The 57,671-nt window shown below is 59.3% G+C and carries 45 protein-coding genes and 1 pseudogene (2 of these 46 cut by a window edge); 24 read left to right on the forward strand and 22 right to left on the reverse strand.

From position 1 onward, the window contains the following. Positions 1-1,474 carry the 5' portion of a UvrD-helicase domain-containing protein gene (locus KGB25_RS04155; protein ID WP_223434328.1) on the reverse strand. The gene continues 998 nt to the left of window position 1, outside the view, so 1,474 of the gene's 2,472 nt are visible here — the first part of the coding sequence; the start codon lies at positions 1,472-1,474; its stop codon lies off the left edge, out of view. A gap of 238 nt (positions 1,475-1,712) precedes the next feature. Between KGB25_RS04155 and KGB25_RS04160 the strand changes: the two genes are divergently transcribed. Next, a complete protein-coding gene (locus KGB25_RS04160) occupies positions 1,713-2,408 on the forward strand; it encodes a pirin family protein (protein ID WP_207284350.1) in 696 nt (231 codons plus the stop codon). Positions 2,409-2,570: 162 nt separating this feature from the next. On the opposite strand, the gene pgm is transcribed toward KGB25_RS04160, so the two are convergent. The 4 genes from pgm to KGB25_RS04180 all read right to left on the reverse strand — a co-directional run bounded on the left by pgm (position 2,571) and on the right by KGB25_RS04180 (position 8,801). Then, positions 2,571-4,217: a phosphoglucomutase (alpha-D-glucose-1,6-bisphosphate-dependent) gene (pgm, locus tag KGB25_RS04165; protein WP_223434329.1), complete on the reverse strand. Its 1,647-nt coding sequence runs from the start codon at positions 4,215-4,217 to the stop codon at positions 2,571-2,573. Between the two features lie 110 nt (positions 4,218-4,327). After that, on the reverse strand, positions 4,328-5,728 hold the full coding sequence (locus KGB25_RS04170; protein ID WP_223434330.1) for a PLP-dependent aminotransferase family protein: 1,401 nt from the start codon (positions 5,726-5,728) through the stop codon (positions 4,328-4,330). Next, a complete protein-coding gene (locus KGB25_RS04175) occupies positions 5,725-7,215 on the reverse strand; it encodes a hypothetical protein (protein ID WP_223434331.1) in 1,491 nt (496 codons plus the stop codon). Before KGB25_RS04175 ends, KGB25_RS04170 begins: the two co-directional genes overlap by 4 nt. Before the next feature lie 563 nt (positions 7,216-7,778). Continuing rightward, entirely contained in the window at positions 7,779-8,801 is a 1,023-nt protein-coding gene (locus KGB25_RS04180; protein WP_008044290.1) for a zinc-dependent alcohol dehydrogenase family protein, read from the reverse strand. Between the two features lie 269 nt (positions 8,802-9,070). Between KGB25_RS04180 and KGB25_RS04185 the strand changes: the two genes are divergently transcribed. The 4 genes from KGB25_RS04185 (at position 9,071) to KGB25_RS04200 (ending at position 16,167) form a co-directional block, all read left to right on the forward strand. Continuing rightward, the gene (locus tag KGB25_RS04185) at positions 9,071-9,988 is read left to right on the forward strand and encodes a LysR family transcriptional regulator (protein ID WP_008026287.1); all 918 of its coding nucleotides are present in this window, start codon (positions 9,071-9,073) and stop codon (positions 9,986-9,988) included. A gap of 312 nt (positions 9,989-10,300) precedes the next feature. Then, positions 10,301-11,554, forward strand: coding sequence for a multidrug efflux RND transporter periplasmic adaptor subunit MexE (gene mexE, locus KGB25_RS04190; protein WP_223434332.1), 1,254 nt, complete (start codon positions 10,301-10,303; stop codon positions 11,552-11,554). Positions 11,555-11,569: 15 nt separating this feature from the next. Then, positions 11,570-14,749: an efflux RND transporter permease subunit gene (locus KGB25_RS04195; protein WP_008044286.1), complete on the forward strand. Its 3,180-nt coding sequence runs from the start codon at positions 11,570-11,572 to the stop codon at positions 14,747-14,749. Beyond that, positions 14,746-16,167, forward strand: coding sequence for an efflux transporter outer membrane subunit (locus KGB25_RS04200; protein ID WP_207284355.1), 1,422 nt, complete (start codon positions 14,746-14,748; stop codon positions 16,165-16,167). The genes KGB25_RS04195 and KGB25_RS04200 overlap by 4 nt, the downstream gene beginning before the upstream one ends. 231 nt (positions 16,168-16,398) lie before the next feature. Here the strand turns inward: KGB25_RS04200 and KGB25_RS04205 are convergent, their stop codons facing one another. Genes KGB25_RS04205 through KGB25_RS04215 form a run of 3 tightly spaced genes read right to left on the reverse strand, consistent with a single transcriptional unit; the run spans position 16,399 to position 19,706 of the window. Further along, complete coding sequence (locus tag KGB25_RS04205; RefSeq protein WP_223434333.1) at positions 16,399-17,364, reverse strand: HlyD family secretion protein; 966 nt, start codon at positions 17,362-17,364, stop codon at positions 16,399-16,401. Positions 17,365-17,368: 4 nt separating this feature from the next. Further along, positions 17,369-17,569, reverse strand: coding sequence for a DUF1656 domain-containing protein (locus KGB25_RS04210; RefSeq protein WP_008026537.1), 201 nt, complete (start codon positions 17,567-17,569; stop codon positions 17,369-17,371). Further along, positions 17,559-19,706: an FUSC family protein gene (locus KGB25_RS04215; RefSeq protein ID WP_223434334.1), complete on the reverse strand. Its 2,148-nt coding sequence runs from the start codon at positions 19,704-19,706 to the stop codon at positions 17,559-17,561. The genes KGB25_RS04210 and KGB25_RS04215 overlap by 11 nt, the downstream gene beginning before the upstream one ends. Before the next feature lie 179 nt (positions 19,707-19,885). Here KGB25_RS04215 and KGB25_RS04220 point away from each other — a divergent pair, with 179 nt between their 5' ends. Beyond that, complete coding sequence (locus KGB25_RS04220) at positions 19,886-20,941, forward strand: tetratricopeptide repeat protein (protein ID WP_223434335.1); 1,056 nt, start codon at positions 19,886-19,888, stop codon at positions 20,939-20,941. Between the two features lie 181 nt (positions 20,942-21,122). Here KGB25_RS04220 and KGB25_RS04225 read toward each other — a convergent pair whose 3' ends face one another. The 5 genes from KGB25_RS04225 to KGB25_RS04245 all read right to left on the reverse strand — a co-directional run bounded on the left by KGB25_RS04225 (position 21,123) and on the right by KGB25_RS04245 (position 27,667). Next, the gene (locus KGB25_RS04225) at positions 21,123-21,500 is read right to left on the reverse strand and encodes a response regulator (protein WP_008026542.1); all 378 of its coding nucleotides are present in this window, start codon (positions 21,498-21,500) and stop codon (positions 21,123-21,125) included. Positions 21,501-21,577: 77 nt separating this feature from the next. Further along, on the reverse strand, positions 21,578-22,759 hold the full coding sequence (locus tag KGB25_RS04230) for a hybrid sensor histidine kinase/response regulator (protein WP_192227134.1): 1,182 nt from the start codon (positions 22,757-22,759) through the stop codon (positions 21,578-21,580). Continuing rightward, on the reverse strand, positions 22,753-23,346 hold the full coding sequence (locus KGB25_RS04235) for a chemotaxis protein CheB (protein WP_008026546.1): 594 nt from the start codon (positions 23,344-23,346) through the stop codon (positions 22,753-22,755). The genes KGB25_RS04230 and KGB25_RS04235 overlap by 7 nt, the downstream gene beginning before the upstream one ends. After that, entirely contained in the window at positions 23,343-24,176 is an 834-nt protein-coding gene (locus tag KGB25_RS04240; protein WP_008044275.1) for a CheR family methyltransferase, read from the reverse strand. Before KGB25_RS04240 ends, KGB25_RS04235 begins: the two co-directional genes overlap by 4 nt. Beyond that, positions 24,176-27,667, reverse strand: coding sequence for a response regulator (locus tag KGB25_RS04245; RefSeq protein ID WP_223434336.1), 3,492 nt, complete (start codon positions 27,665-27,667; stop codon positions 24,176-24,178). The genes KGB25_RS04240 and KGB25_RS04245 overlap by 1 nt, the downstream gene beginning before the upstream one ends. 262 nt (positions 27,668-27,929) lie before the next feature. Here KGB25_RS04245 and KGB25_RS04250 point away from each other — a divergent pair, with 262 nt between their 5' ends. From KGB25_RS04250 to KGB25_RS04305, 12 genes are all read left to right on the forward strand, one after another. After that, positions 27,930-28,295, forward strand: coding sequence for a response regulator (locus tag KGB25_RS04250; RefSeq protein WP_008044272.1), 366 nt, complete (start codon positions 27,930-27,932; stop codon positions 28,293-28,295). Positions 28,296-28,386: 91 nt separating this feature from the next. Next, the gene (locus KGB25_RS04255; RefSeq protein WP_008044271.1) at positions 28,387-29,688 is read left to right on the forward strand and encodes a glycosyltransferase; all 1,302 of its coding nucleotides are present in this window, start codon (positions 28,387-28,389) and stop codon (positions 29,686-29,688) included. 50 nt (positions 29,689-29,738) lie between these two features. Continuing rightward, positions 29,739-30,632 (forward strand): phospholipase, encoded by an 894-nt coding sequence (locus KGB25_RS04260; RefSeq protein ID WP_223434337.1) that lies wholly within the window; start codon positions 29,739-29,741, stop codon positions 30,630-30,632. A gap of 119 nt (positions 30,633-30,751) precedes the next feature. Continuing rightward, positions 30,752-31,627: a phospholipase gene (locus KGB25_RS04265; RefSeq protein WP_223434338.1), complete on the forward strand. Its 876-nt coding sequence runs from the start codon at positions 30,752-30,754 to the stop codon at positions 31,625-31,627. Positions 31,628-31,722: 95 nt separating this feature from the next. Then, on the forward strand, positions 31,723-32,628 hold the full coding sequence (locus KGB25_RS04270; protein ID WP_008026553.1) for an AraC family transcriptional regulator: 906 nt from the start codon (positions 31,723-31,725) through the stop codon (positions 32,626-32,628). Between the two features lie 326 nt (positions 32,629-32,954). After that, a complete protein-coding gene (locus KGB25_RS04275) occupies positions 32,955-34,265 on the forward strand; it encodes an ABC transporter substrate-binding protein (protein ID WP_008044262.1) in 1,311 nt (436 codons plus the stop codon). Between the two features lie 162 nt (positions 34,266-34,427). Further along, positions 34,428-35,354, forward strand: coding sequence for a carbohydrate ABC transporter permease (locus KGB25_RS04280; protein ID WP_032828623.1), 927 nt, complete (start codon positions 34,428-34,430; stop codon positions 35,352-35,354). A gap of 10 nt (positions 35,355-35,364) precedes the next feature. After that, the gene (locus KGB25_RS04285) at positions 35,365-36,195 is read left to right on the forward strand and encodes a carbohydrate ABC transporter permease (protein ID WP_008026557.1); all 831 of its coding nucleotides are present in this window, start codon (positions 35,365-35,367) and stop codon (positions 36,193-36,195) included. A gap of 174 nt (positions 36,196-36,369) precedes the next feature. Continuing rightward, a complete protein-coding gene (locus KGB25_RS04290; RefSeq protein ID WP_223434339.1) occupies positions 36,370-37,473 on the forward strand; it encodes an ABC transporter ATP-binding protein in 1,104 nt (367 codons plus the stop codon). Positions 37,474-37,489: 16 nt separating this feature from the next. Continuing rightward, positions 37,490-38,962 (forward strand): mannitol dehydrogenase family protein, encoded by a 1,473-nt coding sequence (locus KGB25_RS04295; RefSeq protein WP_223434340.1) that lies wholly within the window; start codon positions 37,490-37,492, stop codon positions 38,960-38,962. Between the two features lie 159 nt (positions 38,963-39,121). Further along, positions 39,122-40,618 carry a xylulokinase gene (gene xylB, locus KGB25_RS04300; protein WP_223434341.1) on the forward strand — a complete coding sequence of 499 codons (1,497 nt, stop codon included), beginning with the start codon at positions 39,122-39,124 and terminating at the stop codon, positions 40,616-40,618. Between the two features lie 13 nt (positions 40,619-40,631). Further along, positions 40,632-41,576 (forward strand): carbohydrate kinase family protein, encoded by a 945-nt coding sequence (locus KGB25_RS04305; protein ID WP_223434342.1) that lies wholly within the window; start codon positions 40,632-40,634, stop codon positions 41,574-41,576. Between the two features lie 122 nt (positions 41,577-41,698). On the opposite strand, the gene KGB25_RS04310 is transcribed toward KGB25_RS04305, so the two are convergent. After that, the gene (locus tag KGB25_RS04310) at positions 41,699-43,000 is read right to left on the reverse strand and encodes an OprD family porin (protein ID WP_223434343.1); all 1,302 of its coding nucleotides are present in this window, start codon (positions 42,998-43,000) and stop codon (positions 41,699-41,701) included. 372 nt (positions 43,001-43,372) lie between these two features. Here KGB25_RS04310 and KGB25_RS04315 point away from each other — a divergent pair, with 372 nt between their 5' ends. Continuing rightward, positions 43,373-45,349 (forward strand): type VI secretion system tip protein VgrG, encoded by a 1,977-nt coding sequence (locus tag KGB25_RS04315; protein WP_223434344.1) that lies wholly within the window; start codon positions 43,373-43,375, stop codon positions 45,347-45,349. A 94-nt stretch (positions 45,350-45,443) separates the two neighbouring features. Here KGB25_RS04315 and KGB25_RS04320 read toward each other — a convergent pair whose 3' ends face one another. After that, a complete protein-coding gene (locus tag KGB25_RS04320; protein ID WP_223434345.1) occupies positions 45,444-45,740 on the reverse strand; it encodes a hypothetical protein in 297 nt (98 codons plus the stop codon). 505 nt (positions 45,741-46,245) lie between these two features. Between KGB25_RS04320 and KGB25_RS04325 the strand changes: the two genes are divergently transcribed. Then, entirely contained in the window at positions 46,246-46,512 is a 267-nt protein-coding gene (locus tag KGB25_RS04325) for a DUF2790 domain-containing protein (RefSeq protein WP_008044241.1), read from the forward strand. A gap of 131 nt (positions 46,513-46,643) precedes the next feature. Here the strand turns inward: KGB25_RS04325 and KGB25_RS04330 are convergent, their stop codons facing one another. Further along, complete coding sequence (locus KGB25_RS04330; RefSeq protein ID WP_223434346.1) at positions 46,644-46,913, reverse strand: DUF1652 domain-containing protein; 270 nt, start codon at positions 46,911-46,913, stop codon at positions 46,644-46,646. A gap of 304 nt (positions 46,914-47,217) precedes the next feature. Between KGB25_RS04330 and eco the strand changes: the two genes are divergently transcribed. Further along, positions 47,218-47,700 carry a serine protease inhibitor ecotin gene (gene eco, locus KGB25_RS04335; protein WP_223434347.1) on the forward strand — a complete coding sequence of 161 codons (483 nt, stop codon included), beginning with the start codon at positions 47,218-47,220 and terminating at the stop codon, positions 47,698-47,700. 117 nt (positions 47,701-47,817) lie between these two features. On the opposite strand, the pseudogene ilvA reads toward eco, so the two are convergent. Continuing rightward, positions 47,818-48,834 (reverse strand): annotated as a pseudogene (gene ilvA, locus KGB25_RS04340) (threonine ammonia-lyase, biosynthetic); the annotation flags it as partial. Between the two features lie 247 nt (positions 48,835-49,081). Between ilvA and KGB25_RS04345 the strand changes: the two are divergent. Beyond that, positions 49,082-49,417 carry a DUF2834 domain-containing protein gene (locus KGB25_RS04345; RefSeq protein WP_207284372.1) on the forward strand — a complete coding sequence of 112 codons (336 nt, stop codon included), beginning with the start codon at positions 49,082-49,084 and terminating at the stop codon, positions 49,415-49,417. A 114-nt stretch (positions 49,418-49,531) separates the two neighbouring features. Here the strand turns inward: KGB25_RS04345 and KGB25_RS04350 are convergent, their stop codons facing one another. Together KGB25_RS04350 and KGB25_RS04355 are read right to left on the reverse strand one after the other, a co-directional pair. Further along, complete coding sequence (locus tag KGB25_RS04350) at positions 49,532-50,455, reverse strand: magnesium transporter CorA family protein (protein WP_223434349.1); 924 nt, start codon at positions 50,453-50,455, stop codon at positions 49,532-49,534. Between the two features lie 7 nt (positions 50,456-50,462). After that, on the reverse strand, positions 50,463-52,037 hold the full coding sequence (locus KGB25_RS04355; RefSeq protein ID WP_223434350.1) for a RimK family protein: 1,575 nt from the start codon (positions 52,035-52,037) through the stop codon (positions 50,463-50,465). Between the two features lie 92 nt (positions 52,038-52,129). Here KGB25_RS04355 and rimI point away from each other — a divergent pair, with 92 nt between their 5' ends. Then, complete coding sequence (gene rimI, locus KGB25_RS04360) at positions 52,130-53,230, forward strand: ribosomal protein S18-alanine N-acetyltransferase (protein WP_223434351.1); 1,101 nt, start codon at positions 52,130-52,132, stop codon at positions 53,228-53,230. Positions 53,231-53,364: 134 nt separating this feature from the next. Here rimI and KGB25_RS04365 read toward each other — a convergent pair whose 3' ends face one another. The 3 genes from KGB25_RS04365 to lpxO all read right to left on the reverse strand — a co-directional run bounded on the left by KGB25_RS04365 (position 53,365) and on the right by lpxO (position 55,984). Further along, positions 53,365-54,516 (reverse strand): PQQ-dependent sugar dehydrogenase, encoded by a 1,152-nt coding sequence (locus KGB25_RS04365; RefSeq protein ID WP_223434352.1) that lies wholly within the window; start codon positions 54,514-54,516, stop codon positions 53,365-53,367. 51 nt (positions 54,517-54,567) lie between these two features. Next, positions 54,568-54,924, reverse strand: coding sequence for a hypothetical protein (locus KGB25_RS04370; protein ID WP_223434353.1), 357 nt, complete (start codon positions 54,922-54,924; stop codon positions 54,568-54,570). A 160-nt stretch (positions 54,925-55,084) separates the two neighbouring features. Then, a complete protein-coding gene (gene lpxO / locus KGB25_RS04375) occupies positions 55,085-55,984 on the reverse strand; it encodes a lipid A hydroxylase LpxO (RefSeq protein ID WP_223434354.1) in 900 nt (299 codons plus the stop codon). A 494-nt stretch (positions 55,985-56,478) separates the two neighbouring features. Between lpxO and KGB25_RS04380 the strand changes: the two genes are divergently transcribed. Further along, positions 56,479-57,671, forward strand: the 5' portion of a protein-coding gene (locus tag KGB25_RS04380) for an ABC-F family ATPase (protein ID WP_008026595.1). It continues 397 nt past the right edge of the window; the window shows 1,193 of its 1,590 coding nt (coding positions 1-1,193); the start codon lies at positions 56,479-56,481; its stop codon lies beyond the right edge, outside the window.

A 57,671-nucleotide genomic window follows, 5' to 3' on the forward strand; every position in this document is an offset into this window, starting at 1 on the left:
CTCGCCAGAACAGGCTCAAGGCCTCGAAGAAAAACCGGTCCGGGTCGTCCTTGGCGAAGCTCATCTGGCCCACGGCATTCGGAACATCCAGGCCAAGGTTTTCGATAAACCCGGCCGCCGCGACAAAACAGTCCAGCAACGGCGCGGAACCGAGCTCGCCCTTGACCTTGTAATCAAACCCCGGCCCGGCGCTGGCATCGCCCGCAAGGGAGGCCAAAACACGCTTTGAAGTTTCATAACTATCTAGCCATATCAAAGGCTTACGGCAGAAAACTTGAAACAGGGTTCGCTTTACCGCCCATTCCGCACGGACGCTGAGCTTGGCATTCGGGCGGCTGACCTGCGGGTTTTCCCGAGGATCGAAACCCAGCACGACCCACGCGTCCAGGCTCGGGATATAGCCATGACAATGAAAGGTCGAGCCGTTGATATCAAACGACTGGCGATTGGGCTCGATGCCTTTGATGGGCCAGGCACCCGCGCGAAACCACAAATCTTCAATCAAGTCGCACAGTTCTTCATCACGCTTGGCGGCCAGTTCGGTCACGGCCATGCGCTTTTGCACGTCCGGGTGATCGCGCTCCAGCTCCTTGAGCTGCAAGGCATGGCGCGACAAAGGTTTGATCAGTTCGCGAAAGCGCTCATCACGCGTGTGCAGGTTGTGATAGCAGGCGTTGAGCTGCTGACGCTGGGCGTCGTTGATGCGCAAGTCGAAAGGATTGCTATCGGCCTCATCATCAGCGCCTTGCACACGGTTGCTGAGGTTTTCGAACGCTTGCAGCCGCTCGAAGCCCGGCAGGCTGCGCACCATGGGCAGGATTCGCGAATGGAAGGTGCGCACCAGGTCCCGCGCCTCCTTGAAACCGAGCGGCCGCCCCCAGAGCGCAAACATCTCGATCAGTTTGTTGATGAAGTCCTTGCGTGACTCCCGTGTAAAGGTCACGACGGTCATTGAGCTCAGCTCGAAGCCCAGATAGTGGGTCAGCAGCAAAATACGCAGCACCAGGGTGGTCGACTTGCCCGCCCCCGCGCCGGCGATGACCGACGTCGATGGCGTATCGCTGAAGATCATTTTCCACTGCGCGGCGCTGGGTTGAGCGTGCGGCGCGAGCAAACGAGCGACATCGGCCTTCATGCGCTTCTTCAGCTCGGCGCTCAATGGCAGGCGCCAGTCGTCGAACAGGTTGTCATCGACGTTGGGGGGCCGGTGTTCGGTGGAGCGCGAGTCACGAATCAGCAACACCTGCCGACCTTCCTCCAACCCTTCGAGCTTGCCTTCCTTATAGCCGTAATCCACCCCGGCGCTGTGACCGCTGCGAAAACCGTCGGCCTGGCCATGCAGCCATGACGCCCGATGTTGTGCACGCAGACGCGTCAGCCCGTGGCCAAAGAATCGGGCGGCCAGGCGCTTGAGCAGCGGCATCTCGGCCAGGGGACGAAGTTCAGGAGGAGGATCGGGGGTGTGTTGCGGCACGCGGGCTGACTCCAGGGTGTGAGGCTGTTGAGGGCTATGGTGTCTGCATTTGCCGTTCAGTTCTAGTGAAATGCTTACAGGTCATTGGCTTATGCGATGAAGTGAAGGCTGGATGAGAATGTTTCGAGGTGATTTGATATCAATTTATTCGATTGTATTGAGGCATTTTTTACGCTTTTTATCGATCAGTGCCTGATAGATGATGCTCGCCATTCACCACCCCTTTCAGGAGACGATCATGCTCGAACTCAGACCCTTCAACTCCCTGGGCGGCGCCCACCATGGCTGGCTGGATGCTCATCACCACTTTTCGTTCGCCGAATACTACGACCCTAAACGCATGAACTGGGGCAACCTTCGGGTGTGGAACGACGACGTGATCGCCTCGGGTACCGGTTTCCCGAAACACCCGCACCGGGACATGGAAATCATCACGTATGTCCGTGAAGGTGCGATTACCCACGAGGACAACCTCGGCAACAAGGGCCGCACCGAAGCAGGCGACGTGCAGGTCATGAGCGCCGGCACCGGGATCGCTCACAGTGAGTACAACCTGGAAGCGACTGAAACCAGGATCTTCCAGATCTGGATCATCCCGAACGAAACAGGCCTGGCACCGTCCTGGGGTGCGAAACCGTTCCCTAAAGGCCAGCGCGAAGGCTTTGTGACCCTGGCCAGCGGCAAGGCCGGTGACGACCAAAGCCTGCGGATCCGTGCGGATGCACGCCTGGTTGCGGCAAACCTGAAGGCTGGCGAGTCTGCGGAGTATCGTCTGGACAATGGCCGCCGTGCTTACCTGGTTCCGGCGACGGGCGCGATTGAAGTCAATGGCTTGCGAGCACAAGCTCGAGATGGTGTTGCGGTGGCTGATGAGCAGGTGTTGCGCGTGACGGCCATTGAAGACAGTGAGATTGTTTTGGTGGACCTGGCTTGATTGGGTAAATGCCGGGCAAAAAAAGGGGCGACTGTCATAGTCGCCCTTTTTTTTGCTTCGGGATTTGCGGCGTGTCTGATGCCGCCATCGCCGGCAAGCCGGCTCCTACAGGGCCAGCGCAATCCTTTGTAGGAGCTGGCTTGCCAGCGATGGGGCCCTCAACTATTTCGCAGAGATAGCGCCATCCACCAATGTTTGAGCTTCGGCAACCAACTGCTTGAGGTGTTCGTCACTGACGAAACTCTCGGCGTAGATCTTGTAGATGTCTTCGGTACCCGACGGACGCGCCGCGAACCAGCCGTTTTCGGTCATGACTTTCAAACCGCCGATCGCCTGGTCATTACCCGGCGCATGACTGAGGATGTTCTGGATCGCTTCGCCCGCAAGCTGGGTCGAGGTGACCTGCTCCGGTGACAACTTGCTCAGCAAGGCTTTCTGTTGCGGATTGGCCTTGGCATCGACCCGCACCGAGAACGGCTCGCCCAGTTCATCGGTCAACGCGCGATACGCCTGGCTCGGGTCGCGGCCGGTGCGGGCGGTCATTTCCGCGGCCAGCAGCGCCGGGATCAAACCGTCCTTGTCAGTGCTCCACACGCCACCGTCCTTGCGCAGGAACGAGGCGCCGGCGCTTTCTTCGCCGCCAAAACCCAGCGAGCCGTCGAACAGACCGTCCGCAAACCATTTGAAACCGACCGGCACTTCGTACAAACGACGGCCCAAACGCTTGGCCACGCGATCGATCAAGCCACTGCTGACCACGGTTTTACCCACGGCTGCATCGGCGCGCCATTGCGGGCGGTTCTGGAACAGGTAGTCGATGGACACTGCCAGGTAGCTGTTCGGCGCGAGCAAACCACCGGACGGCGTCACGATGCCATGGCGATCGTGATCCGGGTCGCAGGCGAACGCGACGTCAAAACGCTCTTTCAGGCCGATCAGGCCTTGCATGGCGTGGCTGGACGAAGGGTCCATGCGGATCTGGCCGTCCCAGTCGACCGTCATGAAGCGGAAGGTCGGATCGACCTGCGTGTTCACCACGTCCAGATCCAGCTTGTAATGCTCGGCAATCGCCGACCAGTAACGCACCCCTGCTCCGCCCAGCGGATCGACGCCCAGACGCAGCTTGGCATCGCGGATGGCGTCAAAGTCGATCACGTTGATCAGGTCGGCGACATAGGTGTTGAGGTAATCGTGACGGTGCGTGGTGCTGGCCTTCAGCGCCTGCTCGTAGCTGATGCGCTTGACGCCGGCGAGCTTGTTGCCCAGCAGCTCGTTGGCCTTGGCTTCGATCCACTTGGTGATGTGGGTGTCGGCCGGGCCACCGTTGGTGGGGTTGTATTTATAGCCCCCGCTTTGCGGCGGGTTATGGGACGGCGTGATGACGATGCCGTCTGCCAGGCCCGAGGTGCGGCCACGGTTGTAACAGAGAATCGCGTGGGAAATCGCTGGTGTCGGGGTGTACTCGTCACCCTCGGCAATCATCACCGTCACGCCGTTGGCGGCCAGCACTTCGAGGGCGCTGGCGCCCGCCGGGGTGGACAGCGCGTGGGTGTCGATGCCGACGAACAGCGGACCATCGATGCCCTGGGCTTCGCGGTACAGGCAGATCGCCTGGCTGATCGCCAGAACGTGCCATTCGTTGAAACTCAAGTCGAACGAGCTACCTCGGTGCCCGGACGTGCCGAAAGCGACACGCTGGGTGGAGATCGCGGCATCGGGCTGGCCGGTGTAATAAGCCGTTACCAGTCGCGGGATGTCGACCAACAACTCTGCCGGTGCCGGTTTGCCCGCAAAAGGACTGAGTGTCATGCAAAACCTCTGAATAGAGTGGTTCAGGAATAGGGACGCAGTTTACTGGCAGTTTGACCGCAACGCGATGGGATCGATCCACGGACGCAAAGGATGTTTTGCGAACATGCTCAGTCTACCGATTCCAGACGCAAGGCATCGCCGAGCAGACTCAGTGCAGCGGCAAGATCATGATCACCGCCAAAGCTATGACTGAGGCGAAAGTGTTGCGTGTGCAGGCCCTGCAAACTGAACAGCTCGCCCGGCGCAATCACCACCTGATGCTTGAGCAGGCGCTGAAACACCCGCCGCACATCGACCTGTCGCAGGGAGCGCACCCAAATCGTTGCCCCACCCTGAGGCTCGACAAAATGCAAGGCATCGCCCAGGCGCTCCTGCAACAACTGCGTCATCTGCACCTTGCGGTCCTTGAGCAACCTGCGCAGCACATGCAGGTGCTGGTCGATCCGTCCGTTACCGTACAAACGGGCAATGGCTTTCTGGCGAATCGGCGACAGGCGAAAGGCACGCAGTAAAAAGTGCCGCTGCAATTCGGCGCTGAAATGCCGTGACAACAGAAAGCCGTAGGGCGCTTCCGGGCCGATGATTTTTTCGAACGTGGAAAACACGATCAGCCGGTCAGGGTCGAGCAGGTCACGAAACCGCAAGCCGCCCGGTTCGAATTCGAGTTCGCCGTAGCAATCGTTTTCCAGCGCCCAGCTGCCATGCCGTTCGAGGAGCTGCGCAATGGCTCGTCGGTTGTCGTCATCTGCGAGGCTGCCTTGCGGCATGTTCAAAGCAGAGGACAGCACGACCAACCGCACCGGGTGGGTCTCCAGCAGCTTCTTGAGCTGTTCGACGTCTAGCCCGCCATCGGTTTGCAGCGGCAATTCGATCACCTGGACATCGGCGGCCTGGAGCAAGCGCAGAATCGCCCAGTCACACGGAGACTCAAGGACCACCGCGGCGTCTTTGAGGCTCAACACGGCGATCAGTATTTCCAGGACACCGCGCAAGTCGGCGCCAATGTAAACGTCATCGGCATGCCAGCAGCGTACCGGCGTTGTGGTGTAACGCGCGGCCAGGGCGGTACGCAGTTCCAGTTCGCCGCAGGGCTGCGAAGGCGGTTGCGGCTGGCGCGGATACTGGCGCAGCAGTTCCCGTTCCAGCAGCAATAACGGACTGTCGAGGGGCTGCAACAATGCCGGTTCATCGGCGCTCAACACCAGCATGCCTGGGCACCTGGCACTGAAATAAACGCTTTCGAGCAGGTCATTGCCATTGCCGGGCGCATTGATGGCGGACACCGGCAACGCGTAATAGCCGGACTTGGCGACCGAATACACGCGCCCTTCTTTCTCCAGCAACGAATACGCGTACTGAATCGTCGAAATCGACACGCTCAAACGATCCGCCAACTGACGCAACGACGGCAGGCGCACACGCGTGTCGCTGACCGGCTCATTGATCAGGTGCGTCAGGTATCGGTACACCGCCTGATAAGCAAAGTCGGTCTCGCGTGGTCCTTTCAATGTCCCGCTGACCCTTCACCCGCCACCGCGGCATCATCGCCAAAGTCGGCGGCTTCCGATGGCAGGTCCACGCCATCAGCATTCGGGTCAGCCACCCTGCCCTCGGCCCCTGGCACCGGCCCCATCCGGTAAAGTGTGCCGAGCAGGCCGACGGGCAGCCCGCTGACGTCGACCATCCATTGCAGAATCTGCTCCGACACCGGATTGCCCTGCATTGCCCGGTGCAGATCAGGCATCGCCACCAGCATTCCGGGATGACACTGACGCAGAAAGCGCTCAAGGGCAGCACCGTTTTCGACAAAGGGTGCGAAGAGCAGGCACACCAGCTGAGCCTCGGTCAAACCGAGGTTTTTTTGCGCCTCGGCCGCGGCCAGCCCACGCTGCTCGGACAGCCTTGCCGGGTTACCGAAAACCGCCACTGCTTGCTCGCACAAACGCTCCGGGAGTCGCTTGCGGCGCATCATCACCAATGCCCGTTGCAAGTATTCGGCGACACCCGCCTCATAGCTGCGACCGTGCACAAAGCACGCTTGCAGCCCCCGCACGTGTGCGGATATCGAAAGGCTGACGAATTCGTTGTCGCTGATCTGAGCCGCCAGTTCGTCAGGTTGAAAACCGAGAAACTCGGTGAGCAGCGGCCAGCGCTCTTCGAGGTTGCTGACCAGCATGTCTTGAATGTCGATGAACGTGGTACGGCGACAGGCCTCGAAGCGCTCGGCCGGCCGCCATGCCGCCTGCCCCTGTTCGGCATAAAACGCGCGATAGCAGTCACTGCCGATCTCATCGAGCAAGGCGAACAGTTCATCAAAGCCTGTTTCAACCGGACTTGAGGTCTTGAGCCCGGCCTTGGCCGCCGCCCGCTTCAAGCCTTCGAGAAACTGCTTTTGCTGACGTGACGTGTCACTGCTGACCAAGGCATCGACGCCACCGTCCCAGCGCGCGATCTGCCCATAGAACTCGCCGGTCGCCAGATAGCCGTCGTCCCACAGATCGATTGGCCCGTTCCAGGTTCGACGGTGGCCCACCATCAGCACATTGAGCCGATTGGCTTCTCGACCGGCATCGGAGATCGGTGCCGGGTGGCTGAACGGCAACACTTCGCGGTTATCCACCATCATCACTTCGACCCGTGGATCGTCGTAGAGAAACAACGAACTGTAGCTGCGATGGATGTTTTCCTGGGCCATCGAGCTGGCACCGTTCATTCGCAGGGAGGCCACGCGCAACTGGAACGTGGCGGGCGCCCGACCGGCAATGCTCAGTTGTGCGGCGCGCAGCAGCGCCAGGGTGTAGCAACTGTCCCGCGAGCCGGACTGGATCGCCAGCACCTTGTAATCACCAATGCGCTCCATGCCCCCCGCGGCGACCACCAGACGCTGGATCATCAGTTGCAATGCCGTGCGTTCGGCCCGAGAGAAAAAACTCAGCAAGCGTTGCAGCATTTGCTGATAGACATAGTTCATCGCCTGATCATGGATATGGGTCATCTTTATTTACCTGATGCTCGTAAGTTCAGTACTGCATAAACAGCGATATGCACTGCACAGCGGATTGTCTGACACGGATGAAGTGCTGGACATTATTGTCAAAGGCTAGCACTTATACTTTTGGTAATTATTTGAAATGGTTGATCGCCGACGCTGTATCCGTCGAAGCCGGATGGCGCAAAAGCCCCGTGCCACCGGCATCTGGCGACTTAACAGAACATCCTAGGAAATGTCCGACAACGTCCCACATATAGGTAGTACAAGAAATAAAGATAGAAGCCGCACATGTCTTTTTGAAAGCTGCGCAAAGAATTACTGTTGGTCGGATATCTATTAACAATGTGCGTTGAAAAGTATCAGCCTGACACCCAGACATGACTCATTCCTTGAGATGAAAGTAATCATTCAATTATCAAGGCTTAGATGCTGATTAGAAGATACAGATCGAGAGCAAAAACCAGTTCAGTTGCTGAACTGACCCATCGACAGATCGATGAGACGTCTCAATGTTTTGCGAGGGGCAATAAAAAAGTCCGTGCAGGCACGGACTTTTTCAGGGGCTGTTACGCAGGTTCGACCTGAAGGGCGACCCGCTCGCGGCATGGGCATTCGTCCATGTAGCGGTGTGCTTCGACAAACTCGGAAAACGGGAAGACCCGAGTCTTGAGCGGCAGCAGCACACGATCGGCGGTCATCTGGTTGATGTCGCGCAAGGCTCGTTGCAGTGCAACCTGGTCCTGAATGATGCCCAACTCCGGCTTGCCGGTGAAATTGCCGATGCAGTGTACAAAGAACTGAATGTTCTTCTGGAACGCTGCGCAGGCCGGGAATGGCGTCTGGTTACCCCCTTGCAGGCCATACAGCACCAGGCTGCCGCGAGGCGCGAGCACATCGCCGAGCAGCGACATCTGCGGGCCGCCCAGGCCATCGAACACCACATCGACACCGCGGTTATCGGTGATCTTGTTGATCCGCATAAGCAGATCTTCTTCCTCGGTGACGATGACTTTCTCGGCACCCAGCGACAGCAGGTATTCACGCTCTTCGGCCGTTTTCGTGGCGGCAATCACCCGTACACCCAAGGCTTTACCCAATTGGACGAATGAAGGCCCGGCGCAGTGGCTCGCGTCAGTCACCAGGGCAAATTGCCCAGGCTTGACCCGTGCCAGATCGGCATAACCAAAGTAAGCAATCAACAGCGGCGTGTAATGCACCGCCGCTTCAATCGGGCTCAGCACGTCCGGATAACGGGTCAGTGCCGAGCGCGGCAGAACTATTTGCTCGCCATAGACGGGATAGTCGTTCGGACTTTCAGCCGGGAAACTGGCGACCTTGTCGCCAACCGCCAGGTCATCAACACCATCGCCAACCGCCGTCACGACGCCGGACATTTCATGGCCAAGGCCTGAAGGCAAACGAGCATGGGACGACGCCAGGTTCTGGCGCCAGAGTATGTCGTACCAGCTGATGCCAATCGCCTCGACGCGCACCTGCACTTCGCCCGGTGCAGGGAGAGCGGCCGCATGCTCTTCGCATTTGAGCACCTCGGCTGGACCAAACTTGTGAAAACGGATCGTGCGGGACATCGCAAACCTCGTCAAAGAAACCTCTAATGCCCTGAACTCTATCTGGGCTTTCTACCCAAGACTATCAGTGGCTATTAATAGTCGACATGCCTGTCATTGATTCCGCAGCGCCGGCGACATCTTCAAATGTCGTAAGAAACCGAAGCAGCCTTTGTAGGAAAACTGAATTACTCGGTGCAGAGTAGCAGCCTTTCCCCGTAATATTCATGCCGGCCATTGTTCTCATATGGCTGCTCCCGTCAAGCTTGATGACTCTGCCAGGACTCCAGATGAATCGTAATGACCTGCGTCGTGTCGACCTGAACCTGTTGATCGTTTTCGAAACACTGATGCACGAACGCAGTGTGACCCGCGCTGCGGAGAAATTGTTCCTCGGCCAGCCGGCGATCAGTGCGGCGCTCTCGCGCCTGCGCGGGCTGTTCGATGATCCATTGTTCGTGCGAACCGGGCGCAGCATGGAACCGTCCGCGCGGGCGGTGGAGATCTTCGCACTGCTCTCCCCGGCCCTGGACTCGATTTCCACGGCTGTCAGCCGCGCAGCGGAGTTCGACCCGGCGACCAGTACGGCGGTGTTCCGCATCGGCCTGTCGGACGATGTCGAGTTCGCTTTGTTGCCGATGCTGCTCAAACGCCTGCGCGCCGAATCGCCCGGGATTGTGCTGGTGGTGCGGCGGGCCAACTACATCCTGATGCCAAGCCTGCTGGCCTCGGGCGAGATTTCAATCGGCGTCAGCTACACCGCCGACCTGCCGGCCAACGCCAAGCGTAAAGTGCTGCGCCGCAGCATGCCCAAACTGTTGCGTGCCGATACAGTGCCGGGCCCGTTGAGCCTGGATGATTTCTGCGCCCGCCCCCATGCGCTGGTGTCGTTCGCCGGTGACTTGAGCGGCTTTATCGACGAGGAACTGGAAAAGCTCGGGCGCAAACGTCACGTGGTACTCGCGGTGCCGCAATTCAACGGACTCAGCACGCTCCTCAGCGGGACGGATATCGTCGCGACGGTGCCTGATTACACGGCTGACGCGTTGACGGCAGCGGGCGGCGTGCGGGCGGAAGATCCGCCGTTGCCGGTGCGTAGCTTTGAATTGCACATGGCCTGGCGTGGGTCGCAGGACAATGACCCGGGCGAGCGTTGGTTAAGGTCGCGGATTCAGATGTTCTTTGGGGATCCGGATAGTTTGGCCTGATCCTGATCTTCTGTTGGCGCTGATGGCCTCTTCGCGGGCAAGCCTCGCTCCTACAGGCAGTTGCGTATTCCTGTAGGAGCGTGGCTTGCCCGCGAAGGGAGCGACTCGGTCTCACGCCGATTCCTTGCATTCCCCGCAACACAGAATTGCCGTCAAACACATTGATCGCGTTCCAACCCGAGGTGCATGCTAGAGGGCTCGCACGGCGCTTATATCATTCCGAATGATAGTTACCTTCGCTTCATTCGATTCGTGCGATACCACCCCCGCCGAGCATCATCCGCCCATCTCAATACATTGGCGGATGCATCCATGGAACAGTCACTCAAACATTTGCGCTTCCCGTTGGCCCTGCTGGCCGTAGTGGTGATGAGCGCTTGCGGCAAGGCTCCGGAGTCTGCCGCGACCATGCCTGCGGCGAAAGTCAGCGTCGCCAAGGTGCTGGAACAACCGGTCAATGAGTGGGACGAATTCACCGGGCGCCTCGAAGCGCCGGAAACGGTAGAGATTCGTCCACGGGTCTCCGGTCAGATCGATGACGTTGCCTTCACCGAAGGCGCGCTGGTCAAGAAAGGCGACTTGCTGTTCCAGATCGACCCGCGTCCCTTCCAGGCCGAGGTCCGCCGTCTCGAAGCGCTGGTCGCTCAGTCGCGCGCCAATGCGACCCGCAGCGAAAACGAAGCCCAGCGCGGTGAGCGTCTGCGTACCAGCAACGCGATTTCCGCCGAGCTGGCCGATTCGCGCACGAGTGCCTCACAAGAAGCCCGCGCTGCGGTCGGTGCCCTTCAGGCACAACTGGACCTGGCGAAACTGAACCTGAGCTTCACCCGCGTCACCGCACCGATCAGCGGCCGTGTCAGCCGTGCCGAAATCACCGCCGGCAACCTGGTGACCGCCGATACCACTGCGCTGACCAGTGTCGTATCTACCGACAAGGTCTACGCCTACTTCGACGCTGACGAGCGTGTGTTCCTCAAATACACCCAACTCGCTCGCCAGGGCAAACGTGGTGCAACCACTCCGGTTTACCTCGGCCTGTCCAACGAAGACGGCAACCCGCACCAGGGCGTGATGAACTTCGTCGACAACCAGGTCAACCCGAAAACCGGCACCATCCGTGGCCGCGCCGTGTTCGACAACAGCGACGGCGCTTACACCCCGGGCCTTTATGCGCGTCTGAAACTGGTCGGCAGCGGCACCTACTCCGCCGTGTTGATCAACGATGAAGCGGTCGGTACCGACCTCGGTAAAAAGTTCGTGCTGGTGATGGATGCGGATAACAAAACCGCCTACCGCGCGGTCGAGCTGGGTCCGAAAATCGAAGGGCTGCGCATCGTGCGCAACGGCCTGAACAAGGACGACACGATTATCGTCAAGGGCCTGCAACGGGTACGTCCCGGTTCGCCAGTCACCCCTGAAGTGATCCCGATGGCCAGCGAACAAACCCTCGCGGCACTCGCACAACAACGACAAGCGCTGGAAGCCAGCAACCTGCCCCAAGTCGCACCTGCCAAGGTCGCGCCGGGTTCGGTTGTGAAACTGGCTGCTGCAACCCCACGCGGTTAAGGGATAACGACTCCGATGAATTTTTCCCAATTCTTCATTTCACGGCCGATCTTTGCAGCGGTGCTGTCGCTGCTGATCCTGATCGCCGGTGCCATCTCGCTGTTCCAGTTGCCGATCAGCGAATACCCGGAAGTCGTGCCACCGACCGTTGTGGTCCGTGCCAACTTCCCGGGTGCCAACCCAAAAGTCATCGGTGAAACCGTGGCCGCTCCTCTGGAGCAAGCCATCACCGGCGTCGAGAACATGCTGTACATGTCCTCGCAGTCCACCGCTGACGGCAAGATCACCCTGACCATCACCTTCGCGCTGGGCACCGACCTGGACAACGCACAGGTGCAGGTGCAGAACCGCGTGACCCGGACCGAGCCAAAACTTCCAGAAGAAGTGACGCGCATCGGTATCACCGTGGACAAGGCGTCGCCCGACCTGACGATGGTCGTGCACTTGACCTCGCCGGACAAACGCTACGACATGCTCTACCTGTCCAACTACGCGTTGCTCAATATCAAGGATGAGCTGGCGCGTCTGGGCGGTGTCGGTGATGTGCAGCTGTTTGGTATGGGCGACTACTCGTTGCGGGTATGGCTCGATCCGAACAAGACCGCTTCGCGCAATCTGACCGCGACCGATGTCGTAACCGCGATCCGCGAACAAAACCGTCAAGTCGCTGCCGGTGCATTGGGTGCCCCGCCTGCGCCGAATGCCACCGCGTTCCAGCTGTCGGTCAACACTCAGGGTCGTCTGGTTTCCGAAGAAGAGTTCGAGAACATCATCATTCGCTCCGGCGACAACGGTGAAATCACCCGACTGAAAGACATCGCGCGCGTCGAGCTGGGTTCCAGCCAATACGCCCTGCGTTCCTTGCTGAACAACCAGCCGGCGGTGGCGATCCCGATCTTCCAGCGTCCTGGTTCCAACGCGATCGAAATCTCCAACGAAGTGCGCGACAAGATGGCGGAGCTGAAGAAGAGCTTCCCGGAAGGCATGGACTTCAGCATCGTTTATGACCCGACGATCTTCGTGCGCGGCTCCATCGAAGCGGTGGTTCACACCCTCTTCGAAGCACTGATCCTTGTGGTTTTGGTCGTGATCCTGTTCCTGCAAACCTGGCGTGCCTCGATCATTCCGTTGGTGGCGGTGCCGGTTTCGCTGATCGGTACGTTTGCGGTGATGCACTTGTTCGGCTTCTCGCTGAACGCCTTGTCGCTGTTCGGCCTGGTATTGGCCATCGGTATCGTGGTGGACGACGCCATCGTGGTGGTGGAGAACGTGGAAAGGCACATCGAGCTGGGAGAAACGCCCGTAGAAGCCACCAAGAAAGCCATGCGAGAGGTGACCGGGCCGATCATCGCGACGGCGCTGGTGCTGTGTGCGGTATTTATCCCGGCGGCGTTCATTTCCGGACTCACCGGCCAGTTCTACAAACAGTTTGCCCTGACCATTGCCATCTCGACCGTGATCTCGGCGTTCAACTCGCTGACACTGTCCCCTGCCCTGGCCGCCGTGCTGCTCAAGAGCCACAGTGCGCCGAAAGATCGCTTTACCAAAGTGCTTGATAAACTATTGGGCGGCTGGCTGTTCCGTCCGTTCAACCGGTTCTTCGAACGCGCCAGCCATGGTTATGTCGGCACCGTAGCCCGGGTTATCCGCAGCAGCGGTATTGCCCTGCTGTTGTACGCAGGCCTGATGGTGCTGACCTTCTTCGGTTTCGCCCACACCCCGACCGGTTTCGTACCCGGCCAGGACAAGCAATACCTGGTGGCTTTCGCGCAATTGCCGGACGCTTCCAGCCTGGACCGTACCGAAGACGTGATCAAACGCATGTCCGACCTGGCCCTGAAACAGCCTGGCGTGGAAAGTGCGGTAGCGTTCCCGGGCCTGTCCATCAACGGTTTCACCAACAGCCCTAACGCCGGCATCGTGTTCGTGACCCTGAAGCCGTTCGACGAGCGTAAAGACCCGAGCATGTCCGCCGGTGCGATTGCCGGTGCATTGAACGGCCAGTTCGCCGGGATTCAGGAAGCCTACATGGCGATCTTCCCGCCGCCGCCGGTACAAGGCCTTGGCACCATCGGTGGTTTCCGCCTGCAGATCGAAGACCGGGGCAACCTGGGCTATGACGAGCTGTACAAAGAAACCATGAACATCATCACCAAGAGCCACGGTGTGCCGGAACTGGCAGGCCTGTTCACCAGCTACACGGTGAACGTGCCGCAAGTCGATGCCGCCATCGACCGGGAAAAAGCCAAGACTCACGGCGTGGCCGTCAGCGACATCTTCGACACCCTGCAGATCTACCTGGGTTCGCTGTATGCCAACGACTTCAACCGCTTCGGCCGTACCTATCAGGTCAACGTCCAGGCCGAGCAGCAGTTCCGCCTCGAACCGGACCAGATCGGTCAGCTGAAAGTGCGTAACAACAAAGGCGAGATGATCCCGCTGGCGACCTTCATCAAGGTCAGCGACACCTCGGGCCCGGACCGCGTCATGCACTACAACGGCTTTATCACCGCTGAAATCAACGGTGCGGCAGCCCCAGGCTACAGCTCCGGCCAGGCCGAAAAAGCCATCGAGAAACTGCTCAAGGAAGAACTTCCGAACGGCATGACCTACGAATGGACCGACCTGACTTACCAGCAGATTCTGTCCGGCAACACCGCACTGTTCGTGTTCCCGCTCTGCGTATTGCTGGCGTTCCTGGTACTCGCGGCGCAGTACGAAAGCTGGAGCCTGCCATTGGCGGTGATCCTGATCGTACCGATGACCCTGCTGTCGGCCATCACCGGTGTGATTGCTTCAGGAGGCGACAACAACATCTTCACCCAGATCGGCTTGATCGTACTGGTGGGACTTGCCTGTAAGAACGCGATTCTGATCGTCGAGTTCGCCAAGGACAAACAGGAAGAAGGCATGAACCCGCTGGCTGCGGTGCTTGAAGCCTGCCGCCTGCGTCTGCGGCCGATCCTGATGACCTCCTTCGCGTTCATCATGGGTGTGGTGCCACTGGTGTTCTCCAGCGGTGCCGGTGCCGAGATGCGTCACGCCATGGGTGTGGCGGTGTTCTCCGGGATGCTCGGGGTGACTTTCTTCGGCCTGTTGCTGACGCCAGTGTTCTACGTGTTGATCCGTAATTTCGTGGAACGCGGCGAGCAGCGCAAAGCGGCCAAAGCCCTGAAACTGGAGGCGCAACAATGAGCCTGAAAGCCTTCCTGCCGAGCCTGCTGGTACTGGCCCTGAGCGCCTGTGCCGTCGGCCCGGACTACAAGACCCCGGCCACTGAACCGGCCAACATCACCACCGCCACCGATGGCGCTGCGGGTCAGAAAAACTTCGACCGCTCACGTTTCGAAGGCATCTGGTGGCAGCAGTTTGAAGACCCGACCCTCAACCAGTTGGTGACGCAATCGCTGCAAGGCAACCGTGACTTGCGCGTCGCCTTCGCTCGCTGGAAGGCGGCCCGGGCGATCCGCGATGACGTCAGCAATGACGCCATGCCGACCATCACCAGCCGCGTCAGCAGTGATCTGGGCAAAGGCCAGATTCCGGGCGAGACCACCAAACGGGTCAATAGCGAACGCTATGACCTGGGTCTGGACATGGCCTGGGAACTGGACCTGTTTGGTCGCATCCAGCGCAACCTGGAATCCAGCGACGCCGAACAGCAAGCGGCCGAAGCGGATCTGTACCAACTGCAAGTCACCATGATTGCCGAACTGGTGGACGCCTACGGTCAGCTGCGCGGTGCGCAACTGCGGGAAAAAATCGCCCTGGCCAACCTGAACAACCAGCAGGAGTCGCGCAAGATCACCGAAAGCCTGCGCGATGCCGGCGTCGGCGATCAGCTCGATGTGGTCCGCGCCGACGCACGCCTGGCGTCTGTCGAAGCCAGCGTGCCGCAATTGCAGGCCGAACAGGTTCGGCAGAAAAACCGTATCGCCACCTTGTTGGGTGAACGTCCGGACAAACTGACCGTCGACTTGAGCCCGAAAGACTTGCCGGCGATTGCCAAGGCACTGCCGATCGGTAATCCGGGAGAACTGCTGCAACGTCGTCCGGACGTTCTCAGCGCCGAGCGCAAACTGGCTTCGGCCACGGCGCGTATTGGCGTGGCCAAGGCGGATCTGTTCCCGCGGGTCAGCCTCAGCGGCTTCCTCGGCTGGACCGCCGGACGTGGTTCGCAGATCGGATCCTCGGCGGCCAACGCCTGGGCGCTGGGCCCAAGTATCACTTGGGCGGCGTTTGACCTGGGCAGTGTTCGAGCCCGTATCCGCGGCGCCGACGCGGATGCCGAAGGCGCCTTGGCGACCTACGAGCAACAAGTGCTGCTGGCGCTGGAAGAATCGGAAAACGCCTTCAGTGATTACGGCAAACGCCAGCAACGCCTGATTTCGCTGATTCGTCAGAGTGAATCAAGCCGCGCGGCAGCCGACCTGGCTGAAATTCGCTACCGCGAAGGCACGGCGGACTTCCTTGTCCTGCTCGATGCCCAACGCGAACGTCTGGCGGCGGAAGACACTCAGGCCCAGGCCGAAGTCGATCTGTATCGCGGCATCGTCGCGATCTACAAGGCCCTGGGTGGCGGTTGGCAACCAGAGACGGTCGCCAGCAAGTAACACGTTATAGAGCTCTTTTGGCTGGTCGCAACCAACCACTTTTTTAGCCCTGCGCCTCATTCGGTCGCGGGGCTTTTTTTGGGGGGTCTTAAGGATTACTTCATTTTCAGCCTCAACACAGTCCATTGTAGGAGCCGGCTTGCTGGCGATGGTCTCAAGTGCGCCGCAGTGAAACAATCCGTACGCATTATCGTTAACGACCATCGCCAGCAAGCCGGCTCCTACGGGGGATCAGGGGTGGTTTTGGGAAGTGCGGGTTTCCTGCACGGTCACGGTGGCCGTTGTCCCCGCCCGCAGTTTGTCCTTGCCGGCATAGTCGGCGTCGATTTTTATCCGCACCGGCACCCGTTGCGCCAGTTTGACCCAGGTGTAACTGGGGTTGATGTTGGCCAGCAGGCGCCCACCGGGCAGGTTCTCGCGGTCGGCGATGGCGAAGGCAATGCTTTCCACCGTGCCGCCGAAGGTTTCGCCGCTCATCAATTCGATCCTGACCCGATCACCCTCCCCGATTCTCGGCAGCTTGGTTTCTTCGAAATAACCGCTGACATAAAACGAATCGCTGTCCACCAACGCCAACAATGCGCCCCCGGCCGCGGCATAGTCGCCCTGTCGGGTCAGCAGGTTGGTGACGTAGCCGCTGACGGGCGCTTCGACCCGGGTACGCTGCAGATCCAGTTCCGCCTGGGTCAAGGCCGCGACAGCCAATTGCACATTGGCCTGCGCCAGCCCCAGGTTGGCCTGGTTACGCAGCAACTCGGCCTGTGCTACCGCCACCTCTGTGCTGGACTTTTCCCATTCTTCGCCCGAAATCGCGAAGCGTTGCTTGAGTGTTCGCCGCCGGCGCTCTTCACTCTGACGCTGGCGCAGCAGCGCTTCGCTGGCGACAATCGTTGCTTCGGATTGGCCGAGAGTGGCCTTCGAAACCTCCACCGAACGCTTGGCATGCTCCACTGCGAGGACGTAGCGAGCCGGGTCGATCTCCAGCAGTAACTGGCCCTTGTCGACATGCTGATTGTCCTGAACCCTCAACGTGACAATGCGCCCCGAGACATCGGCGGACAAGGTCACCACATCAGCCCGCACCCGTGCATCGCGAGTCCAGGGGGCGCGGGTGTAATGCTCCCAGGCGAACCAGCCGAGCACAAAGGCCAGCAGCACCACCGCCACTGTTGTGAGCCGGGCAAGGATCTTCTTCAAGGCATCAGGCTCCCATCACCAGAATCAGCGTCGCGCAAACGCAGGCGTACAACGCACCTTCAAACAAGGCTTCGTGCCAGACGAACCGCAATACACCGAGGCGGCGCAAGGTCCAGTCCAGTAGCAGGAAAATCGGCAAGGCCAGCAACAGCGCCTGCGCGATCGGCGGCAAATAGACGCCGCCTACTTCCAGGTCAATGGGCAAGGATGGGGTCTCCTTCCTGTTCGGCGGGTTGAAACCAGGCGCGATATCGCTCCAGAAACGACACCACAATCAGCAGCGCCACGCGCATCCTGAAGACCGACCACAGGTGTTCATGAACGTCCAGATGCAAGTCGTCCATTTCATCACCCAGGACATGCAGGTTCTCCAGCAACCGTTCAAGGTCGATCCCGGCGCGCCCGGCAATCAATCGCCCTGTCTCGCGGACCGCCGCCAGCAAACGGTTCAATTGATCGGTACTGAGCAACGTGTTGTCTCGCGCCTGTTGCCTGAGCTGATTCAACGCCACGCCCAGTGCCATGCACCCGAGGCTGACTTCAAACAGGTCTCTGGAATGCTTGTCACTGATCGCCGGCAACAACCCCAACATCATGGTCAAGCGGTCGACCATGCGGCTTTCAAACGCAAATTGTTGCTCGTCGGTGGCCGGGGTCTTCAGCAAAGCGTAGACCTGCTGGCAGTTCTCATTGAACAGCCGACGCATCCGCAAGACGGGTCGGAACGGGAAGATCAAGGCATAGACACTGAGTGCAAGTGCGGTGGCACTGATGTAGGCGCCGGCAAACTCGAACCACTGAATCGCGGTGTTTTGCCCGACGCCGACGTTTTGCGGGCCCAGCAACAGCATCGTCGTCAATCCGAGGCCGATGCCGGTGCCCGTGGTTGGCGGGCTCGACAGCCCCACCGCGACGGCATACAGCAACGGAGCGAGCAGCAAGGCCAGCAGCTCGAAGCTATTGATCATCGGAATCAGCAAGAACAGGTAGAGCGCCGACACCACCAACGACAGACCCAACCCCCTGGCAAAGCTTTGGCTGGCCAGTAATGGCCGAGGGAAAGTCGCCATCAGCGAACAGAGAATCCCCACCACAATCATCCCGCCCCGAGCCCCGTCCCAACCGGTCTCGATCCAGATGAACCCGGCCACCACCAATGCAGTAAAGGCGCGGATTGCGTTCATTGCCGCCAGCGTATAGTCCAGATGCAACGGATTTTCCTGGCCGCGGAATACGCTACTGGCCGCCCGCTCTTCCTGGATTGCGTCGCTCAGCTCCAGCATCTGTCCCAGTTGCTCCAACATCCGGGCCTGTTCCCAGCGCAGTGCCCAGGCCAGGGAGCGCAACGTGGCAGGCATTGTTTCGGTGAGTTGTTCGGCCTTATAAGCCTGATCATCGAAACGCTGTTGCAGCGCCGCGAAATGGTGCCGCGCCTCGCTCGACAGCGAGCGCCCTTGCAGGGCCAGTTGATCGAGGAAGGCCAGCTCTTCGGCGCGTAAACGCTGGATTTCCTCGGGTAATGCCCCTTGCCAACGCTCGGTCAGCAGTTCTCGCTGGTGACGCAGCGCAGTCAGGCGCGAGGTCAGTAATACGAGCTGATTGCCCAGTAACTGCACGAGACCATTGGCGCTGCGTAACCGTGGCGCGTCGAAATACAAATGCCTGCGCACGCCTTCAAGCGCGCTGATTTCCCCCAACAGTTGCATCTGCCGGCGGTGAAAGTCAGCCTCGCTTTCTTCGGTGCGAATGACCGCAGCGGCATGGGTTGCCAGCAGCTTGATGACTTGATCGATTTTGGCGAAATAGTCCCGGGCCACGGTTTCCGGGCGCGCGGTGAGCAGGCTGACCACACACACGCAGGCCACCGCCAACAAGGTTTCGGTGACGCGGGTCACGGCCAACAGGAACGTGCCGTCCTGATCAGGTACTGCCAACAGTGCCACGACCACGGCCGTGTAGCCGCTCAAGACAAATGCCTGGGAACTGGTGTAGCGCAACAAGGTGCCGCCGGCGGTACACAACGCCAGCCACAAGGCCAGGGTCACGATGAAAGGCAACGGCGCCTGGGGAAAAATGGCCATGATCACCACCGCGACGACGGCCCCGAGTGTGGTGCCGATGACCTGACCGAAACTGCGGGCCAGGGCCATTCCGCCCAATGGCTGACTGACGATGACCACCGCCATGATCGACCACTTGGGTTGGTCGAGGTCGAACAGGAACGCCAGGTACAGCGTCAACAGCCCGGCCGCAATGGTTCTCAAGGCGAACAACACCACCCCTGGGCCAGGGTTGAGTATTGCCTGGAAGTATTGAAGCAGCGGTTGCATGGGAGCGCTCATCGAGTCATCTCCAGCAAGCGTAGTCACTGCTTCGGCGGCTCGACAGGGTTTCAGTGTCGACAGCACTTGTAGGAAAAATACTGACTATTCGCCGCGCAATGGCCTCAGGGTTTGACTCACAGCCCGGCCTGACCGAAGCTGGCAACCTTGCAAAAGCTTGCCTGCTACCGGATTCCTGCATGCCCCAGTCCCGCCGTTACCTGATCATCAGCCTCTGTGTCCTGTTTGCCATCGGCCTTGCGTGGCTGTTGCTGCGCAGCACAACGCCCGTGGTGCCGGAGGCGATCAAGCGCGGTTTCAGCGAAGCCCTGGCCCAGGCGCGGGCCGGGCAACCGGGCGCAGCGCGGGTTTTGTACCAGCAATTGGGGCGCCCTGACATTTCGCCCAAACGCCGCGTCTGGCTGCATGCCGAACTGCCCAATTATCCCAGCCCGCTCGCCCTGAAACTGGCAGACGCAGACCTGCAACACCCAGCGGCCGAGGTGCGCATCGCTGCGATCAAAAGCATCAGCGGTTTAGTCCCCAGCGGGCAGCGCAGTCTGCTGTTGGGTCCGTTGCTCGATGACAGTGAACAAAGCGTGCGGTTTGCCGCCGTGAACGCATTGCTTGGGCTCTCGCCGGACGACCTTGGCTTGTACTTTGGGCCGTTGCAGCAGGCGATCGACGCGTGGGAGCAAGTGCTCACGAGTGCGCCCGACAGCGCGGACAACCAGTACCAACTGGCCCGGCTGCACCTGCACAACGGCGAATTCAAGGCGGCGCAACAGGCGCTCGAGAACACTTTGCGCCTGGCGCCTGACAATCTTCCGGCACTGGTGATGCAGATCGAGGTGCTGGACAAACAGGGCCAAGGCGAAGCCGCCCGATTGCTATTGGCCAAACAATTGAAGGCTCAACCCGAGTCCGCCTACCTGCAACATGCCCTGGGGCTCTGGTTGCTGCATCACGGACAGAGTGAGTTCGCCCTGCTCGGCCTGTCCAAAGCCGTGGAGCTGGAACCGGACAACAAGGATTACCGCTATGACCTCGCCACCACGCTACACGGCGAACAAGAGCTGGAAGCGGCGCAGAAACAGTTGCAGGAAATCGTCCAGCGCCATCCGGCCGACCGCAAGGCACGGGTGTTGTTGATCAACTACTGGAAAGAAAGCGGGCAACTGCAAAACGTGCAAATTCTGTTGGCGCAACTCGAACAGCTCAATCCGGACGATCCGGCCCTGCAGCAAGGGCTTTAAATCATCGCTGATCTTGCGGTCGCCATCGCCAGCAAGCTGGCTCCTACAGGATCGGGGCAACACGACGCAGCATTGTAGGAGCGAGGCTCGCCCGCGAAGAACGATAACGCGCAGTGTCAGAACTTACGCCATCGCCAGCAAGCCGGCTCCTACAGGTCTGGGGCAACCTGTCGAGCCATGCTCAGGACAGCATGTCCTGCATTATTTCCTGCAACACATCCAGATCAAACGGCTTACCCAGAATCGGCGCCGTGCGCGTGATCGGACTGTCGGTCTCGCGGATTTCCTGCGGGTAGCCGCTGATGAAAATCACCTTGAGCTCCGGTCGCAGTTTCACGGCGGGTTCGGCGATCTGCACGCCGGAGATCCCGCCCGGCAGTCGGAAGTCGGTGATCATCATGTCCAGATGCGGCTTGCTCGCCAGAATCTCGAAGGCCTGCTCGCCGTTTTCGGCCTGCAATACCCGGTAACCCTCACCCGACAGGTAGGCCGACAGCACCATCAGGATCGAAGGGTCATCCTCGACGATCAGTACGACATCTTGTGCATCTTCACTCATGGGTAGCCTTTGTTCGGTCAATAGCTGCTGATACGACCGTGAGGTCGATCAGAGGTTGCGTTTAAATGGCTGTTTTCCTACAGCGGCAGACAAACGCGAAACAGGGCGCCTTCGCCAATCCGGCTCTCGACGGTAATGGTACCGCCATGGGCGGTCACAATCTGTTCTGAAATAAACAACCCCAGGCCCAGCCCGGCGACGGCGTGTTTGGCCGAAACCCGTTCGAACTGCTGGAAAATACGCTTCTGGTTTTCTTCACCAATGCCGATCCCCTGATCGCGTACGTCCACCCGCGCCTGACCGCTCTCACTGTACACCTTCACGGTGATCGGGCTCTTCGCGCCGTATCGCAAGGCGTTGGTCAGCAGGTTGGAAATCACCTGTTCTATACGAAATTCGTCCCAATTGCCCTCCACAGGATGCTCGGCGTCCAGGGTGACCGAGGATTCGGCGGCATCGATCTGCGGGGCGAAATTTTGTAACAAGTTGCGCACCAGCGCCGACAGATCGAAACGTGTCGGTCGGATCGACAGCTTGCCAGTGCGAATGCGCGACACATCGAGCATGTCTTCGATCAGGCGAATCAGGCTTTTGATCTGCCGCTCGTCGCGGTCGACCATCGCGTGCATCTTTTCCAGGGTGAACGCTGCGGCGTTGTCACGCGCCAGGTGCATCTTGCGCAGCTGGGTTTCGAGGATCAGGCCGTTGAGCGGCGTACGCACTTCGTGGGCGACGATGGACATGAAGTCATCGCGCATGCGCACCGCCTGCTCCAGTTCCTGCTGGGTGCTCTGCAACTGTTTAAGCAGCGCTTCCTGCTCGCGGCGACTCTGCTCCAGCGCTTCGACCTGCTGCTTCATGGCCTTGCTCTGGCGGAACAGATCGACGAACACATTGACCTTGCTCTTGACCGCGTGGATATCCAGCGGCTTGTGCAGGAAGTCCACGGCGCCGCTTTCGTAGCCCTTGAACGCATAGTTCAGCTCGCGACCGGCGGCGCTGACAAACACAATCGGGATGTTCTTGGTTTTTTCCGTGCCGCGCATCAACTCGGCCAGTTCGAAGCCGTTCATGCCAGGCATCTGCACGTCGAGAATGGCCATGGCGAATTCGTGTTGCAGCAGCAGCGACAAGGCTTCGTCGGCGGACAAGGCTTTGTAGACGATGCGGTCTTCGCGTTTGATCAGCGCTTCGAGCGCCAACAGGTTCTCCGGCAGATCGTCGACAATCAGCAGTTTGGCTTGGATGTTACTTAGCATGCTATTCGTTCCAGCTCGACAAGCAGACGGCCGATGTCGTTGATAGGGAGAACATGGTCTGGCTGGTGAACATCCAGCGCCGCCAGGGGCATGGTCGCGACTTGGGCTTCTTTCGGATCCTGGACGATGGTCAGACCGCCACGCTGTTTGACCTCGGCCAGGCCGCTGGCGCCATCGCGGTTGGCGCCGGTCAACAGCACGGCGGCCAGGGCGGGACCGTAGGCATCCGCCGCCGACGAGAACAGAAAGTCGATGGCGGGCCGCGAATAATGCACGCGGTCTTCCAGGCTCAGGGAAAAGCTGCGGTCCTGCTCCACCGACAAGTGATAGCCCGGCGTGGCGAAATACAGCGTGCCCGCTTCAATCAGCGTCTTGTCATGCGCCTCGACAACGCGCATGGCGACTCTTCGGGAAAACACGTCGGCGAGATGGCTGCGACGCTCGTCCGGCAGGTGCAGCACCACGATGATCGGCAGCACGAAGCCTTCGCGCAGAGGGCTGAGGATGCTCAGCAACGCCTCCACGCCACCGGCCGAAGCCCCGATCACGATAGCCTCCACAGAAGGCAATTTCGCTGCACTGTTCATGATTTACGGTAAATCCGTTCTTGTTTGACCAACGGCTCGAACTGGTTGCCGAAGGCCGAAAAATCCGGGGTTTCCTTGCTGCCCAGCACCAGAAAACCGCGATGACAAAGGGATTCGTGGAACAACCCGAACGCCCTGTCCTGAAGTTTTTTATTGAAATAAATCAAAACATTACGGCACGAAATTAACTGAGTTTCTGAAAAGACACTATCGGTCGCCAGGCTGTGGTCGGCGAAGGTCACGTTCTCACACAAACTCTTGTCGAAAATCGCGTAGCCATACGCCGCCGTGTAGTAGTCGGCGAATGAACGCTGGCCACCTGCCTGCTGGTAGTTATGAGTGTAGGCCCGGACATTCTCCATGGAGAAAATCCCCTGCTTGGCCTTGTCCAGCGAGCGCGGATTGATGTCGGTGGCATAGATGATGGTGCGATCGAGCAAACCTTCCTCGCGCAGCAGAATCGCCATCGAGTACACCTCTTCTCCGGTGCTGCAACCGGCGATCCAGATCTTGATCGAGGGGTAGGTCTTGAGCAGCGGCACCACTTCCTGGCGAATGGCGAGGAAGTGCGAAGGGTCGCGGAACATCTCGCTGACCGGGATCGTCAGCAATTGCAGCAACTGCATGAACGCGGTTGGATCGTGCAGCACCTTTTCCTGCAGCGCCGAAATGGTCGCGCACTCGAACTGGCTCAACGCATGCTGGACGCGGCGTTTGATCGACGCGCCGGAATAATCACGAAAGTCGTAGCTGTATTTGAGGTAGATCGCCTCGATCAACAACCGCAATTCGATTTCGCTACTTCGCTCCACTGAATAATTGCGTTCCACTAAATGCGTTCCATCTTCGGTAACCACACGCGAATCAGCGAGAACAGGCGATCCAGGTCGATGGGCTTGGCCAGGTAATCGTTGGAGCCGGCCTGCAGGCAGCGCTCCTGATCGTCCTTCATGGCCTTGGCCGTCACCGCAATGATCGGCAGCTTGCGCCAGCGCGGGTCCTGACGAATCAGGCTCGTCGCCTCGAAACCGTCCATCTCCGGCATCATCACATCCATCAACACCAGATCGATGTCCTCCACTTCATTCAGTCTTTCAATCGCCTCACGACCGTTCCGGCCAATGACCACGATTGCGCCCTTTTGCTCCAGCGCGCTGGTGAGGGCGAAGATGTTGCGCACATCGTCGTCCACCAACAGCACTTTGCGACCCTCGAAGACTTTGTCGCGGCTGCGCGCGGTCTTGAGCATCGTTTGCCGTTCATGGGACAACCGCGATTCGACTTTGTGCAAAAAGAGTGTGACCTCATCCAGCAGACGCTCCGGCGAGCGCGCACCCTTGATGATGATCGAGCGCGAATACTTGCGTAGTTCGGTCTCTTCATCGCGAGTGAGGTTGCGCCCGGTGTAGACGATCACCGGCGGGAACGAACAGATGTCCTCGGTGGACATGCGCTTGAGCAGATCATTGCCCAACATGTCTGGCAGTTTCAGGTCGATGATCATGCAGTCGAAAACGGTGGTGCGCAGCAGGTCCAGTGCATCCTGCGCGAGGCCGACCGCAGTGATCTCGATGTCATCGTCGCCGATCAACCGGGCAATGCTGTCGCGCTGCAAGTCGTCGTCTTCCACCAACAGCACGCGTTTGACCTTCTGGGTCAGCTTCGCTTCGAGGCGGGCAAACACGTCCTTGAGCTCTTCACGGGTGGTCGGCTTGACCGCGTAACCAATGGCGCCCATGTGCATCGCGGCTTCGACCCGGTCTTCGACCGAGATGACGTGCACCGGGATGTGTCGGGTTTCCGCGTGTTCCTTCAGGCGCTGCAACACGGTCAGGCCAGAGTGGTCCGGCAGGCGCATGTCCAGCAGGATGGCGTCGGGAATGTATTCCTTCGCCAGGTCATAACCTTCGTCGGCGCCGTGGGCCACCAGGCACTGATAACCCAATTCGTGGGCCAGATCGTAGAGGATGTGCGCGAAGTTTGACTCATCTTCCACCACCAGAATGCAGCGAGTGGTGAAAGGTGCCTTGCCTCGATCGTCGTCGAAACGCGGGATATCGACTTCGGCGATCAGCGGCACCAGGGCAGGTGCCGGTGCTCTCGGCGTCAGCGCAACCGGTGAGGCCTGCATCGGCTCGACCGGCGTCTCGCCCGGTTCAACGTATTGCTGCGGCAAGACCAGGGTGAACACACTGCCCTGCCCCGGTTCGCTGGTGACGCTGATGGAACCGCCGAGCAATGCCGCCAGATCACGGGAAATCGACAGGCCCAGCCCGGTGCCGCCGTAACGGCGATTGGTGGTGCCGTCGGCCTGGCGGAACGCTTCGAAAATGCTTTCCTGCTGCTCTTGTGCGATACCGATCCCGGAATCGCGGACGATAAAGGCAATGCCGTCGCCGGGCTGGCTGGCGACGGTCAGGCTGACCGTGCCTTTCTCGGTGAATTTCACCGCGTTGGACAGCAGATTCTTCACCACCTGCTCCAGACGCTGGCGGTCGGTGAAAATCATCATCGGTGCGCCGGGCTGCACATCGACCTGGAAATCCAGCTGCTTGTCCGTCGCCAGTGGCTGGAACATCCCGCGCAAACCGTCCACCAGGCGGGCGACGCTGGTGTTTTCCGGACGCATATCCAGCTTGCCGGCCTCGACCTTGGAGATGTCGAGAATGTCGTTGATCAAGTTCAGCAAATCATTGCCGGCCGAATAGATCGACTCGGCGAATTTGACCTGTTCGGCGCTGAGGTTTTCCTGCGGGTTTTCCGCCAGTAACTTGGCCAGGATCAACGAACTGTTCAGCGGCGTGCGCAATTCGTGGGACATATTGGCGAGGAATTCGGACTTGTACTTGCTAGAGCGCTGCAACTCTTCTGCGCGCTCTTCGAGCTGGGCCTGGGCCTGATTGAGTTCGGTGTTCTTCAGGTCCATGGCATCGCGTTGCTCGGCCAGAGTCTGGGCCTGTTCGGCAAGCTGTTCGTTGGTCTGCTCCAGTTCGACCTGCTGGGTTTCCAGGTGCGCCTGGGATTCCTTGAGAACCCTTGATTGCTCTTCAAGCTCTTCGTTGGCGGTCTTGAGTTCTTCTTGCTGAACTTGCAGTTCTTCGTTGAGTTGCTGGGTTTCGGCCAGCACTTCCTGCAAGCGTTGACGATAGCGCGCGGCCTCGATGGAAGTGCCGATGTTGCCGGCAATCAGTTCGAGCAGTTCGATGTCGCGGTCGTTCAACGGGCGCAGGAAGCCGAGTTCGATGACCCCGTTGACCCGATCGTCATCGCTGGTCGGCACCACCAGCACGCTGTGCGGCAAGCCTTCACCAAGGCCGGAACTGACCTTGAAATAGTTGCTTGGCACGTTGTCGAGGCGTATCAGCTTCGCCTGTTGCGCCACTTGCCCGACAATCCCTTCGTCGCTGTAAATCTGTTGTTCAAGGGCTTCCTGCTCACGGGAAAAACCGTAAGAGGCAATGCGCTTGAGGCCGCCATGTTCTTCACGTACATAAATAGCCGCCACCGCCGTGCCGAGGTATTGCGCGCAAAACTGCAGAATGTTGCGCCCCAGCAGATTGAGCGACAGTTGCCCCAACACTTGCTCGGCCAGCTCGGTCTGGCCGTTGCGCAGCCAGGCTTGCTGTTCCAGACGATGGGCACTGGCCTGTTGCGCGGCCAGGTTGGCGCTGTAGCTCTGCGAAAGGTTGAGCAGATCCCGACGGCCAATGTAGGCGAGCAACCCGCTGATGCCGACAATGAACAGCAGATAAAGGCTGATGCTCCAGATCGTGCTGCGGCGCACTTCTTCGTTACGCGTGGCGCGTAACTGCTGCTCCATGTCGATCACGTCTTCGAATTGCTTGCGGATTTCATCAGTCAGGCGTTTGCCGCGCCCGGCCTTGATGGCGCTGCGGTAGTCACCGCCCGCATGCTGCAAGTCGATCATGTTCTGCGCGTAAGTCGCCCATTCATCCTGCAGGGCCTGGAGCCGTTGCAGGCGGTCGGTTTGCACCGGGTTGTCCGCCGTCAGTTCGAGCAAGGTCTTGACCGCTACCGCGACTCTCGGCTTGGCGGTTTCGTAGGGTTCAAGAAATCTCTCGTCGCCACTGAGCAGGAAACCGCGCATGCCGGTCTCCAGATCGACGGTCAGCTTGACCGCTTCATTGGCGTTATTGATCACCCGGTCGGTGTGCTGGACCCACTGGATCACCGACAGCAGATAGGTGATCAGCGAGACAAAGAACACCGCACTGAGCACACCGACACCCAACGGCAGGCTGACGTTGCGGCTCAGGAGTTTACGAAATCGTTGCTCGTCAACCGAAGACGCAGTGGTCATGGGAGGGCCTTGTCGAACTGTTGGAATCCAGGGAGTCTGCCTCAAATCTGCCGCATTGATCCAATTTTCTGACGTGATTGTGCGCTAAATCCTACATTCAACTGCCCCAGCGCAAAGGAGCGGTTATCCTTGTCCGCCCTGGTACGGCTATTCTTTTTCCAGTGGGGTCGGGAACTTGTCGGGGTCCGTTACTTACTCATGCTAGAGCCCGGCGTTTTTGATCGGCCGGTCACTGCGAATTCAACTGTTGAGAACCCCCATTATGTCCGCTGAAACATCCATCATCCTGGTCGTTGAAGACGACGACATTGTGCGCATGCTGATCGTCGATGTGCTGGAGGAGCTGGAATTCAAGGTTCTGGAGGCGAACGGATGCGAGCAGGCGCTGGAATTTCTCAATGATGAAGATCAATACATCGATCTGATGATGACCGACGTCGGTTTGCCGGTCATGGATGGCCGCGAACTGGCCACGCAGGCGCGCATGGTACGCCCGGAACTGCCCGTCCTGTTTGCCAGCGGCTACGCAGAAAATATTGAGGTGCCCGCCGGAATGCATGTGATCGGCAAACCGTTTTCCATTGATCAATTGCGCGACAAGGTCAAAGGCATTCTCGCTATTACCTAGCCTTCGTTGAGCGGGCTGAGGAATCGTCCTCGGCTGTGGTTTAATTGCGCCCCGCTTTTATTCCCCTGCCCGCTTCAAGGAATCTCCCTGCATGAGTCTGCCCCGCGCCACCAAAGTCCTGGTTATCGGCTACGTCTGGCCCGAGCCACGCTCTTCCGCGGCGGGTGGGTATGTGATGCAACTGCTCGGGACGTTTCTGCAACAAGGCTGGGACGTGACCTTCAGCAGCCCCGCCGGTGCTGGCGAACATCAGGAAGACCTGACGGCGCTGGGCATTCGTGAAGTGCCGATCGAACTGAACAACAGCAGTTTCGATGTGTTTGTCCGCGAACTGGCGCCGGACATCGTGCTGTTCGAGCAATTCATGATGGAAGAACAGTTCGGCTGGCGTGTCGAGAAGCACTGCCCTGATGCCTTGCGCGTGCTCGGAACGCAGGATTTGCAAAGCCTGCGCCATGCCCGGCATCAACGGCTCAAGGACCGGTTGAAGGCCAGCGACGACGACAATGACTTCAGCGGGCTTTTCGCACCGGCCTTGCGTGAAGAGTTCGAACTGATGGCCGACACCGACCTGGCGAAACGGGAAATCGCTGCGTTGTATCGCTGCGACTTGAACCTGATGATTTCCGAAACGGAAATCGAGTTGCTGGTCGAGCAGTTCAAGGTGCCACGCAGCCTGCTGCACTGGTGCCCGTTGATGGTCGATCCACCGAGCGCGCCGCTGGCGGGTTTTGAGGAGCGCGCGGACTTCCTCAGTATTGGCAACTTCCGTCACGCGCCCAACTGGGATGCGGTGCTCTGGATGAAAACCACCATTTGGCCACTGATTCGCGAGCAATTGCCCACCGCTCGTTTGCTCATCTACGGAGCCTACACGCCACCCAAGGCGACCGCGCTGCACAATGCGGCGCAAGGTTTCCATGTAATGAACTGGGCAGAAGACGCGTTGCAAGTGATGTCGGCCGCTCGCGTGTGCCTGGCGCCGTTGCGTTTCGGTGCGGGCATCAAGGGCAAAATCGTCGATGCGATGATTTGCGGTACACCGAATGTCACCACGCCGATCGGTGCCGAAGCGATGTATGGCCAAGGCCCCTGGCCGGGCGCCGTGACCCGCACGGCACGCGAGTTTGCCGATAGCGCGGTGCAACTCTATAAAGACCAGGCCCAATGGTCGAACGCCCAGGCAGTTGGCCTGGAACTGCTGGCCGAACGTTATCAGCTGCACACCCACGGCCCGGCACTGATTGCAAAACTAGAGTATTGCCAACAGCACTTGCGGACACTAAGACGGGACAACTTTACCGGCAGCATGTTGCGCCACCATCAACATAAAAGCACTCAATACATGGCGCAATGGATTGAAGCGAAAAACCGAACTAAAGATGACACTTGATCGTTAGAATCGTCTTCTCTGACGATTAACCTACTGTGCAAGGACGCACAATGAATAACGATCTAACAGCAACTAAGCCTAATTTCCTCTACAACAACCAATCATTTACAACCCATCGCTGGATGACCCAGCTTCCGGCCATTGATTCACTCTCGCTTGCGGAACTTGTTTTACCTGGCGCGCATAATGCCGGCGTGGACAAAAAGGCCTCGTATGCGGCGCCGGGCATCAGTCACTGGGCCGCCTGCCAGACCCATACGTTCTACTATCAATTGACCCAAGGCGCCCGCGCGCTCGATGTCAGGCTGGAGTATGTAATCGGCAGCAATGGCGTCGGAACCTTCTGGTGCCAGCACAACGGTTTTCGCTCCTCCCGCTCCCTGGAAGACCTGATCACGAGCGTGATCCGGTTTCTGCAGGAAAACCCCGATGAGTTCATCGTGCTGGATTTTCATCAGTTGAATGCAGGCAACCAGGCCTTTGACCATCGGGAGTTCAACCGCCTGCTGATGACTCATTTGGGTGACCGGATAATTCCCTACAGGAATGCGGACCTGACACTCGGTCAATTGAAACGGGCCAGTCATGCCCGGCGCGTGCTGGTTGCCGCCGAATATCACCCGAGCTTCGATGCCACCTTGTTTTGCCGGTACATTCCGCACGAATGGAGCGGAATCGGGACGACCAGCATCAGTGAGCTGAACGCGCATATCACGCAGGTCATGCGATACCCGCCAACCAGCGACATGCCATGGTCACTCTCCGCCACCAGTTACCATGCCGTGGGCGGTCCGGTGAACATCGGCGAGCAGCTTGATCAATGGTTTGACCCGGCCGTCAGCGAGTGGATTCTAAGGTGCAGCATTATCAACGCGGACTTTTTTGAAACATCGAATCTGGTCAGCCATTGCCGGGTGGCCAATCAGATCAAAGCCAACGCCTGACACTATTAATTTGTGCAGATGTTTCCGTCACTGGCAATGCTGGAACGCACCTCTATGCTTGAAATTACATATATCCACTTCATCCCACGGATGGGCTGAAGCCACTATCAGGAATGACAATGACCCAATCTTTACAAGGTACGTTCGACAAAAAGAAATGGATGAGTAATGTGCTCGACGTCGACCGCCTGAAGTTGACCGACTTGATCTGGCCAGGCACTCACAACAGCGGCATGGACAAAAAAGCCCCTAACTATGATGTTGTCATTGGTAACTGGACCACGTGCCAAAACGACTCATTTGCGTGGCAACTGGCCAATGGTGCACGGGCATTTGATATCCGACTTGGTTACACCGAGGGGCGCGATCAATCGATCTTCTACTTTCATCACAATGGCTTTCAGTCTCATCGTGTCCTTGATGAGCTGATCGACGCGACAACCGCGTTCCTTGATCAAAACCCGGACGAGTTCATCGTCTTCGACTTCCACCAAATGGGCGACGGTACCAAGCGTTTTGACCACAAGAAACTCAATGACCTGCTGGTGAGTCGACTCGGGCACCGAGTCATACCGTCCTACGACGCGTCGAAAACGGTGGGTCAACTCAAACGCATGAGCACCCGCCGCAGGCTGGTGCTGGCAGCGCACGTTGTGCGGGGGCTGGACGATGATTACTTCTGGCCGCGCATCCCGCACAAATGGAGCGGCGAAACCTTCACCGACACGGCGGAACTGGAACGCCACATAGCCAACGAGCTGCAAGACGCACCGTTCGAGAGCTTTCTCTGGTCGTTATCGGCCACCAGCTATGGCTTTCTGGGCGGGCCTCAGGACATCAAGAACCAGATCAACGCCTGGTTCAACCCGACCCGGGACTGGGTGACGCGATGCAGCATTGTCAGCACCGACTTCTTCGATGAGTCAGACATCGTGCGTTACTGCTGGAGCGCGTCGAGCATGAAGGCGGTTTATGGCAGCGCCCTGCATCCGTAACCGGGCGCATGACGTCGGTCGACATGCCCCAGGCTGGCAATGCCGGCCGGTAAAGAGGCATGATCAGGGCGCAATAACAATAAAAGCGCCCTGATATGACCCGGACTGCCAGAGTCACCGATCCTTCCTACGAACTGATGGACGACCATAACGGGTTGTCGATCATCTATCGCCAGCACGGTTTCCCCTGCCCCTTGGTGCGCTGGCATTTTCACAAGGAATACGAACTGCACCTGATCGTCGCCAGCTCCGGCAAGGTGTTCATTGGCGACTACATCGGCAACTTCTATCCGGAAACTCTCTTCCTCACCGGCCCCAACCTGCCCCACAACTGGATCAGCCAGGTCGCCGAGGACGAAGTGGTGCCCAAGCGGGACATGCTGGTCAACTTCACCGACGAGCTGTTCGAGAGCGGCCACCAGGTGTTTGCCGAACTCAAGACACTGGCGCCCTTGCTGGAGCGCGCGCAGTACGGCATCGAATTTCGCTGCAAACACACCATCCGCCAGGCGATGACCTTGATGCAGCGAATCGCCGACACCAAAGGCATGACCCGCCTCGGGCACTTTTTCATTTTGCTGGAGCTGCTCGCAGCCACCGACGACTACCAACTGCTGTCCGGTGCCACAACGCCGCAACTGGCGGATGAACACAATATCGATCGCACCAACCGCGCGGTGGATTACATCTTTGCCCACTACGCCCGTGAACTGCCGCTGGAGGAAGTCGCCGAGCACCTGGGCATGAAGCCGACCTATTTCAGTCGCGTGTTCAAGCAAGCCACCGGGCGCTGCTTCATCGAGTTCGTCAACCGGCTGCGCATCAGCAAATCCTGTGAACTGCTGGCCGACGGCGACAAGCCGGTGACCGATGTGTGTTTCGAGTCGGGCTTCAACAATATCTCCAACTTCAATCGGCGTTTTCAGCAGTTGAAAGGCATGACGCCATCGCACTATCGGCGGTTGGCGGTGCAGCGGTTGACTGAGCAGAATCTGGGTTAATCCATTCGGGTCATGCGTTGATCTTTAAATCGAATCGCCGGCAAGCCGGCTCCTACAGGTCGTGCGCAATCCTTGTAGGAGCCGGCTTGCCGGCGATGGGGCCGGTAAAACCTGTACAAATTCGATGACCGATCACCGCTGAAAAGCCTGTCCCTGCCCCCCCTACCCCAAACAGCAGTGCAAAATAGTATCAATTCAAGTGCGATGGATGATTTGTCTCATCCTCAATTGAAGGCTGTAATCAGCGCACATTCTTCCTGCCCCGGAAGACACAAAAACAATAACTGTCCTTCTGTCCCCCTCCGGGTGCAGAAAAGGAGTGCACGATGCAACCTTCTGTAAAAGCTCTGCTAGCCCTCACCTGCATGACCCTCAGCAGCGTCAGCCTCGGCGCTCAGACCCTGACCATCGCCACCGTCAACAACAGCGACATGATCCGCATGCAAAAGCTCTCGAAAACCTTCGAAGCCGAGCACCCGGACATCAAGCTCAATTGGGTGGTGCTCGAAGAAAACGTCCTGCGTCAGCGCCTGACCACCGACATCGCCACTCAGGGCGGGCAGTTCGACGTGCTGACCATCGGCATGTACGAAGCTGCACTCTGGGGCGCCAAGGGCTGGCTGGAACCGATGAAGGATTTGCCGGCCACTTATGACCTCGACGACGTGTTCCCTTCGGTGCGTGAAGGCCTGTCAGTCAAGGGTTCGCTGTATGCCTTGCCGTTCTACGCCGAAAGCTCCATCACCTATTACCGCACCGACCTGTTCAAGGACGCCGGGCTGACCATGCCGGAACATCCGACCTGGGAACAGATCGGCGAATTCGCCAGCAAACTCACCAACAAGGATAAAGAGCAGTACGGCATCTGCCTGCGCGGCAAGGCCGGCTGGGGCGAGAACATGGCGTTGATCACCACCGTCGCCAATGCTTATGGCGCGCGCTGGTTCGATGAGAAGTGGCAACCGGAATTCACCGGCCCCGAGTGGAAAAACGCCCTGAATTTCTACGTCGACACCATGAAGAAGTCAGGCCCGCCAGGCGCGTCGAGCAACGGTTTCAACGAAAACCTGGCGCTGTTCAACAGCGGCAAATGCGCGATCTGGGTCGATGCCAGCGTCGCCGGCTCGTTCGTCACCGACAAAACCCAGAGCAAGGTCAGCGAGCACGTCGGCTTCACCTACGCGCCGCACCAGACCACCGACAAAGGCTCGGCCTGGCTCTATTCCTGGGCGCTGGCGATTCCGACCAGCTCCAAAGCCAAGGACGCGGCGAAGACCTTCAGTGCCTGGGCAACCTCCAAGGAATACGGCGCACTGGTCGCGGAAAAGGACGGCATTGCCAACGTACCGCCAGGCACGCGTGCCTCGACTTACAGCGAGGCGTACATGAGCGCCGCGCCATTTGCCAAGGTCACACTTGAGTCGCTGAAAACGGCGGACCCAAGCAAGCCGACGCTCAAGCCTGTGCCCTACATCGGCATTCAGCTGGTGACCATCCCCGAGTTCCAGGGCATTGGCACTCAGGTAGGCAAATCGTTCTCGGCGGCACTGATCGGTCAGACCACGGTCGACCAGGCCCTGACCGCCGCCCAGCAAACCACAGAGCGTGAGATGAAGCGCGCGGGTTACCCCAAGTAACCCCGCAAAGCCCCCTGTAGGAGCGAGGCTTGCCCGCGAAAGCGTCGGTACATCCGACAAATATCTTTCGCCAGAACCATCGCTTTCGCGGGCAAGTCGGATCGCCGCACCGCTCGCTCCTACAGTTGATCTTCATTTGTCTGTTCTTAACGGTTTAACGCCATGAATATTTCAACTGCCAAAGCTCACATGGACATTCCCCAGCCGGTGCGTAAAAGCCGGTTGGCCAACCCCGGCTGGTTTCTGGTCAGCCCCTCGGTGGCCTTGCTGCTGCTGTGGATGATCGTGCCGCTGGGCATGACTGTTTACTTCTCGATGATCCGCTACAACCTGCTCAACCCGGGCGAGAACGAGTTCGTGGGGCTTGAGAACTTCACCTACTTCCTGACGGACTCCGGGTTCATGCCCGGCGCCACCAACACGTTGTTGCTGGTCGGCAGCGTATTGCTGATCAGCGTGGTGCTCGGGGTGTTGATCAGTGCGCTGCTGGAGGCCAGTGATTTTCTCGGTCGCGGCGTCGTGCGGGTGATGTTGATCTCGCCGTTTTTCATCATGCCCACCGTCGGTGCGTTGATCTGGAAGAACCTGATTTTCCACCCTGTGTCGGGGATTCTCGCCTACGTCTGGAAACTGTTCGGCGCGCAACCGGTGGACTGGCTGGCGCACTACCCGCTGCTGTCGATCATCATCATTGTGTCCTGGCAATGGCTGCCCTTCGCGATCCTGATCCTGATGACCGCCATGCAGTCCCTAGACCAGGAGCAGAAAGAAGCCGCGCGCCTCGACGGTGCCGGGCCGATTGCGATCTTCTGGCACCTGACCCTGCCGCACCTGGCACGACCGATTGCCGTCGTGGTGATGATCGAAACGATCTTCCTGCTCTCGGTGTTCGCCGAAATTTTCACCACCACCAACGGCGGCCCCGGCTACGCCTCGACCAACCTCGCCTACCTGATCTACAACCAGGCGCTGGTGCAGTTCGACGTCGGCATGGCGTCCGCCGGCGGTTTGATTGCGGTGGTGATCGCCAACATCGCGGCCATCGTGCTGGTGCGCATGATCGGCAAAAACCTGACAGACAAAGCCTGAGGCCCGCGCCATGACCCTTCAACAATCCCGTCGTCTGCAAAGTGTGCTGCTCGGCACGCTGGCCTGGGCCATCGCGATCCTGATCTTCTTCCCGATTTTCTGGATGGTGCTGACCAGTTTCAAAACCGAAATCGACGCGTTCGCCACGCCGCCGCAATTCATCTTCACACCGACGCTGGAGAACTACCTGCACATCAACGAGCGCAGCGATTACTTCAGTTTTGCCTGGAACTCGGTGGTGATTTCCTTCAGCGCCACGGCGTTGTGCCTGCTGATCGCGGTGCCGGCGGCCTACTCGATGGCGTTCTACGAAACCCAGCGCACCAAAGGCACGCTGCTGTGGATGCTCTCGACCAAGATGCTGCCACCAGTGGGCGTGCTGATGCCGATCTACCTGCTGGCCAAGAGCTTTGGCCTGCTCGACACACGCATCGCGCTGATCGTGATCTACACGCTGATCAACCTGCCCATCGTGGTCTGGATGATTTACACCTACTTCAAGGACATCCCCAAAGACATCCTCGAAGCCGCGCGTCTGGACGGCGCCACGCTGTGGCAGGAAATGGTTCGCGTGTTGCTGCCGATCGCCAAGGGCGGCCTGGCTTCCACAGTGTTGCTGTCGCTGATCCTGTGCTGGAACGAAGCCTTCTGGTCGCTGAACCTGACCTCGTCGAAAGCCGCGCCACTGACCGCGCTGATCGCTTCGTACTCAAGCCCCGAGGGGTTGTTCTGGGCCAAGTTGTCGGCGGTGTCGACCCTGGCCTGCGCGCCGATCCTGATCTTCGGCTGGATCAGCCAGAAACAACTGGTCCGCGGCCTGTCGTTTGGCGCGGTGAAATGAAACGACGCCTGATACGAATTTCCGGCCTGACACGATCCCCTGTAGGAGCCAGCTTGCTGGCGATGACGGCCTCAAGAGCGATGCAAAATTTCAGGGCCTCATCGCCGGCAAGCCGGCTCCTACAAAAAAGCCCGTTCGGCTCAACTGAATAAAAACAAGCGGAGGCCCATCACCATGGCCAACCTGAAAATCAAGAATCTGCAAAAAGGCTTCGAAGGCTTTTCCATCATCAAAGGCATCGACCTGGAAGTGAACGACAAGGAATTCGTGGTCTTCGTCGGCCCGTCCGGCTGCGGCAAGTCCACCCTGCTGCGCCTGATCGCCGGCCTGGAAGAAGTCAGCGGCGGCAGCATCGAACTCGACGGCCGCGACATCACCGAAGTCAGCCCGGCCAAGCGTGACCTGGCGATGGTGTTCCAGACCTACGCCCTGTACCCGCACATGAGCGTGCGCAAAAACATGTCGTTTGCCCTCGATCTGGCCGGCGTACCGAAAGCCGAAGTCGAGAAGAAAGTCGGCGAGGCGGCGCGCATCCTTGAGCTCGGGCCGATGCTGGAGCGCAAGCCGAAGCAACTGTCGGGCGGTCAGCGTCAACGCGTGGCCATCGGCCGCGCCATCGTGCGCAACCCGAAAATTTTCCTGTTCGACGAACCGCTGTCCAACCTCGACGCGGCGCTGCGCGTACAGATGCGCCTGGAACTGTTGCGCCTGCACAAAGAACTGCAAGCGACGATGATCTATGTGACCCACGACCAGGTGGAAGCCATGACCATGGCCGACAAAGTCGTCGTGCTCAATGGCGGCAAGATCGAACAGGTCGGCTCACCGCTGGACCTGTATCACCAGCCCGCCAACCTGTTTGTCGCAGGCTTTCTCGGCACACCGAAGATGGGCTTCCTCAAAGGCAAAGTCACCCGTGTCGACAGCCAAAGCTGCGAAGTGGCGCTCGATGCCGGCACCCGCATCACGTTGCCGCTGAGCGGCGCCAGCCTGAGCGTCGGTGGCGCGGTGACGCTGGGCATTCGCCCGGAACATCTGGAACTGGCAAAGACCGGCGATTGCACCTTGCAGGTCACCGCCGACGTCAGCGAACGCCTGGGCAGCGACACCTTCTGCCACGTCCGGACCTCCTCCGGTGAAGCGCTGACCATGCGGGTTCGCGGCGATCTGGCCAGCCGTTATGGCGAGGCGCTGAGCCTGCACCTGGACGCCGAACACTGCCATTTATTCGATGCCGACGGCGTGGCGCTGACCCGCCCGTTGCGCGCAGCGGCCTGATTTCAGAGAGCGTGTGATGAAACTGAATAAACAGAACCTGCACCACCTCGCCCCCGAAGTGGTCCTGCCCGCCTACGCCCTGAGCGACGCCCGCCAAGGCATCGCGCACATTGGCGTCGGCGGCTTCCACCGCGCCCATCAGGCGTATTACACCGACGCCTTGATGAACACTGGCGAAGGCCTGGACTGGGCGATTTGCGGCGTCGGCCTGCGCGCCGAAGACCGCCGCGCCCGGGACGACCTGAAGGAGCAGGATTACCTGTTCACCCTGTTTGAACTCGGCGACACCGATGACACCGAAGTCCGGGTCATCGGCGCGATCCGCGACATGCTGCTGGCCGAGGACGGTGCGCAAGCGTTGATCGACAAACTGTCGAGCCCCGAGATCCGCATCGTCTCGTTGACCATCACCGAGGGCGGTTACTGCATCGACGACAGCAACGGCGAATTCATGGCCCACCTGCCGCAGATCCAGCACGACCTCGCGCACCCGGATTCGCCGAAAACCGTATTCGGTTTTCTCTGCGCCGCGCTGGCCAAACGCCGGGCTGCGGGCACGCCGGCGTTCACCTTGATGTCCTGCGATAACCTGCCGCACAACGGCGCGGTCACCCGCAAAGCGCTGCTGGCCTTTGCCGCGCTGCGCGATGCAGACCTGCACGACTGGATCGCCGAAAACGTCAGCTTCCCGAATGCGATGGTCGACCGCATCACGCCGATGACCAGCACCGAACATCGCCTGCAACTGGCCGACAAACACGCGGTCGACGATGCCTGGCCGGTGGTCTGCGAACCGTTTGTGCAGTGGGTACTGGAGGACAAGTTCGTCAACGGTCGCCCGGCCTGGGAAAAGGTCGGCGTACAGTTCACCGACGACGTCACGCCGTACGAAGAGATGAAAATCAAACTGCTCAACGGCAGTCACCTGGCGCTGACGTACCTGGGGTTTTTGAAGGGTTACCGCTTCGTTCACGAGACCATGAACGACCCGCTGTTCGTGCGTTACATGCGCGCCTACATGGACCTGGACGTGACGCCGCAACTGTCGCCCGTGCCGGGGATTGATCTGACTGATTACAAGAACACCCTGGTGGAGCGCTTTTCCAATCAGGCGATTGCCGATCAACTGGAGCGTGTGTGCTCGGACGGTTCGTCGAAGTTTCCCAAGTTCACCATTCCGACCATCAACCGCTTGATTGCCGATGGCCGGGAGACCAAGCGTGCGGCGCTGGTGGTGGCGGCGTGGGCGTTGTATTTGAAGGGTGTGGACGAGAATGGTGATACCTATGCCATTCCCGATCCTCGGGCGGCGTTTTGTCAGGCGCTGGTGGCGGATGATGCGTTGATGGCCCAGCGGCTGCTGGGGGTGGAGGAGATTTTTGGTACGGCGATTGCGCATTCGCCGGAGTTTGTCGCGGCGTTTGAGTGGTGCTGCAACAGTTTGCGCGAGGTTGGGGTTTCGCGGACGTTGGAGCGGGTGTTGGCGTAAAAGCGGCGGTGACATCACCGCCGTCATCGCGAGCAGGCTCGCTCCCACATTGGATCGGTGTCGTACACAAAATCCGCGTCCACTAAAGACCCCCTGTAGGAGCGAGGCTTGCCCGCGAATGGCTTCACCGAGATCGACCTGACACACCAAGGACCCACCATGCCAAACCAACAACTATTCCTCGGCATCGACTGCGGCACCCAAGGCACCAAAGCCATCATCCTCGATGCCCACAGCGGTCAGGTCCTCGGCCAAGGCGCCGCCGCGCACACGTTGATCAGCGGCGCCAATGGCCGTCGCGAGCAGGACACATCGCAATGGCTGGAAGCATTCACTTCAGCCACGCATCGTGCGCTGATCGCGGCAAACGTCGACGGCCAGGACATCCTCGGCATCGGCGTTTCCGGTCAGCAACACGGCCTGGTCCTGCTCGACGATCAAGGCCAGGTCCTGCGTCCCGCCAAGCTCTGGTGTGACACCGAATCCACTCCGGAGAACGACCGTCTACTGGCGCACATTGGCGGTGAAAAAGGCTCGCTCGAACGCCTCGGCGTGGTCATCGCACCGGGCTACACCGTTTCAAAACTGCTCTGGACCAAAGAACAACACCCCGACGTTTTTGCGCGGATCGCACGCATCCTGCTGCCCCACGACTACCTCAACTACTGGCTGACCGGCCGCAGTTGCAGCGAGTACGGCGATGCCTCGGGCACCGGTTATTTCAACGTGCGCACCCGCCAGTGGGACTTGCAGCTGCTGCGCGACATTGACCCCAGCGGTCGCTTGCAAGCAGCGCTGCCGGAGCTGATCGACGCCCATCAAGCGGTGGGCACGATCCTGCCGGGCATCGCCGAGCACCTGGGCATCAACCCCAAGGCGCTGGTGTCCAGCGGCGGTGGCGACAACATGATGGGCGCCATCGGCACCGGCAATATCCGGCCCGGCGCGATCACCATGAGCCTCGGTACCTCGGGCACGGTGTACGCCTATGCCGATCAACCGACCGTCAGCGCTGACGCGTCGGTCGCGACGTTCTGTTCCTCCAGCGGTGGCTGGTTGCCGCTGATCTGCACCATGAACCTGACCAATGCCACCGGGGTGATTCGCGACCTGTTCGAGCTGGATATCGAGCAGTTCAACACCCTCGTCGCGCAAGCACCGATCGGCGCCGAAGGTGTGAGCATGCTGCCGTTTCTCAACGGCGAGCGCGTCCCCGCCCTGCCCCACGCCACCGGCAGCTTGCTCGGCTTGACCATGACCAACCTGACGCAAGCCAATTTGTGCCGCTCCGTGGTCGAAGGCACGACCTTCGGTTTGCGTTATGGGCTGGACCTGCTGCGCCAGAATGGCTTACAAAGCCGCACCATCTGCCTGATCGGCGGCGGCTCGAAAAGCCCGGTGTGGCGCCAGATTGTCGCCGACATCATGAACACCAAGGTGATCTGCACCGAACAAAGCGAAGCCGCCGCCCTCGGCGCGGCAATTCAGGCGGCATGGTGCAAATCCTGGGCAAACGGCCACGAAGACAGCCTCGCGGACTTGTGCGAGCGCTGCGTGAAGCTCGATCCGGCGAGCGAAACCCTGCCGATTGCAGAAAATGTAACGGCCTGTCAGCAGGCCTATGAACGCTATCAACAGCATGTCGCAACCCTTTAAAGAGTGAACAACTATGTATCTGGTGTGTGGCGAAGCGCTGTTCGATTTCTTCAGTGAAGACGACGCCAGCGGCCTGGCTTCAAAAGTGAATTTCAAGGCGATTGCCGGCGGCTCGCCCTTCAACGTGGCGGTCGGGTTGCGCCGCTTGGGCGTGAACGCGGCGCTGTTTGCCGGGTTGTCGACGGACTATCTGGGCCGGCGTTTGCAGCAAGTGCTGCAGGATGAAGGCGTACGCCCGGATTACCTGGTGGATTTCGCCGCACCGACCACCCTGGCGATGGTCGCGGTCGGTGCCAATGGTTCACCGCAGTACAGTTTCCGTGGTGAAGGTTGCGCAGATCGGCAGTTGAAACCGGAGCATTTGCCGGAACTGGGGCCAGAGGTGCGCGGCTTGCAAATCGGCTCGTTCTCGTTGGTGGTGCAGCCGATTGCCGACACGCTGCTGGCCCTGGTACAGCGGGAAAGTGGCAAGCGCCTGATCAGCCTTGATCCGAACGTGCGGCTCAATCCTGAACCGAACATCGAGCTTTGGCGTTCGCGGGTTGCGACGCTGGTTGAGCTGGCCGACCTGATCAAAGTCAGCGATGAGGACCTGAGCCTGTTGTATCCCGGGCAGGATCCGCAGCGGGTGATTGAAGGCTGGTTGCAGCATCGCTGTCAGGTGGTGTTCCTGACCCGTGGCGGCGAAGGTGCGACGGTGTTTAGCCGCAATCACGGTTCGTGGTCGGTGCCGGCCTGTCCGGTGAAGATTGCCGATACCGTTGGGGCTGGCGATACGTTCCAGGCGGCGTTGATTACCTGGCTGACCGAGCAGCAACTGGATTCGGTCGAGGGCGTGCAATCGCTGGCGCGCGAGCAGATCGACGGGATGTTGAAGTTTGCGGTGCGGGCAGCGGCGCTGACGTGCAGCAAGACCGGGCCGGATTTGCCGTATCGGCAGCAGTTGGATCTTGGCTGAATGTGAGGGCCCCATCGCGAGCAGGCTCGCTCCCACATTGGCTCGATGCCGAACACAAGATCCATGTTCACTAAAGATCCATTGTGGGAGCGAGCCTGCTCGCGATGGCGGCCTGTCAGGCGCTACAAGACTGAAAAGTTGTAGCTGATGATCAACCGCGTCTCATCCACATCCCGCGCAAACTTCTCGTAGTTGGTCCGGTATGTCGCGTTACGCAGCCGCAGGCTGACATCCTTGAACGTCCCGCTTTGCACCACGTACTTGAGCTCGCTGTCGCGTTCCCATTCCTTGCCTTCCTGATCGCTGCCCAACACTTTGATGTGGTCGCCGTTGACGTAACGGGTCAGGAAACTCAGGCCGTTGATGCCGATCGACTTGAAGTCATAGTCATAACGCAGTTGCCACGAACGCTCCTGCGCGGCGGCGAAGTCATTGACCTGCACGTAGTTCACCAGGTACGGATTGGTGCCATCCAGGTACGGCATCGAGTTGTCGCCGTTCATGCGCTGCCAACCGGCGCTGAAGGTGTGGCCGCTGATGGCGTACGCGAGCATGCCGCTCAGTGCGCGGTTGTCGATGGAGCCGGCACGCTCCGCGCCGCTGTCGGCACTCTTGAGCACGCGCAGATCAGCCTTGAGCACGCCCTCACCCAGCGGCTGACTGGCCAGCAAACCCACGAAGTGCTGGCGATAGATGTCTTCCAGCTCGGCGTAGTGATACTGCGCGGTCAGGCGCTCATTGATCTTGTAGTCGAAGCCATACATGTCGAAGTGATCGGCCGTGACGTTGCAGGCGTAGCGCTTGTTCTTGCAGTGCACGCGGATGTCCTGGGCGTCGGTCGAGTCCCGGGCGGTGTACCGGTCCAGGCGCGCGGCCATGAACGTCAGGTCCTTGATCTCTTTAGAAGTGAGCTGCGCGCCGTTGAACATCGTCGGCAGCAAACGCCCGTCGTTGTACTTGAGCAGCGGCACGTCGGGCAGCAGCGCGCCGTACTTCAATACGCTATCGGAGACGCGCACCTTGGCGGTCAGGCCAAGTTTGGCGTACTGGTCTTTCGAGCCACGCGGGTTTTCACCCGACGATGGCAGCAAGCCGCTGTTGCTGCTGTCGGCGCGGGAATCGAGCTTGAACCCAAGCATGCCCAGCGCATCGATACCGAAGCCGACGGTGCCTTCGGTGTAACCCGATTGCAGGTTAAGAATGAAGCCCTGTGCCGACTCTTCGCGCTTGGACGCGCCCTGTTCGGTGGACGTATGACCATCACGAAAGTCACGGTTGAAATACACCGTGCGTGATTCGATCTTCGCCGTGGTGTCATCGAGAAAACCGCTCGCCTGAGCCTGGACGGTAAAACCGGCGCACAGGGCTAAAGCGCCGAAGCCGAGTGACTGGCGCGCGGTGATGAGTTGAAAAGGGGGACGCATGAAAAAGCTCCAACAGTGCAGCGTTTGCGCAAGGCGCAATAAGCCAGAAAATAGCTTCGCCCCGGACCAGGAACTGGCCAGGATGAAGGCGACACACGGGGGTGAGCAGCAATGATGGCAGAAGGCTTTTACCGGCTACAGACGACTTTAGTCGGAAAATGACTCCCTGTTCTGGCACGGCGCTGACCAGCGGGGGGCAATTGATCGATGAGCCTGCAGGCAAAGAGCCCCCGTGTTTATTGGTCGAAACCGTGCCATTAGGGGTTTTCCCGATGCCGGGGCACGCCCTCATCTACGGCATTTGCGCCTTGAACGAGGCGGTTTAATCCTGCACCATCCGCTCCTGCTTATCCAAAGGACGGAATTCAAGGCATGCTGGACGCAAACGCAATCCATATTTCCCTCACGCTGGAAGGCGTTTCCGCTGACCTTCAGGTACTCAGTTTCGTCGGTCGCGAAGCCCTCAATCAGCCCTTCTGCTTTGACATCGAACTGGTCAGCGCGCGCCCCGACCTGAAACTCGAAGAATTGCTGCACAAGCCCGGCTGCCTGACCTTCGGCGCCACCGGCGAAGGCATCATTCACGGCCTGGTCTATCGCATCGAGCAAGGCGACTCCGGCAAAAGCCTGACCCGCTACAGCATCAGCCTGGTGCCGCAACTGGCCTACCTGCGCCACAACCATGACCAGCAGATTTTCCAGCATTTGACGGTGCCGAAGATCATCGCCCAGGTCCTTGAGGCCCGCGGCATTCTGGCCGACGCCTATGACTTCCAGCTCGGCGCGATCTATCCGGAGCGCGTCTACTGCGTGCAGTACGACGAATCCGACCTGCATTTCATCCAGCGCCTGTGCGAAGAAGAAGGCATTCACTTCCACTTCCAGCACAGCAGCAGCGGCCACAAACTGGTGTTCGGCGACGACCAGACGGTGTTCCGCAAACTGGCACCCGTGGCCTACCAGCAAGACTCCGGCATGGCCGCCGAGAAACCGGTGATCAAGCGCTTCAACCTGCGCCTGGAAACCCGCACCAGCCGCGTCAGCCGCCGCGATTACGACTTCGAAAAACCGCGCATCCTGCCTGAAGGCACCGCTTCCAGTGCGTTCGCTCCGGACCTGGAAGACTACGACTACCCCGGCCGTTTCACCGACCGTGCCCGTGGCAAGCAACTGGCAACCCGCGCCCTCGAACGCCACCGCAGCGACTACAAACTCGCGGAAGGCAAAGGCGACCAGCCGACGCTGGTCAGCGGTCACTTCATGGCTCTGAGCGAACACCCGCGCGCCGAATGGAACGACCTCTGGCTGCTGCTGGAAGTGGTCCACGAAGGCAAGCAACCACAAGTGCTCGGCGCCAACGTCACCAGCGACGTCACCCACAACAAAGACGATTTCCACCAGGGCTACCGCAACCGCTTCCTCGCCACGCCGTGGGACGCGCACTACCGCCCTGCCCTCGAACACCCGAAACCGCAAGTCCTCGGCAGCCAGACCGCCATCGTCACCGGCCCACCCGGCTCGGAAATCCACTGCGACGAGTACGGCCGCGTCAAAGTGCAATTCCACTGGGACCGCGACGGCCAGGCCAACGACAACACCAGTTGCTGGCTGCGCGTCGCCACCGGCTGGGCCGGCAGCGCCTATGGCGGCATCGCTATCCCGCGTGTCGGCATGGAAGTGCTCGTCACCTTCCTCGAAGGCGACCCCGACCAACCGCTGGTCACCGGCTGCCTGTACCACAAGGAAAACGTCGTCCCCTACGACCTGCCGGCGAACAAAACCCGCAGCACCTTCAAGACCCTCAGCTCACCGGGCGGCAAGGGCTACAACGAATTCCGCATCGAAGACAAAAAAGGCGCGGAACAGATCTACCTGCATGCCCAGCGCGACTGGGACGAAAACATCGAACACGACCAGAAAATCCGCATCGGCAACGAGCGGCACGACACGGTTGAGGCGAAGGTGTTTAGCGAGTTCAAGGTTGAGGAGCACCGGATCACGCATCTGGACCGCAAGACTGAAGCGCGGGCGGATGATCACCTTACGGTGGGTGTAACCCAGCACGTGAAGGTCGGGACGGCGCAGTTTGTTGAGGCGGGTGAAGAGATTCACTACCACGCGGGGAACAAGGTCGTGGTTGAAGGCGGGATGGAACTGACGGCGAAGGCTGGCGGGAGTTTCGTCAAGGTCGATGCGGGGGGTGTGACGATTAGTGGGGCTGAGGTGAAGGCGAACTCGGGCGGTGCGCCGGGTGCGGGCACGGGGATTGCTCAGTTGCCGCCGGTGGTGCCGACGCCTGCCGATCAGGATCGTGCGGGGAATGTGGTGCAGGCGAAGACGGTTCACTGACAACTTGAAAGCCGCAACAAGCCATTCAAGTTGCGTCGCCCCCATAAAAAATCCAGCGTCTACGGGCGCTGGATTTGTCAGTACAGATCAAACGTCAGGCTGGTGCCTTCCAGCCCAGCATCCGTTGCTGCGCAACCTTGAGCAAGTCGCAACCGTCCTGCGTCAGCAGGTAAAGGGCGTGCGTGATGTGCGGAATGTCCTGCACGTCGCCGTCTTTGAAACATTGGAGGTGGAGTGTTTCAAGTAGCTCGCTGGAGGCGCGGATGCGCTGGAGGGCGGCTTCGAGGATGTCTTGGGGGTTGGCTTCGGTGTCGATGACCAGAGGCGTTGAGTCGGTGACGCTGCTTTTGATTGAACGGTAGCGATCGGGGAACGGATTTAACGTATGCATAGTAATTACTCGGACATTAATTAGTAATCGCCAGCACCGTGACCAAACGATGGGAGGCGGCTGTGTACAGGCTTGGTCAACCGATAACGCCCAAATCGGCTCGCCCGAAGGCGTCCCGCACACAGCCGCCATTACAACGCAATACGAGACATAGAAGTTCGTAGTGCGAATGAGGGCACATGTGGGGGCATTATCAGGTGACCAAACCTGTTCGCTGATTTTGCAGCGAGCCCAAACAGTAATCGCTACGCCCCATCAGCCGAAAGTCGACAAAGCATCCATCCTTGTAGGACGAAGCCGAAGCTTCCGAAGATTTTCACCCCAACGAAACGCCTGACAGAATCGTCCCTTACGACAGGCGGCATTCAGCCGGGTTAACCATTGCTTAACCCTGCGGTCCAAGACTTTACTGGACCGCACGCCCTCAGGTTCCTCTGACGCCCAGTGCGGCAGGTTCGACGTTCACTACGTCGAACTCTCGTTCCGTCCGCACCGGAGATTGCTCATGAATACGCGCATTTTGCTGGTTACCGCTGCCCTCGCCTGCACCGGGTTTACCGGGCTTGCCCAGGCCGACGACACCACTTCCTCACAAGCCGTGCCCTACGAATACGGGATGCCGCTGCACGTGGCCAAGGTGGTTGCGCTGACCGAACCTACGACGCTGGACTGCAAAGTCATTACGGCTGAGATGAAGTACATCGATACGTCGGGCAAACCCGCAGAGATCTCGTATCGCAAATGGTCGGATGCGTGCAGTTATCAGAATTGATAACGCGACACTCATGCTTTTCTGTAGGAGCGAGCTTGCTCGCGAAAAACGTTCGGATAACGCGTTTATTCAGAAAACACGCGTTATCGTTTACGTCCATCGCGAGCAAGCTTGCTCCTACAGGAGTGGGCTTAAAGCGCTTGCCGGTCGGGATGCAGCGTCTGGAGTTCTGCCCGATGCTGGATTTCGGTGCGCAGCTCGGCAATCAGGTCATTGATTTCCCGGCAGCCATTGAGTGTGCTGGCGTCTATGCCAGTGACCAATAGATCCACTTGGTCGGTCTGGCCGTCGGCATACACCTTGATGCTCATCGACAGGTCGGGCGTCAGCGTGCATTGACAACGTTTCGGCAGAAAACTGCTTTCGATGATGTTGCGAAGTTCCAAGGCAGAAAGAAACATGGCGACCCTCTCCTTATGTGAGATTGCCAATCAGCTATCAATGCCGACTCAATGAATTCGCGGCCAGCTTCAGGACCAGATGAAGCATAAAACATGCCCCGGATTTCGCCGTGCAGCTCATCGGTAATTCAAAGGTTTAATGTGTCTTCAAGTAAATGGACTCATGCAGTCTGCATGAACGCAGGTTGTCGCCCCTGCAAATTGCAACCTGATGAGTCCGGGTTTGCATTGGCCGCCCATGGCAGTAAAAATGCGGCCACTCCCTTTCACATCCGCTGACCCTACTCACACGCAAGGAGGCATCATGGGTTCATTGACCCGAATCACTACCGTCGGCCTGATTGTTGCCGGGCTATCGACCGTTGTTCACGCAGCCAAACTCGAAGACGTTGCACCGTTTCCCAAAGCCGAAAACGGCTTCACCCGCCAGGTCATTCACCTCGCCCCGCAAGCCGGTGAAGACAACTACCAGGTCGAAATTCTCGCCGGCAAGACCTTGACCGTTGACTGCAATCGCCAACGCCTGGGCGGCATGCTCGAGGAGAAAAACCTCGAAGGCTGGGGCTACCCGTTCTACCGCCTGGAAAAAGTGATCGGCCCGATGAGCACGCTGATGGCCTGCCCGGATGGCAAAAGCAAACAGGACTTCGTCCCGGTAGTCGGTGACGGCTTCAGGTTGCGTTACAACAGCAAGCTGCCGATCGTGCTGTATGTGCCCAAGGACGTTGAAGTGCGCTATCGGATCTGGACGGCGTCGAGCACGGTCGAAAAAGCTGTTCAGGAATAATCCCCGTCCAAATGCAAAACCTGTAGGAGCAAGCTTGCTCGCGATAGCGGACTTTCAGCCACCAGATGTGTTGAATGTACAACCGTCATCGCGAGCAGGCTCGCTCCCACAGGGGGGAACGGGTGATCGATTGGCGCCCAGCGCGGCGCGCTCGGCGACGTGGCGCAAGCTGTCGAAGTTGATGTTGGCGCCGGAGTCGATGGCCACCAGCGTCTGACCACGCACGCCAGTCTGCGCCACGTACTTCTTGATTCCCGCCACGGCCAACGCACCGGAAGGTTCGGTGATCGAGCGGGTATCGTCGTAGATGTTCTTGATCGCCGCGCAGAGTTCGTCATTGCTGACGGTCAGCACCTCATCCACGCAAAACCGGCAGACCTCGAAACCATAAGCGCCGATCTGCGCGACAGCGACGCCATCGGCGAATGTGCCGACGTTGGGCAGGACAACACGCTCGTCTGCCTGTAAGGCGGCGCGCAGGCATGCGGAATGTTCCGACTCGACGCCAATGATGCGGACTTCAGGCCGCAGGTATTTGACGTACGCGGCGATGCCCGCGATCAGGCCGCCACCGCCCACCGGCACGAAGATCGCGTCGAGCGCTCCTTGGTGCTGACGGAGGATTTCCATGGCGACGGTGCCCTGCCCCGCGATCACGTCCGGGTCGTCGAAGGGCGAAACGAAGGTGCGGCCGGTTTGTTCTGCCAGGTTCAAGGCGTACGCCAGGGCAAATGGAAAACTCTCCCCGTGCAACACGGCATCGGCACCGCGGCTGCGCACTCCGAGCACCTTCAATTCCGGTGTGGTGGCGGGCATGACGATGGTCGCGGCAATCCCCAATTCACGCGCCGCCAGCGCCACGCCTTGGGCATGGTTGCCTGCCGAGGCGGTGATCACGCCGCGCGCCTTCTGCTCATCGCTGAGCTGTACCAACTTGTTGTAGGCGCCACGGATCTTGAAGGAAAAGGTTGGCTGCAAGTCTTCGCGTTTCAGCAGGATCTGGTTGCCGAGGGCTTCGGACAGCGCCGGCGCTGCTTGCAACGGCGTACGTACCGCCAGTTCGTACACCGGCGCGGCGAGGATCTTTTTGACGTAATGCTCAAGCAAGGTCTGCTGGGCGGGTGTGCTGGTCATGGTCGTCTCCTGACGTTGATCAGAACCCAAGAGACAGAAAGTAAAAACCCGCCTCTAGGGCGGGTTGGGTGCTGCAGTCGTGAGCTAGCCCGCCAAATAAGGAATGGCGGTAATAATGCTTGGCTGGCAGCGCAATACGGTGGAAGTCATGGCTGGAAATTAGCCGGGCATGGCAGGCAAGTCAATGGCCAAATTTTCCCGGCCTGTGTAGGCTCGCTGTTCTGCTCATCGTCCAAGGAAGGAAACCATGAAGTCCATCGCCCTGCCCCTGATTGCCCTGCTCGCCTTCGCTGGCTACACCGTTGCGGTGATGCTCCAGGCGGAACAATCGTTGATCGAATTCGGCATCAGCCTGATGTCGCGACCTGATACGGCGCAGGTGGTGATTGATCTTTACCTGCTGGCGACGCTGGCCGGGGTGTGGATGTACAGCGATGCGCGCAAGCGTGGGCAGTCGGGGTGGTCGGTGGTGCCTTATCTGGTGATTACGGCGGTTTTTGTGTCGATTGGGCCGTTGTTGTATCTGGTGGTTCGCGGGTTGCAGGATCGGAAGAGGTCTGTGGGTGCCGCGCAAGAAGTCTGATCCGAAGTGTTTGGTGTTATTGAGGCCGCCATCGCCGGCAAGCCGGCTCCTACAAGTTGTGCGCGCCGCTGTAGGAGCCGGCTTGCCGGCGATGGCGGCCTGACATTCACCACATCATTTGGCCAACCACCTGAGCCCCAACACCATCACTCCCGCCCCTAACATCATCGCCGTCAAAAACAATGGATACGACACCCACCACGGCGTCCCCGCCGTCATCATGCTGAACTCGGACATGCCGCCGATGCTCGCAATCAGGTTCAGCGGCAGAAACACCACGTTGATCAGCGTCAGTTTGCGCAGCAAGTTGTTCATGCTGTTGTTCATCAAGTTGCCCCGGGCGTCGATCAGCCCGGAGAACACCGTGGAATAGATTTCCGCCTGTTTGTAGCACTGGTTGTTTTCAATGATCAGGTCGTCGATCAGGCCGATGGCCTCGGCGCCGAAGTGCTCCTTTTCCGCGTGGTTGCGCAGCCGGGTCAGGACCGCGCCGTTGCTGTGTATCGCATTGATGTAATAGATCAGGCTTTCGCTGAGGTTGAACATCTGAATCAGGTGCTGGTTCTGCATCGACGCGTTGAATTTCTGCTGCAACTCCCGCGCAACCAGCTTGATCACCTTGAGGTGGCCCAGGTAGTGATGGATGTTGTTGAACAGCAGATCCAGCAACACATCCAACGGCGTGTTCAGTTTCTGCCGGGTGCCGAGCCCATGCAGCGGCGAATCGTCGGTGGCGATCACCAGCAAACGCTGGGTAGAAAACAGCAAGCCGCAGGACGACACCTCAAAGGCCAGGCTTCCGGCGCCGGAGTAGTTCTCCGGGCGCTTCCAGATCAGGAACAGGTTGTCGGGGTGAAACTCGATGCGCGACACCTCGTCCGGGTCCAGCGCCGACGCCAGGGCGTGTTCATCGAGTTTGAAATGGCTGTGCAGCAAATCGCGCTCGGCCGCATCGGGGTTGCTGAACAGCATCACTTCGGCGTCCAGCCGTTCGACCGCATGCAGCACGCCGTGGGTCAGTTGAAAGCTCTTGATCATCGGCCGCTCACCAGGCCTGGCCGCGGCGTTTGAGTTCCAGTCGGCGGACGAATTCTTCCAGCACCAACGAGTACAAATCGTCCTGCAGATACGCGTCTTCGATGCCGGCATCCATGTTCGGGTTGTCGTTGACCTCGATGACTACCACCTTGTCGCCGGACTGTTTGAGGTCGACGCCGTAGAGGCCGTCGCCGATGAGGTTCGCGGTTTTCACCGCCAGTTCCACCACCGCACGCGGTGCTTCGTGAACCGCCAGGGTACGGCACTCGCCGTTGATGTCCTGCCCCTTGGCCTTGTGGTTGTAGATCTGCCAATGGCCCTTGGACATGAAGTACTGGCAGGCAAAAATCGGTTTGCGGTTGAGCACGCCTATGCGCCAGTCGTACTCGGTGTAGAAAAACTCCTGAGCCAGCAACAGCACCGAGTGTTCGAACAGTTCGGCGGTCGCTTCGAGCAAGGCTTGCTGGCTTTCGACCTTGATCACGCCACGGGAGAAACAACCGTCGGGAATCTTCAACACCAGCGGAAAGCCCAGGCGCTCGCCGACCCGTTCGAAATCTTCCGGTCGTTCCTTGTAGAGGATTTCGGTGGCGGGCATGCCCAATTGATGGCTATTGAGCAGGTCGGTCAGGTAGACCTTGTTGGTGCAGCGCAGGATCGAGGCCGGGTCATCCATCACCACCAACCCTTCGCTCTCGGCTTTTTTCGCGAAACGGTAGGTGTGGTTGTCGACGCTTGTGGTCTCGCGGATCAACAGCCCGTCGTATTCGGCGATGCGTGCGTAGTCCTTGCGCTCGATCAGCTCCACGTCAATGCCCAAGGTCTTGCCGACACGTACGAAATTTTCCAGCGCCTTGGGATTGGACGGCGGCAACGCTTCCTGCGGATCGTGCAGGATCGCCAGGTCATAACGGGCCAGGCGTCGCGACCGTGGCACTCGCCAGATCTTGCGACTGAACGTGTCGAGTGAGTGGGCGAACTGATCTTCCTGATCTTCGCGCAACTTGTGCAAGGCGCCAGACTTTATTCCTTCGATGTGCCAGCCGTTAGTTCGGCGAAACTCAACTAACAATATCGGACACGGAAACACTTCAAACAACTGTCGCGCCAAGTCCTGCAACGGTTCTATATGTGTCTTGCCAAAATACAGGGTCAGGGTAAAACCTTCGGTATCACTGTAAAGGTGATGACTGAGGGCTTTTTCCAGGGTTTTATCCAGGTCATCCAGCGCTAGGCCGTACAGGGCTTTGCGCGTCAGTTCGCTGATGGTGCGCACCGATGGAATAACCTTGTGCCCCCGCGCCTCGGCCAGCAGCGAGCAGTAATAACCGTGCCCCAGGTACTTGTAACTGCGACACAGGTTGATCACCTGGACCCGTTTGCCCTGCTCGTTGTCGCGGGTCTGCTCGAGGTATTCCTGAGCCGTGACGATGTCTTCGCTGGGAAAGTAGGACGCCCAGTCTTCCTTGCGTTCGACGATGATAATCAACTGACTTGAAGTTCTAACCGTGTCATTTAAATAAGTTGCTGCCGGCAAACTTTGCTCGGATACTTCGCGCCAATGACCCTGTACCGCTGACATAGTGATTGATCCGTTGGAGAACAAGACCTTTCCTATTAAGCACGAACTTTTTCGAAAGTCCCGTTTCGTTACGCAACTTTTACGGCGGTCATATGAATCCTGTCTTTCGCTTGGCGGTAGTTGAAGACTTACCTGCATTGCTGGCACTTGAACAGCAATGTTTCACCACGGACCGGCTCACCAGCCGCAGCTTTCAATGGATGATCACCCGCGCTCACGGACGACTGCTGGTGGCCCAGCGTGGCGAGCAATTGCTGGGTTACGCGGTGGTGTTGTTTCACCGGGGCACATCGCTGGCGCGGCTCTACTCGATTGCCATCGCCGAACAGGCTCGCGGCAGTGGGCTCGGCAAGCAATTGCTGGAACGCATCGAGGCCTGCGCCCTGGAACACGACTGCGCGTACCTGCGGCTGGAAGTGCGCATCGACAACCCCGCCGCCATCGCCCTGTATGAGCGCAACGGTTACCGGCGCTTCGCGCTGATCCATGATTATTACCAGGACCATGCCGATGCGCTGCGCCTGGAAAAACGCATCCTTCAGCACCGTGACTCGCGCAACATCAACGTGCCTTGGTACGCCCAGACCACCGATTTCACCTGCGGCCCCGCGTGCCTGTTGATGGCCATGGGCGCACTGCAAGCCGGTCGCATGCTGGAGCGCCGCGAAGAACTGCAGATCTGGCGCGAAGCGACCACCGTGTTCATGACCTCTGGCCACGGCGGGTGCAGCCCTCAAGGCCTGGCATTGGCGGCGGCGCGACGCGGGTTTCGTGTGCGCCTGCAAGTGAGCATGGCCGGGCCGTTGTTTCTCGATGGCGTGCGCGATGAGCATAAAAAAGACGTCATGCGCCTGGTGCACGAGGAGTTCATGGCTCAATTGGGAACGACCGACGTCGAACAGGTGCTCGGTGGTCCGCTGGACCTGCCACGGTTACTGAACGACGGCGGACAGCCGCTGGTGCTGATCAGCAGTTACCGGCTGACCCGCTCCAAGTCGCCGCACTGGGTGATCGTCACCGATTGCGATGAGGAATTTGTGTACCTGCACGACCCGGATGTCGACCATAGCCAGCATCGTCAGCCCATGGATTGCCAGCATTTGCCGGTCAGCCATGGGGAGTTCGAGAAGATGTGCAGTTTCGGGCGCGGCAAGTTGCGGGCGGCGGTGATTCTTTATCGCCGCTCCCTGTAGCAGTTGACGGAACCTGTGGGAGCGAGCCTGCTCGCGATGGGGCCTTACCAATCAACATAGATGTTGGCCATAAGTCCGCTATCGCGAGCAGGCTCGCTCCCACAAGTTTTCGCCAGCGGCTACAGGAATTGTGTTTATTTCAGCCCGACCTTGTACAACACGCCATCATCCTCATCGGTGAGCACATACAAATACCCGTCCGGCCCCTGCCGCACGTCGCGGATGCGTTTGTTCAGCTCGCCCATCAAGCGCTCTTCGTGAACCACCCGGTCGCCGTCCAACTGCAGGCGTATCAACTCCTGACTGACCAGCGCACCGATGAACACGTTGTGCTGCCACGCCTTGAAGCGGTCAGCGTCGTAAAACGCCATGCCGCTCAGGCCGGGAGACTTTTCCCAGACGTGGCGCGGTGCAACAGTGCCTACGGCGGTCTTGCCCGTAGCTTCCGGGATCGGTTGACCGGAGTAGTTGATGCCATGGGTCGCCAGCGGCCAGCCGTAATTCTTGCCACGTTCGATGATGTTGATCTCGTCACCGCCGCGCGGGCCGTGTTCGTTTTCCCAGAGCACGCCGGTCCAGGGATTGAGCGCCGCGCCTTGTGGATTGCGCTGGCCATACGACCAGATTTCCGGACGTACACCCGCCTGGCCGACAAAGGGGTTGTCGTCGGGCACCGTGCCGTCCGGGTAGATCCGCACGACCTTGCCTTGCAGCTTGTCCAGATCCTGCGCGGTTGGCCGGTCATTGTTCTCGCCGAGGGTGATGAACAGGTAGCCGTCACGGTCGAACACCAGTCGCGAACCAAAGTGATTGCCGACCGAGAGTTTGGGCTCCTGACGGAAGATCACTTTGAAATTCCTGATCGTCGTCAGGTCTTGCGACAGTTGCCCGCGACCGACCGCCGTACCGGCCTTGTTCCCCTCACCGCCTCCCTCTGCGTAAGACAGATAGACCGTGCGGTCCTGTTTGAAATCGGGCGACAGCACCACATCGAGCAGACCACCCTGCCCTTTGGCCCAGACCTTCGGCACGCCACTGAGCGGTGCCGAAAGTTTGCCGTCGACGCTGACCACGCGCAGGTTGCCGGGCCGTTCGGTCACCAGCATCCCTTGCCTATCCGGCAGAAACGCCAAGGCCCACGGATGATCCAGCCCCTTGGCGATGGCCGTGACCTCAAGGGTGCCCTGTTCACTTTTCAGCGCTTGCACGGACGCCGCGAAAACCGGTGCGGCGGCGCTGATCAGGGCGCTGGCAAACACGGTGGCCAGGAGGGTTTTACGCAACATGCACGATTCCTTTTGTCGTCTGAATGGCTGGCAAGACGTGCGTCCTGCTGCTCAACGGTTGCTGGTGCCTGCGTCTCGATGGGGCGGATTGGGGATGAATTTCGGTGGGCTGACAGGCGCCGATCGATCCTGGGGATAGCGGTTGCCAATGCCGCCGTTGTCCAGCGTCGGTGGCCGCGGAACGGGAACCGTGTTCGGCCCGCGGATGGCCGGCGCACTGGGTTGTGTGCCTTGCATGCTATTGGGGTTGGCCCGGCGAATCGGGCTGTTGTAAGGATTGCTGGCGGCGCCCGTCGGGCTCTGGGCCAACAGCATCGGGAATGCGGGTAACCGGGTGTCGGCCTGGGCCAGTTGGTTCAGCACGCCCGTCAATGCCATCGTGATGATGCCAAACGCTAATCGGTTCATGACCAGCCCCTCCAGGTGATACAGCCTTCGATAGCACGCTACGCCGAGGGTTCGGATTTGTTAACCAAAACCATGTAACACGAAGTTGATCCCCTGCCAGGACTGGCTGGTACGCCGCTGAAAACTTTGCGCCGGGCCATGGGCAGCCGCGACGCGTCAATCAGATCCAGACAAAAATCGCCAGCAACCCGGCAAAAATCGCCCACTTTTCCAGGTAATAGAGTGTGCGGTTGCGCTTCTTCAACGCTTTGCCGCGCAGGCGAATCTTGTAGATCCTGGTGAACAGTCGATTGATGCCACCCGTCTTGTCGCCCGCTTCGTTCGGTGCGCCCGCCGCTGACATCACGTTGCGGCTGAACCAGCCATTGAACGCCGCTGCCCAGCGATACTTCATGGGGCGCTCGATGTCGCAGAACAGAATGATGCGGTTCTGCTGCGTAGTGTTTTCGGCGTAATGAATGAAGGTTTCGTCGAACATCACCGCTTCACCGTCACGCCAGTGATAGTTCTCGCCATCGACGTTGATGTAGCAACCGGTGTCGTTCGGCGTCTCCAGGCCCAGGTGATAACGGTAGGAACCGGCATACGGGTCGCGGTGACGCACCAGTTTCGAACCGGGCGGCAGTTCGGCGAACATCGCCGCCTTGATCGAACCGATGCTCTGCACCAGTTCGGTGGTACGCGGGCAAAGCTTCATTGCCGAAGGATGACTGTCGCCGTACCACTTCAAGTAGAAGCGCTTCCAGCCGGTTTTGAAGAACGAGTTGAAGCCGACGTCGTCGTACTGGTTCGAGCGCTTGATCTCACCCGCCTTGAGCAGGTTCTGACCTTCGGCGCGGATTTCTTCCCAATGGGTCTGCAACGGGCTCAGGTCAGGGAAGTCGGCCGGATCGAGATACGGTTTGTTGGGAATTTTCGAGAACAGGTACAGGAAGCAATTGATCGGCGCGAGAAACGTCGAGTGATCGCTCAGTTGGCGGCCCAGCTTGTGGCGCACCCGACCGCGCAGGTGGACGTACGCAATCGATAGAACATAAATAGCGGCAATGATGAGTTTCACGGAAATCGTCACACGTCAGAAGTGAACAAACTGCGTCCCCTGACAGGCCCGACGGCCCAAGGGTCTTGTGCAGCGTCTGAATACGAAACAGCGTCCCTGAGGCGCGTCCTTGAGCATGCCGGCGGTCGGCATCCGGTTGAAAGATGGCATTTTAGCCACGAGTTGTAACAAATAGTTAGCGTTCAACTGTGAAAATCTGTCCACTTATACCGCCAAAGCACCGGTGCGGCCTCAACGCCCTATCGTTTAAAGAGCCAGACCAGTACAATCGCCGCCAAACATTACGCGCCCCCCTTGGTTGATGACGGGAATGAACCCCGTCTCAGCGCACTTCGACTCGGGCCAAGCGCTCCAACTGCTGCTGTCCACTTATTGCCAGATGGACCTTCCGCTTCTGATCGGGATGTATTTCCCGTGGTTTGAATACCGGAAACGGGTACTGAATCGGTACTGCCGCAACCCTAGCTACTCTGAATGCTTCGCAGGAAAAACCTTTGATCTCTACAGCTAACATCACGATGCAGTTCGGCGCCAAGCCGCTATTCGAAAACGTTTCGGTCAAATTCGGCGCGGGCAACCGCTACGGCTTGATCGGCGCCAACGGCTGCGGCAAGTCGACTTTCATGAAAATCCTCGGTGGCGACCTCGAGCCTTCCGGCGGTCAGGTCATGCTCGAGCCGAACGTGCGTCTGGGTAAATTGCGCCAGGACCAGTTCGCCTACGAAGAATTCACCGTGATCGACACCGTGATCATGGGTCACGAAGAACTGTGGAAGGTTAAAGCCGAGCGCGACCGCATCTACTCGCTGCCGGAAATGACCGAAGAAGACGGCATGGCCGTGGCCGAGCTGGAAACCGAGTTCGCCGAAATGGACGGCTACACCGCCGAATCCCGCGCCGGCGAACTGTTGCTGGGCCTGGGTATCGGCATCGAGCAGCACTTTGGCCCGATGAGCGAGGTTTCCCCAGGCTGGAAACTCCGTGTATTGCTGGCGCAGGCGCTGTTCTCCGATCCTGAAGTGCTGTTGCTCGACGAACCGACCAACCACCTGGACATCAACACCATCCGCTGGCTGGAAAACGTGCTGACCCAGCGCTCCAGCCTGATGATCATCATCTCTCACGACCGTCACTTCCTGAACAGCGTGTGCACCCACATGGCTGACCTGGATTACGGCGAGCTGCGCCTGTTCCCGGGCAACTACGACGAGTACATGACCGTGGCGACCCAGTCCCGCGAGCAACTGCTGTCGGACAACGCCAAGAAGAAAGCACAGATTTCCGAGCTGCAATCGTTCGTCAGCCGCTTCTCGGCCAACGCCTCGAAAGCCAAGCAGGCCACTTCCCGCGCCAAGGCGATCGACAAGATCCAGCTGGCCGAGGTCAAGCCTTCGAGCCGTGTGAGCCCGTTCATCCGCTTCGAACAAACCAAGAAGCTGCACCGTCAAGCGGTCATCGTCGAGGGCATGGCCAAAGGCTTCGACGGCAAGACACTGTTCAAGGACTTCAGCTTCCAGGTTGAAGCTGGCGAGCGCGTTGCGATCATCGGCCCGAACGGTATCGGTAAAACCACCCTGCTGCGCACCCTGGTCAACGAATTGACCCCGGATGCCGGTACCGTGAAGTGGACCGACGCCGCGGAACTGGGCTACTACGCCCAGGACCACGCGCACGACTTCGAAGACGA

Source organism: Pseudomonas sp. BF-RE-21 (assembly GCF_019947305.1).
Taxonomy (GTDB): domain Bacteria; phylum Pseudomonadota; class Gammaproteobacteria; order Pseudomonadales; family Pseudomonadaceae; genus Aquipseudomonas; species Aquipseudomonas migulae.

Coding starts and splice junctions, on each gene's coding strand:
- KGB25_RS04160 (WP_207284350.1), top strand. CDS start 1,713: ATGCTCGAACTCAGACCCTTCAACTCCCTGGGCGGCGCCCACCATGGC.
- pgm (WP_223434329.1), bottom strand. CDS start 4,217: ATGACACTCAGTCCTTTTGCGGGCAAACCGGCACCGGCAGAGTTGTTG.
- KGB25_RS04175 (WP_223434331.1), bottom strand. CDS start 7,215: ATGACCCATATCCATGATCAGGCGATGAACTATGTCTATCAGCAAATG.
- KGB25_RS04180 (WP_008044290.1), bottom strand. CDS start 8,801: ATGTCCCGCACGATCCGTTTTCACAAGTTTGGTCCAGCCGAGGTGCTC.
- KGB25_RS04185 (WP_008026287.1), top strand. CDS start 9,071: ATGAATCGTAATGACCTGCGTCGTGTCGACCTGAACCTGTTGATCGTT.
- mexE (WP_223434332.1), top strand. CDS start 10,301: ATGGAACAGTCACTCAAACATTTGCGCTTCCCGTTGGCCCTGCTGGCC.
- KGB25_RS04195 (WP_008044286.1), top strand. CDS start 11,570: ATGAATTTTTCCCAATTCTTCATTTCACGGCCGATCTTTGCAGCGGTG.
- KGB25_RS04200 (WP_207284355.1), top strand. CDS start 14,746: ATGAGCCTGAAAGCCTTCCTGCCGAGCCTGCTGGTACTGGCCCTGAGC.
- KGB25_RS04215 (WP_223434334.1), bottom strand. CDS start 19,706: ATGAGCGCTCCCATGCAACCGCTGCTTCAATACTTCCAGGCAATACTC.
- KGB25_RS04220 (WP_223434335.1), top strand. CDS start 19,886: ATGCCCCAGTCCCGCCGTTACCTGATCATCAGCCTCTGTGTCCTGTTT.
- KGB25_RS04225 (WP_008026542.1), bottom strand. CDS start 21,500: ATGAGTGAAGATGCACAAGATGTCGTACTGATCGTCGAGGATGACCCT.
- KGB25_RS04230 (WP_192227134.1), bottom strand. CDS start 22,759: ATGCTAAGTAACATCCAAGCCAAACTGCTGATTGTCGACGATCTGCCG.
- KGB25_RS04235 (WP_008026546.1), bottom strand. CDS start 23,346: ATGAACAGTGCAGCGAAATTGCCTTCTGTGGAGGCTATCGTGATCGGG.
- KGB25_RS04245 (WP_223434336.1), bottom strand. CDS start 27,667: ATGACCACTGCGTCTTCGGTTGACGAGCAACGATTTCGTAAACTCCTG.
- KGB25_RS04250 (WP_008044272.1), top strand. CDS start 27,930: ATGTCCGCTGAAACATCCATCATCCTGGTCGTTGAAGACGACGACATT.
- KGB25_RS04255 (WP_008044271.1), top strand. CDS start 28,387: ATGAGTCTGCCCCGCGCCACCAAAGTCCTGGTTATCGGCTACGTCTGG.
- KGB25_RS04260 (WP_223434337.1), top strand. CDS start 29,739: ATGAATAACGATCTAACAGCAACTAAGCCTAATTTCCTCTACAACAAC.
- KGB25_RS04265 (WP_223434338.1), top strand. CDS start 30,752: ATGACCCAATCTTTACAAGGTACGTTCGACAAAAAGAAATGGATGAGT.
- KGB25_RS04270 (WP_008026553.1), top strand. CDS start 31,723: ATGACCCGGACTGCCAGAGTCACCGATCCTTCCTACGAACTGATGGAC.
- KGB25_RS04275 (WP_008044262.1), top strand. CDS start 32,955: ATGCAACCTTCTGTAAAAGCTCTGCTAGCCCTCACCTGCATGACCCTC.
- KGB25_RS04280 (WP_032828623.1), top strand. CDS start 34,428: ATGAATATTTCAACTGCCAAAGCTCACATGGACATTCCCCAGCCGGTG.
- KGB25_RS04285 (WP_008026557.1), top strand. CDS start 35,365: ATGACCCTTCAACAATCCCGTCGTCTGCAAAGTGTGCTGCTCGGCACG.
- KGB25_RS04290 (WP_223434339.1), top strand. CDS start 36,370: ATGGCCAACCTGAAAATCAAGAATCTGCAAAAAGGCTTCGAAGGCTTT.
- KGB25_RS04295 (WP_223434340.1), top strand. CDS start 37,490: ATGAAACTGAATAAACAGAACCTGCACCACCTCGCCCCCGAAGTGGTC.
- xylB (WP_223434341.1), top strand. CDS start 39,122: ATGCCAAACCAACAACTATTCCTCGGCATCGACTGCGGCACCCAAGGC.
- KGB25_RS04305 (WP_223434342.1), top strand. CDS start 40,632: ATGTATCTGGTGTGTGGCGAAGCGCTGTTCGATTTCTTCAGTGAAGAC.
- KGB25_RS04310 (WP_223434343.1), bottom strand. CDS start 43,000: ATGCGTCCCCCTTTTCAACTCATCACCGCGCGCCAGTCACTCGGCTTC.
- KGB25_RS04315 (WP_223434344.1), top strand. CDS start 43,373: ATGCTGGACGCAAACGCAATCCATATTTCCCTCACGCTGGAAGGCGTT.
- KGB25_RS04320 (WP_223434345.1), bottom strand. CDS start 45,740: ATGCATACGTTAAATCCGTTCCCCGATCGCTACCGTTCAATCAAAAGC.
- KGB25_RS04325 (WP_008044241.1), top strand. CDS start 46,246: ATGAATACGCGCATTTTGCTGGTTACCGCTGCCCTCGCCTGCACCGGG.
- KGB25_RS04330 (WP_223434346.1), bottom strand. CDS start 46,913: ATGTTTCTTTCTGCCTTGGAACTTCGCAACATCATCGAAAGCAGTTTT.
- eco (WP_223434347.1), top strand. CDS start 47,218: ATGGGTTCATTGACCCGAATCACTACCGTCGGCCTGATTGTTGCCGGG.
- KGB25_RS04345 (WP_207284372.1), top strand. CDS start 49,082: ATGAAGTCCATCGCCCTGCCCCTGATTGCCCTGCTCGCCTTCGCTGGC.
- KGB25_RS04350 (WP_223434349.1), bottom strand. CDS start 50,455: ATGATCAAGAGCTTTCAACTGACCCACGGCGTGCTGCATGCGGTCGAA.
- KGB25_RS04355 (WP_223434350.1), bottom strand. CDS start 52,037: ATGTCAGCGGTACAGGGTCATTGGCGCGAAGTATCCGAGCAAAGTTTG.
- rimI (WP_223434351.1), top strand. CDS start 52,130: ATGAATCCTGTCTTTCGCTTGGCGGTAGTTGAAGACTTACCTGCATTG.
- KGB25_RS04365 (WP_223434352.1), bottom strand. CDS start 54,516: ATGTTGCGTAAAACCCTCCTGGCCACCGTGTTTGCCAGCGCCCTGATC.
- KGB25_RS04370 (WP_223434353.1), bottom strand. CDS start 54,924: ATGAACCGATTAGCGTTTGGCATCATCACGATGGCATTGACGGGCGTG.